38 protein-coding genes, 1 pseudogene and 1 riboswitch (1 of these 40 only partly in view) are annotated in these 44,495 nt (G+C 68.6%); of the genes and pseudogenes, 15 read left to right on the top strand and 24 right to left on the bottom strand.

Going from position 1 to position 44,495, the window contains the following annotated elements; all coding sequences use genetic code 11:
- From AC1D0A_RS13385 to fabF, 6 genes and pseudogenes are all read left to right on the top strand, one after another.
- On the top strand, nt 1-984 hold a 984-nt coding region (locus AC1D0A_RS13385), incomplete at its 5' end, for a transketolase-like TK C-terminal-containing protein (RefSeq protein ID WP_476946014.1).
- 203 nt (nt 985-1,187) lie between these two features.
- Entirely contained in the window at nt 1,188-2,432 is a 1,245-nt protein-coding gene (locus tag AC1D0A_RS13380) for a PucR family transcriptional regulator (protein WP_279293836.1), read from the top strand.
- A gap of 87 nt (nt 2,433-2,519) precedes the next feature.
- Nucleotides 2,520-3,449, top strand: coding sequence for an ACP S-malonyltransferase (locus tag AC1D0A_RS13375; protein WP_028275209.1), 930 nt, complete (start codon nt 2,520-2,522; stop codon nt 3,447-3,449).
- Nucleotides 3,446-4,507: a beta-ketoacyl-ACP synthase III gene (locus AC1D0A_RS13370; protein WP_243177178.1), complete on the top strand. Its 1,062-nt coding sequence runs from the start codon at nt 3,446-3,448 to the stop codon at nt 4,505-4,507. Before AC1D0A_RS13375 ends, AC1D0A_RS13370 begins: the two co-directional genes overlap by 4 nt.
- 55 nt (nt 4,508-4,562) lie before the next feature.
- Nucleotides 4,563-4,922 (top strand): annotated as a pseudogene (locus AC1D0A_RS13365) (acyl carrier protein); the annotation flags it as partial.
- Nucleotides 4,923-5,060: 138 nt separating this feature from the next.
- Nucleotides 5,061-6,296 carry a beta-ketoacyl-ACP synthase II gene (fabF, locus tag AC1D0A_RS13360; protein ID WP_028275211.1) on the top strand — a complete coding sequence of 412 codons (1,236 nt, stop codon included), beginning with the start codon at nt 5,061-5,063 and terminating at the stop codon, nt 6,294-6,296.
- Between the two features lie 132 nt (nt 6,297-6,428).
- Here fabF and AC1D0A_RS13355 read toward each other — a convergent pair whose 3' ends face one another.
- From AC1D0A_RS13355 to AC1D0A_RS13335, 5 genes are all read right to left on the bottom strand, one after another.
- Nucleotides 6,429-6,932 (bottom strand): DUF3145 domain-containing protein, encoded by a 504-nt coding sequence (locus AC1D0A_RS13355; protein ID WP_026266435.1) that lies wholly within the window; start codon nt 6,930-6,932, stop codon nt 6,429-6,431.
- Between the two features lie 380 nt (nt 6,933-7,312).
- Nucleotides 7,313-8,263 carry a tyrosine recombinase XerC gene (locus AC1D0A_RS13350; protein WP_439954069.1) on the bottom strand — a complete coding sequence of 317 codons (951 nt, stop codon included), beginning with the start codon at nt 8,261-8,263 and terminating at the stop codon, nt 7,313-7,315.
- A 78-nt stretch (nt 8,264-8,341) separates the two neighbouring features.
- Nucleotides 8,342-9,529: a DNA-processing protein DprA gene (dprA, locus tag AC1D0A_RS13345; protein WP_243177176.1), complete on the bottom strand. Its 1,188-nt coding sequence runs from the start codon at nt 9,527-9,529 to the stop codon at nt 8,342-8,344.
- 45 nt (nt 9,530-9,574) lie between these two features.
- Nucleotides 9,575-11,122: a YifB family Mg chelatase-like AAA ATPase gene (locus tag AC1D0A_RS13340; RefSeq protein ID WP_243177175.1), complete on the bottom strand. Its 1,548-nt coding sequence runs from the start codon at nt 11,120-11,122 to the stop codon at nt 9,575-9,577.
- The gene (locus AC1D0A_RS13335) at nt 11,123-11,479 is read right to left on the bottom strand and encodes a YraN family protein (RefSeq protein WP_028275215.1); all 357 of its coding nucleotides are present in this window, start codon (nt 11,477-11,479) and stop codon (nt 11,123-11,125) included.
- 171 nt (nt 11,480-11,650) lie between these two features.
- Between AC1D0A_RS13335 and AC1D0A_RS13330 the strand changes: the two genes are divergently transcribed.
- Both AC1D0A_RS13330 and AC1D0A_RS13325 read left to right on the top strand, forming a co-directional pair.
- Nucleotides 11,651-12,073, top strand: a complete 423-nt coding sequence (locus tag AC1D0A_RS13330; protein ID WP_243177174.1) for an HAD domain-containing protein — start codon at nt 11,651-11,653, stop codon at nt 12,071-12,073.
- Nucleotides 12,074-12,504: 431 nt separating this feature from the next.
- Complete coding sequence (locus AC1D0A_RS13325; RefSeq protein ID WP_476946013.1) at nt 12,505-13,434, top strand: transglycosylase domain-containing protein; 930 nt, start codon at nt 12,505-12,507, stop codon at nt 13,432-13,434.
- 26 nt (nt 13,435-13,460) lie between these two features.
- Here AC1D0A_RS13325 and AC1D0A_RS13320 read toward each other — a convergent pair whose 3' ends face one another.
- From AC1D0A_RS13320 to AC1D0A_RS13265, 12 genes are all read right to left on the bottom strand, one after another.
- Complete coding sequence (locus AC1D0A_RS13320) at nt 13,461-13,787, bottom strand: DUF2469 domain-containing protein (protein WP_018773443.1); 327 nt, start codon at nt 13,785-13,787, stop codon at nt 13,461-13,463.
- A gap of 68 nt (nt 13,788-13,855) precedes the next feature.
- A complete protein-coding gene (locus AC1D0A_RS13315) occupies nt 13,856-14,521 on the bottom strand; it encodes a ribonuclease HII (protein WP_476946012.1) in 666 nt (221 codons plus the stop codon).
- 10 nt (nt 14,522-14,531) lie between these two features.
- The gene (gene lepB / locus AC1D0A_RS13310; protein ID WP_243177171.1) at nt 14,532-15,569 is read right to left on the bottom strand and encodes a signal peptidase I; all 1,038 of its coding nucleotides are present in this window, start codon (nt 15,567-15,569) and stop codon (nt 14,532-14,534) included.
- Complete coding sequence (lepB, locus tag AC1D0A_RS13305; protein WP_028276855.1) at nt 15,570-16,250, bottom strand: signal peptidase I; 681 nt, start codon at nt 16,248-16,250, stop codon at nt 15,570-15,572.
- A gap of 130 nt (nt 16,251-16,380) precedes the next feature.
- On the bottom strand, nt 16,381-16,740 hold the full coding sequence (gene rplS / locus AC1D0A_RS13300; protein WP_018773447.1) for a 50S ribosomal protein L19: 360 nt from the start codon (nt 16,738-16,740) through the stop codon (nt 16,381-16,383).
- Between the two features lie 235 nt (nt 16,741-16,975).
- The gene (gene trmD, locus AC1D0A_RS13295; protein WP_243177170.1) at nt 16,976-17,821 is read right to left on the bottom strand and encodes a tRNA (guanosine(37)-N1)-methyltransferase TrmD; all 846 of its coding nucleotides are present in this window, start codon (nt 17,819-17,821) and stop codon (nt 16,976-16,978) included.
- Nucleotides 17,822-18,439, bottom strand: a complete 618-nt coding sequence (gene rimM / locus AC1D0A_RS13290; RefSeq protein ID WP_243177169.1) for a ribosome maturation factor RimM — start codon at nt 18,437-18,439, stop codon at nt 17,822-17,824.
- A gap of 123 nt (nt 18,440-18,562) precedes the next feature.
- Nucleotides 18,563-18,805 (bottom strand): RNA-binding protein, encoded by a 243-nt coding sequence (locus AC1D0A_RS13285; protein WP_018773450.1) that lies wholly within the window; start codon nt 18,803-18,805, stop codon nt 18,563-18,565.
- Between the two features lies 1 nt (nt 18,806).
- Nucleotides 18,807-19,232 (bottom strand): 30S ribosomal protein S16, encoded by a 426-nt coding sequence (gene rpsP / locus AC1D0A_RS13280; RefSeq protein WP_026266438.1) that lies wholly within the window; start codon nt 19,230-19,232, stop codon nt 18,807-18,809.
- A gap of 218 nt (nt 19,233-19,450) precedes the next feature.
- Nucleotides 19,451-19,888, bottom strand: coding sequence for a hypothetical protein (locus AC1D0A_RS13275; RefSeq protein WP_476946011.1), 438 nt, complete (start codon nt 19,886-19,888; stop codon nt 19,451-19,453).
- Nucleotides 19,889-20,458: 570 nt separating this feature from the next.
- Complete coding sequence (locus AC1D0A_RS13270; RefSeq protein WP_243177167.1) at nt 20,459-21,334, bottom strand: VOC family protein; 876 nt, start codon at nt 21,332-21,334, stop codon at nt 20,459-20,461.
- 73 nt (nt 21,335-21,407) lie between these two features.
- Nucleotides 21,408-22,514 (bottom strand): amidohydrolase family protein, encoded by a 1,107-nt coding sequence (locus tag AC1D0A_RS13265; protein ID WP_243177166.1) that lies wholly within the window; start codon nt 22,512-22,514, stop codon nt 21,408-21,410.
- A 76-nt stretch (nt 22,515-22,590) separates the two neighbouring features.
- Nucleotides 22,591-22,698: riboswitch (TPP riboswitch) on the top strand.
- Here AC1D0A_RS13265 and thiC point away from each other — a divergent pair.
- On the top strand, nt 22,694-24,544 hold the full coding sequence (gene thiC, locus AC1D0A_RS13260; RefSeq protein WP_308197199.1) for a phosphomethylpyrimidine synthase ThiC: 1,851 nt from the start codon (nt 22,694-22,696) through the stop codon (nt 24,542-24,544). Its footprint overlaps the riboswitch before it by 5 nt.
- Here the strand turns inward: thiC and AC1D0A_RS13255 are convergent.
- Both AC1D0A_RS13255 and ffh read right to left on the bottom strand, forming a co-directional pair.
- Nucleotides 24,541-25,275 carry an alpha/beta fold hydrolase gene (locus AC1D0A_RS13255; protein ID WP_229992666.1) on the bottom strand — a complete coding sequence of 245 codons (735 nt, stop codon included), beginning with the start codon at nt 25,273-25,275 and terminating at the stop codon, nt 24,541-24,543. The two genes, thiC and AC1D0A_RS13255, sit on opposite strands and share 4 nt — an antisense overlap.
- A 71-nt stretch (nt 25,276-25,346) precedes the next feature.
- On the bottom strand, nt 25,347-26,936 hold the full coding sequence (ffh, locus tag AC1D0A_RS13250; RefSeq protein ID WP_028276849.1) for a signal recognition particle protein: 1,590 nt from the start codon (nt 26,934-26,936) through the stop codon (nt 25,347-25,349).
- 152 nt (nt 26,937-27,088) lie between these two features.
- On the opposite strand from ffh, the gene AC1D0A_RS13245 reads away from it, so the two are divergent.
- Nucleotides 27,089-28,477, top strand: a complete 1,389-nt coding sequence (locus AC1D0A_RS13245; protein ID WP_476946010.1) for a glucose-6-phosphate dehydrogenase — start codon at nt 27,089-27,091, stop codon at nt 28,475-28,477.
- 177 nt (nt 28,478-28,654) lie between these two features.
- On the opposite strand, the gene AC1D0A_RS13240 is transcribed toward AC1D0A_RS13245, so the two are convergent.
- Nucleotides 28,655-28,993 (bottom strand): P-II family nitrogen regulator, encoded by a 339-nt coding sequence (locus AC1D0A_RS13240; protein WP_028276847.1) that lies wholly within the window; start codon nt 28,991-28,993, stop codon nt 28,655-28,657.
- Entirely contained in the window at nt 28,990-30,372 is a 1,383-nt protein-coding gene (locus AC1D0A_RS13235; protein WP_243177164.1) for an ammonium transporter, read from the bottom strand. Before AC1D0A_RS13235 ends, AC1D0A_RS13240 begins: the two co-directional genes overlap by 4 nt.
- Before the next feature lie 251 nt (nt 30,373-30,623).
- Between AC1D0A_RS13235 and AC1D0A_RS13230 the strand changes: the two genes are divergently transcribed.
- Together AC1D0A_RS13230 and AC1D0A_RS13225 are read left to right on the top strand one after the other, a co-directional pair.
- The gene (locus AC1D0A_RS13230; RefSeq protein WP_476946009.1) at nt 30,624-31,874 is read left to right on the top strand and encodes an MFS transporter; all 1,251 of its coding nucleotides are present in this window, start codon (nt 30,624-30,626) and stop codon (nt 31,872-31,874) included.
- A 160-nt stretch (nt 31,875-32,034) separates the two neighbouring features.
- On the top strand, nt 32,035-33,768 hold the full coding sequence (locus AC1D0A_RS13225; protein ID WP_476946008.1) for a hypothetical protein: 1,734 nt from the start codon (nt 32,035-32,037) through the stop codon (nt 33,766-33,768).
- A 78-nt stretch (nt 33,769-33,846) separates the two neighbouring features.
- Here the strand turns inward: AC1D0A_RS13225 and ftsY are convergent, their stop codons facing one another.
- On the bottom strand, nt 33,847-35,058 hold the full coding sequence (ftsY, locus tag AC1D0A_RS13220; RefSeq protein WP_243177161.1) for a signal recognition particle-docking protein FtsY: 1,212 nt from the start codon (nt 35,056-35,058) through the stop codon (nt 33,847-33,849).
- Nucleotides 35,059-35,146: 88 nt separating this feature from the next.
- On the bottom strand, nt 35,147-38,791 hold the full coding sequence (smc, locus tag AC1D0A_RS13215) for a chromosome segregation protein SMC (protein ID WP_476946007.1): 3,645 nt from the start codon (nt 38,789-38,791) through the stop codon (nt 35,147-35,149).
- A 262-nt stretch (nt 38,792-39,053) separates the two neighbouring features.
- Here smc and AC1D0A_RS13210 point away from each other — a divergent pair, with 262 nt between their 5' ends.
- Genes AC1D0A_RS13210 through AC1D0A_RS13200 form a run of 3 tightly spaced genes read left to right on the top strand, consistent with a single transcriptional unit; the run spans nt 39,054 to nt 43,815 of the window.
- Nucleotides 39,054-40,076, top strand: coding sequence for a 3-oxoacyl-ACP synthase III (locus AC1D0A_RS13210; protein ID WP_028277960.1), 1,023 nt, complete (start codon nt 39,054-39,056; stop codon nt 40,074-40,076).
- On the top strand, nt 40,070-42,781 hold the full coding sequence (locus AC1D0A_RS13205; RefSeq protein WP_476946006.1) for an alpha/beta fold hydrolase: 2,712 nt from the start codon (nt 40,070-40,072) through the stop codon (nt 42,779-42,781). The genes AC1D0A_RS13210 and AC1D0A_RS13205 overlap by 7 nt, the downstream gene beginning before the upstream one ends.
- Nucleotides 42,778-43,815, top strand: a complete 1,038-nt coding sequence (locus AC1D0A_RS13200) for an NAD-dependent epimerase/dehydratase family protein (RefSeq protein WP_476946005.1) — start codon at nt 42,778-42,780, stop codon at nt 43,813-43,815. Before AC1D0A_RS13205 ends, AC1D0A_RS13200 begins: the two co-directional genes overlap by 4 nt.
- Here AC1D0A_RS13200 and mutM read toward each other — a convergent pair.
- Nucleotides 43,751-44,495: the 3' portion of a bifunctional DNA-formamidopyrimidine glycosylase/DNA-(apurinic or apyrimidinic site) lyase gene (gene mutM, locus AC1D0A_RS13195; protein ID WP_476946004.1), read on the bottom strand. The gene runs 227 nt beyond the window's last position; 745 of the gene's 972 nt are visible here — the last part of the coding sequence; its start codon lies beyond the right edge, outside the window; the stop codon is at nt 43,751-43,753. The genes AC1D0A_RS13200 and mutM overlap by 65 nt on opposite strands.

Raw genomic sequence — 44,495 nt, 5'->3', positions numbered from 1 at the left:
TTCACCGCCGCCGGCACGTCCTACGCCACCCACGGCGAACCGCTCATCCCGGTCTACGTCTTCTACTCGATGTTCGGCTTCCAGCGCACCGGCGATTCCTTCTGGGCCGCCGCCGACCAGATGACCCGCGGGTTCATCATCGGCGCCACCGCCGGACGCACCACGCTGACCGGCGAAGGCCTGCAGCACGCCGACGGCCACTCCCCCATGCTGGCGGCAACCAACCCGGCCGTCATCACCTACGACCCGGCATACGGCTACGAAATGGGCGTCATCATGCGTGACGGCCTCAACCGGATGTATGGGCCCGGCGAAGCCGGGAAAGAAATTGCCGCCAACGATCCGTCGCGGAACGTGATGTACTACATCACTGTCTACAACGAGCCGATCGTGCAGCCGCCCGCACCGGCGGAACTCGATGTGGAGGGCATCATCAAGGGCATCTACCTGCTGGCGCCGGCCAAGATTGACGGCCCGCGCACGCAGATCCTGGCCTCCGGCGTGTCCGTTCCCTGGGCCCTCGAAGCCCAGCGGATCCTCGCCGAGGACTGGGGCGTCTCCGCCGATGTCTGGTCCGTGACCTCCTGGACCGAACTGCGCCGCGACGCCATGGCCGCCGAGGAGGACTCCTTCCTCAACCCCGGCCAGCCCGCCCGCGTCCCGTTCGTGACCCAGCAGCTCGCCGGTGCCACCGGTCCGATCGTGGCGGTCACCGACTACATGAAGGCCGTGCCGGACCAGATCCGCCAGTTCCTGCCGAACGAGTTTGCCTCACTCGGCGCGGACGGCTTCGGCTTCTCCGACACCCGCGCCGCGGCACGCCGTTTCTTCAAGAACGACATCCACTCGGTTGTGGTCCGTTCCCTTCAGATGCTGGCCCGCCGGGGCGAAGTGGATGCCCAGGCACCTGCCCAGGCCATCGAGAAGTACCGCCTGCACAACGTGAACGCCGGCACCACCGGCAACGCGGGCGGCGACTCCTAACCGCACTTCAGCGCAAGAGCGAACGTACGACGGCGGCTCCCACCGAAAGGTGGGGGCCGCCGTCGGGCGTTAACCGCCCCACCCCCTCCTGCCTCCCTCCGGGGGGCGCTCTGGACTGCCGCGGGCCGCTGTGATGCAGGACAAGGGCAGTTGTAGCCTTCGCACAAATGGAGCTTGGGCGGCCCGCACCGTATGCTCAATGCATGGCAGAGCCGATCACCACTCCCGAAAAACGCAATCCGAGCTCGAGGGCGATGACTCCGGAGAAAGCCGAAACCCTTAAGAAGCTCCGGGCCAGCGTGGGCCAGCTGTCGACGACGACGCTGCGCCAGTTGGAGAAGTCCCTGCCGTGGTACGGCCGGCTGAACTCGGATGAACGTTCCGCCCTGGGCATGGTGGCCCAGAACGGCATCGCGGCATTCGTCACCTGGTACGAACGGCCGAGTTCGCCGTCGTGGATCCTCTCCGACGTCTTCGGTACCGCGCCCACCGAGCTGACCCGCTCCATCAGCCTGCAGAAGGCGCTCCAGCTGATCCGGATCGTCGTGGAAGTCGTCGAGGACCAGGTCCCGGTGATCGCCCCGGAAGCGGACCAGGGGGCCCTCCGGGAGGCCGTGCTGCGCTACTCGCGGGAGGTCGCGTTCGCGGCCGCCGACGTCTATGCCCGCGCCGCGGAATCCCGCGGCTCCTGGGATACCCGGCTGGAAGCCCTGATTGTCGATGCCATCCTCCGCGGCGAAAACACCGACGCGCTGCGGTCCAGGATCGCGGCCCTGGGCTGGAAAGCACAGGAGCGCTTCACCGTCATGGTAGGGAATTCCCCGTCCGAACCAAGCGCCAGCTACGTCAGCGAACTGCGGCGCACAGCGGGGCGCTTCGCCGAGGACGCCCTTGTGGGGATCCAGGGCGACCGCCTCATCCTGATCCTGGGCGGGGTCCACGACCGGGAGACCGCGTACCTGAAACTCAGCGAACTCTTTGCCCCCGGCCCGGTGGTCTACGGCCCGGAGGCCGGGTCCCTCCTCGAGGCCAGCGGCTCTGCCCAGTCGGCCTTTGCCGGCCTCACCGCGGCCCGCGCGTGGCCTTCCGCGCCACGCCCGGTGGCGGCCGATGACCTGCTCCCGGAGCGGGTGATCTCCGGCGACGACGCCGCCCGCCGCTCGCTGGTCAAGAACATCTACCGCCCGCTGCTGGCCGCCTCCAACGGGCTGGTGGAGACCCTCGGCACGTACCTCGAACTGGGCCATTCACTCGAGGCCACGGCCCGGGAACTCTTCGTCCATGCCAACACAGTGCGCTACCGGCTCAAGCGCGTCTGCGACGTCACGGGCTGGGATCCGCTGCTGCCGCGGGAGGCGTTCGTGCTCCAGACCGCCCTCGTCGTGGGCCGGCTTTCTGCCCCGCCGAAGGCCCCCACGGAGCGGCAACCTCCCCGCAACGGCTCCTGAACCGTTGTAGACTTCCTACAAACTGACCCAGTGAGCTTGGTGCATGAAAACACGAATGTTCACGCGGTAATTTGGAAAGCTGGTTACGTGCTTGCAATCGTTTGCCCTGGACAGGGCTCCCAGACCCCTGGTTTTCTGGCCCCTTGGCTGGAACTGCCACCCGTCGCAGGCCTCCTGGCCTCCCTCAGCGAAATAGCAGGCATCGACCTCACCGCCCATGGCACCACCTCCGATGAGGAGACCATCAAGGACACCGCAGTCGCGCAGCCCCTGATCGTCGCTGCGGGCCTGGTGACGGCAAAGTCGCTGTTCGACGTCGAACTCGGCACGCTTCCCGTCATCCTTGCCGGCCACTCCGTCGGCGAAATCACCGCGGCTTCCCTCGCCGGTGTCCTGTCGGAATCCGAAGCCATGACGTTTGTCCGCGAACGCGCCAACAGTATGGCAGCCGCTGCTGCCGCCACCCCGACCGGCATGAGTGCCGTCGTGGGCGGCGACCCCGCGGAGGTCCTGGCAGCCATTGCTGCCGCCGGGGCCACGGCCGCCAACGTCAACGGGGCCGGCCAGACCGTCGCCGCTGGCACCCTGGAGCAGCTCAAGGCCCTGGCGGAGAACCCGCCGGCCAAGGCCCGGGTTATCCCGCTGAAGGTCGCGGGCGCGTTCCACACCTCGCACATGGCCCCCGCGGGCGCGGCCCTGCAGGCCCTGCGTCCGTCGCTGCACCCGAAGGACCCGCAGGTGCCGTTGCTGTCCAACTTCGACGGCGCGGAAGTCACCGACGGCGCCGCCGCCGTCGACAGCCTGATCGCCCAGGTCTCCCGTCCGGTCCGCTGGGACCAGTGCATGGAGACGATGGTGCAGCGCGGGGTGACCGGCGTGATCGAGCTGGCTCCCGCCGGAACACTGGCGGGCCTGGCCAAGCGCGGCATGCCCGGCGTCAAGACAGTCACCGTCAAGACCCCGGACGATCTTTCCGCGGCCCTGGCCCTATTTGCAGAACTGGAGGGAGGGGCATGAGCGTTCCCACTCTGAAGCAGGCACCGGTGCAGGCAAACACCCGCATCATGGGTGTCGGCGCCTACCGGCCCAGCGTGATCGTGACCAACGAGGACGTGTGCCAGTGGATCGACTCCTCGGATGAGTGGATCCGCCAGCGCACGGGCATCATCACCCGGCACCGCGCGCCCGCCGATGTCAGCGTGATTGACATGGCCGAGGGCGCCGCACGTGAAGCACTGCAAAGGGCCGGCATCGAGGCCTCCCAGCTCGGCGCCGTGATCGTCTCCACGGTCACCCACCCGTATGCGACCCCGTCCGCCGCAGCGAGCCTCGCCGACCGACTCGGCGCGACGCCGGCCCCGGCCTTCGACATCTCCGCGGCCTGCGCCGGCTACTGCTACGGCATCGCCCAGGGCGACGCCCTGGTGCGCTCCGGCGCGGCCTCCTACGTCCTGGTGGTCGGTGCCGAGAAGCTCTCCGACGTCATCGACAACACGGAACGGACCATCTCCTTCCTGCTTGGCGACGGCGCGGGCGCCGTCGTGATCGGCCCCTCCGACACGCCCGGCATCGGCCCCTCGGTGTGGGGTTCGGACGGCAGCAAGTGGGATGCCATCGGCATGACCCACTCCATGCTCGACATCCGCGAGCTCGCGCTGACCGGCAAGCACGGCGCCGCCGTCAGCGATGAGGAAGCGGCAGTGACCGACGCATCCCTGTGGCCGACCCTGCGCCAGGACGGCCAGACTGTCTTCCGCTGGGCCGTGTGGGAGATGGCCAAAGTGGCCCAGCAGGCCCTGGACGCCGCCGGCATCCGGTCCGAGGACCTCGCCGCGTTCATCCCGCACCAGGCCAACATGCGCATCATCGACGAGATGGCCAAGAAGCTGCACCTGCCCGCGACCGTCAAGATCGCCCGCGACATCGCCGACGCCGGAAATACGTCGGCGGCGTCCATCCCCCTGGCCACCCACCGCCTGCTTGAGGAAAACCCCGAGCTCAGCGGCGGGCTGGCGCTGCAGATCGGCTTCGGAGCCGGTCTGGTCTTCGGCGCCCAGGTGGTCGTGCTTCCTTAGGCAGCCACCGCTTTTTCGAACTAAATACGTTCCACCCGTTTCACCCTTGCACCGCATGTCCTTCAATTTCAGGGCCCGCCCCGCATGCTGTGCTCGCAAGCATTCCCGCACCAAGCCGAACCCTCGGTTTGAATCATTTCCGCCCCTAGGCTGCCGGCATTCCACCGGCAGCCGAGGGCAACAACCAGAAAAGGAGCCATCAATGGCTAGCAACGAAGAAATCCTGGCCGGCCTGGCTGAAATCGTCAACGAAGAGACCGGCCTGGCCGCGGAGGCTGTCGAAATGGACAAGTCCTTCACCGAGGACCTGGACATCGACTCCATCTCGATGATGACGATCGTGGTCAACGCCGAAGAGAAGTTCGGCGTCCGCATCCCGGACGAAGAGGTTAAGAACCTCAAGACCGTCGGCGACGCTGTCACGCTGCAGCAGCGCCCGGACCGGACCACCAGCACCACCACGAAATGCACCACCCCAAAGTTCCCCTCGCAGGCCCCGGCCATCCCATTCGCGGTTCCGGATACGGCAGGCGCACCGACAGAGAGTGATCCCATGGCACGCAAAGTAGTCATTACCGGTCTGGGTGCCACCACACCCATCGGCGGCGATGTCCCCACAATGTGGAAGAACGCGCTCAAGGGCGTCTCCGGCGCGCACACGCTTGAGGACGACTGGGTGGCCAAGTACGAACTGCCCGTCCACTTCGCCGCACGCGCCTCCACCCCTGCCTTGGACGTCCTGACCCGGGTCGAGGCCAAGCGCATGGACCCGTCCACCCAGTTCGCCGTGGTCGCATCCCGCGAGGCGTGGGCCGACTCCGGCATCACCGAAATCGACCACGACCGTCTGGCGGTGGCCTTCGCGACCGGCATCGGCGGCGTCTGGACCCTCCTGGATGCCTGGGACACCCTGCGCGAAAAGGGTCCCCGCCGCGTCCTGCCCATGACCGTACCCATGCTGATGCCCAACGGCCCGGCCGCCGCGGTAAGCCTGGACCTGGGTGCCCGCGCCGGCGCCCACACCCCCGTTTCCGCCTGCGCGTCCGGCACCGAGGCCGTGCACGTGGGCCTGGACCTGATCCGAGCCGGCAAGGCCGACGTCGTCGTGTGCGGCGGCGCCGAAGCCGCCATTCACCCGATGCCGATCGCCGCCTTTGCCTCCATGCAGGCCCTCTCACGCCGCAACGACGATCCCGAGCACGCCTCACGCCCCTACGACCGTGACCGCGACGGCTTCGTCATGGGCGAGGGCGCCGGTGCCCTGGTGCTTGAGGCCGAGGAACACGCCCTGGCCCGCGGCGCCCGGATCTACGCCGAACTGGCGGGCACCTCGGTCACCGCCGACGCCTACCACATCACCGCCCCGGACCCCCAGGGCCTGGGCGCCACCCGCGCGCTGAAGGCTGCGATGTTCGATGGCCGCATCCAACCTGAAGACATCGTGCACGTCAACGCGCACGCCACCTCCACTCCGGTCGGAGACAAGCCCGAGTACGCGGCCCTCAAGGCCGCCCTGGGCAAGCACGTGGACTCGGTAGCGGTCTCGGCCACCAAGTCCCAGATGGGGCACCTGCTCGGCGCCTCCGGTGCCGTAGAGGCCGTGCTGACCGTCATGGCCATCTATGACCGCAAGGCGCCGGTGACTATCAACCTCGAGAACCAGGATCCCGAAATCCCGCTCGACGTCGTCACGACCGCCCGCGACCTGCCGGCCGGCAGCATCGCCGCACTGAGCAACTCGTTCGGCTTCGGCGGCCACAACGCCGTGATCGCGGTACGCAGCGTGTAGCTGCACGACCAGCAGCACGCCCGCAGCACGCCGGGACGGCAGATGGCGGCAATGTTCTTCGTGAACATTGCCGCCATCTGCTTTTTTGGCGCCTAGCTATGGAATTACTGCGGTGGTGCGCCCGGTGAGGCCCTAGCCGACCTGGTGGAGCCAGCGGACGGGGGCGCCTTCGGCGGCGTGCCGGAACGGCTCGAGTTCCTCGTCCCAGGCCTCGCCCAGGGCGAGGGAGAGCTCGTGGTAGACGGCCGAGGGGTCGCCGGCGCCGGATTCGTAGGCGTAACGGATGCGGTCCTCGGACACCATGATGTTGCCGTGGACGTCAGTGGTGGCGTGGAAGATCCCGAGCTCCGGGGTGTGCGACCAACGGCCGCCGTCCACCCCCTGGCTCGGCTCCTCAGTGACTTCATAGCGCAGGTGCGCCCAGCCTCGCAGAGCGGACGCCAATTGAGCCCCCGTGCCCGGCGTTCCGGTCCACGACAGCTCAGCCCGGAACATTCCGGGCGCGGCAGGCTGAGCGGTCCACTCCAAGTCCGTCCGCTTGTCCACGACAGACCCTATGGCCCACTCGACGTGGGGGCACAAGGCAGTCGGGGCCGAGTGAACGAACAGCACACCTCGGGTCAGTGCAACAGACATTCCATCCTCCATAGCTGTAGGTACGTCTTCCCCAACGACCTGTGCCTGGATGTCTGTCTGTTGCGCGGATCCGAATTTATGCCGGCGGTCCCTGCCAGACTACTAATATACAACCGGGTTCAAAGCTGGGACGTAGTGCATTCCAGCTTCAAGTTCAACTTGAAACTTCCCGGGCGTGAGTTTTATTCTGCCCTACCCCTCCTCATTACGCCAGTGCGATTCGGCGCGTCTTTTCCGGCGCGCCGTGCACGGTTCGGCAGTCCCGCAGGTGGACCCTGGTCCGCTTGGGCCTGGGCGGGTATTCGGGCGGAATCCCGGGCAGGAATCCGGGCCGACTTGTGCGCCTTTCCGGCCGGCCGGACGCGACCGGCCAGCGATCCTCAGGCCCGGGGGTGCGCCTGCTGGTAGCTCTGCCGGAGCCTCTCGACGGACACGTGGGTATAGATCTGGGTGGTGGCAAGGCTGCTGTGCCCGAGGATTTCCTGCACGGCGCGCAGATCGGCCCCGCCGTCGAGCAGGTGGGTCGCTGCAGAGTGCCGCAGAGCGTGCGGCCCGGTGGCGGCGGTGTCTCCCAGCCGTTCCAGCATCTCCTTGACCACGCTGCGGATCTGGCGCTGGTCCACCCGTCCGCCGCGCGCGCCCAGGAAGAGCGCCGGGCCGCTGGTCCCGGTAGCGAGGGCCGGCCGGCCGCGGCGGAGCCAGTCGTCGACGGCGAGCGCCGCCGGCAGCCCGTAGGGCACCGTGCGTTCCTTGTTGCCCTTGCCGAGCACCCGGAGGGTTCTGCGGTCCGGGTCGAGGTCGTCAACGTCCATACCGGCCAGCTCGCCAACCCGGACACCGGTGGCGTAGAGCAGCTCCACCATGGCACGGTTGCGCAAGGCCAGCGGATCCCCCTCGGCCGAGGCGGATTCGGCGTCGTCCACGAGCCGCCGGACCTGTTGCTGGTGCAAGACGCCGGGCAGGGATTTCTCCCGCTTTGGCGCCTTGAGCCGCAGGGCCGGGTCGGCTTCGATCAGCTCCTCACGGACAGCCCAGGCGGTGAAGGCCCTGGCGGTGGCGGCGCGGCGGGCCAGGGTGGCGCGGGACTTCCCGGACTCGCTCTGGGCGCCAAGCCAGCGCCGCAGGGTCCCGAGCTCCAGCCCAGCAAGGTCGTGGACGCCCTCGGTTGCGGCGTGCGCGAGCAGGCTTTCGACATCGGAGAGATAGGCCCGCACGGTATGGGCGGACCTGCCCCGTTCCGCTTCCAGGTAACGGCCGAAGCGGGCGGCGGCGAGCTGGATATCGCCGTCGGGCGCGGCGGGCGGGGCAGCGGGGGGATCCTGTGTAGACACCCTCTTACTCTGGCAGTATTCCCCCGGCATTCAAGGAGCCGGTCGGCGAGCCGCTTCTTCCCGGTGAAGCAAGCCATCTCAGTCCGCCTTCCCGGAGCGTTTCCAGCCGCCATGCCGGGATTCGGCCAGCCCCAGCAGCCCGAGCCGGCCAAGACCCGCGCGGACCGAGTCCGGGCTCAGCCCGGCCACCGCGGCCAGCTTCTCGACCGAGGTGGTGGTCCGCAGCGGCAGGGCATCGAGCAGGATCAGGTCCTCCAGGGTCAGGCCATCGTGGGCCTCAGACCGGCCTGCCTTGTCCGGGGGCATCGCCTCGCCGCTCGGGGAGGCGAGCTCGGCGATCTCCCCGGCATCCGTGACGCATACCGCGCCGCCTTCACGGAGAAGCCGGTGGCAGCCGGCGGAGTTGGCGCTGTGGATGGAACCGGGCACGGCGCCCACGGCCCTGCCCAGGCCTTCGGCATGGTGGGCCGTGTTGAGGGCGCCGGAGCGCCACCGGGCCTCGACCACGACCGTGACGGAGGCCAACGCCGCAATGAGCCGGTTCCGCTGAAGGAACCGGTAACGGGTGGGAGCGGACCCGGGCGGAACCTCGGCCAGGACCGCGCCGCGGTTCGCCACGGTCCGCAGCAGGTCCTCATTGCCGGCGGGGTAGAAGCGGTCCACTCCCCCGGCCATGACGGCAATGGTGGGCACACCGCCCGCGCTTCCGGCCAGGGCCGCCCTGTGGGCGTGGGCATCAATCCCGTAGGCCCCGCCGGAGACGATCGTGAAGCCGCGCTGGGCCAGCGAGTAGGCGAGGTCGCCCGTCACCGATGCTCCATAGCTGGTGCTGTCCCGGGAACCCACTAGGGCTACGATCCGGGCCGCCGGGGGCAGCTCCTGTTCCACGCCGCGCCACCACAGGCACAGGGGCTCCTGCAGTCCGAGGTCCGCCAACTGCCGCGGCCACAAGTCATCCCTGGGAATGATGAGGCGTCCGCCGAGCCGGTGCATGGTGGCCAGGTCGCGCTCCGGGGCGAGGTCGGGCACGCGCGGGGCCCAACGCTTCAGCGCCTCGCTAAGCCCGGACCAGCCGCTGCCGGACCCGCTGTCCGCCAGGATTCCAGTGATCTCCTGTTCGAGCCCGGGACCGGCGGCCAGCACGCCGCTGGCAATCCGCAGGGCGTCCTGCGCCCCCACGGCCTGGACCAGCGCCAGGCCCGCCGCGTCCTGCGGCTCGAACAGGCGGGCCAGAGCGGCGCGGGCTATTCGTTCGTCATCAATCATGGTGGTTCCTTTCGCACGGCTGGGGTGGGCTTCGTGCCGGCAGGCTCAGGGTGAGACCGCGGCGGCCTGCCGGAGGCCCAGCGCCTGCCCGACGTCGTCTGCGTCCGGGACGTCGTGCCGGGACAGGTCCGCAAGGGTCCACGCGAGGCGCAGCACGCGGTCGTAGCCGCGGGCGGTCAGCACTCCGCGCTCCAGTGCGTAGTCCAGGATGCGGGTGGTGGGGGCATCGAGCCGAAAGGACCCGCGCAGCAGCCGCCCCGGCACCTGCGCGTTGGTTTCCATCCCGAATGGCAGCAGCCGGTCCAGCTGGCGGGCCCGGGCCGCCCGGACCCTTTCCGCGATGCTGGCCGTTCCTTCCTCGGCCGCAGGTTGGCCGAAGCCGGCGAGCGAGACCCGCTCGACTTCGAGCTGGATGTCGACCCTGTCCAGCAGCGGCCCTGACATCCGGGCCTGGTACCGGCGGCGCATGATGGGCGTGCAGATGCAGTCCACTCCTTTGCCCGTTGCCTTGCCGCAGGGACAGGGGTTGGCTGCAAGGACCAGCTGGAACCGGGCGGGATAGGCCGCGGACCCGGCCGAGCGGTGGATGACCAGCTCTCCGCTTTCCAGCGGCTGCCGCAGGGCGTCCAGAACGCCGCGGTCGTACTCCGGGGCCTCGTCCAGGAAGAGCACCCCGCGGTGCGCACGGGATGCCGCCCCGGGCCGCGGCAGCCCGGACCCGCCACCGATGATGGCCACCGCCGTCGCGGTGTGGTGCGGGTTCTCGTAGGGCGGGCGGCGCAGCAGCTGCACGGAGCCCGACGGCAGCGAACACAGCGAGTGGATTGCGGTCACCTCCATGGCCTCGGTGTCGCCCAGGTCCGGCAGCAGCCCGGGCAGCCGCTCGGCGAGCATGGTCTTCCCGGCACCCGGCGGCCCGGTCAGCAGCAGGTGGTGGGCACCGGCGGCGGCTACTTCCAATGCACGCCGCGCCGCCGCCTGGCCGGAGACATCGCACATGTCCGGCGCCAGAGCGGGACCGTTGCCGGGTTCGGGGTGGCCGGAGTCCTCGGTATCGGGTTCGAAGTCGAGGACGAGGTCCTGCGGGTCCGCGCCGCAGTCAAACGCGAGCCGGGCCAGTGTGGCATAGCCCCGGACCTGCGCGCCGGGGACCAACTCGGCCTCCGCCACGTTGGCCCGGGCCACGACGACCTCCGGGTAGCCGGCCCGGACCGCGGCCATCACGGCAGGAAGGATGCCGCGCACGGGCCGCAGCCGGCCGTCCAAGCCGAGCTCGGCCATGAAGACCGTGCGGCCCGTTGGCCGGATGTCGTTCGCCGCCAGCAGCACGGCCATGGCGATGGCGAGGTCGAATCCCGAACCGCGTTTGGGCAGGGATGCCGGGATGAGGTTGGCCGTGATCTTCCGGCGGCTCAGCGGGATCCCCGAATTCTGCGCCGCCGAGCGGATCCGTTCCTTGGCCTCGTTTAGTGAGGCGTCCGGCAGGCCCAGGATCACGAACGCCGGCAGGGTCTGGCCGATGTCGGCTTCGACCTCCACAATGTAGCCGTTGAGGCCCACGAGGGCGACGGAATACGTCCGGCCCAGGGCCATCTATCCCACCCCCTTGAGGTGCTCGACGGCGGGCTCGCCAATGCCGTCGTCGACCACCGCGATCACGTCCACGCGGCACAGCGGCATCCACAGCCCCTGGGCACGGCACCACGCCGCTGCCAGCCGGTGTAGTCTTGCCAGCTTGTCCGCGCCGACAGCCTCGAAGGGATGCCCGAAGGCCAGGGATTTCCGGGTTTTCACCTCGGCGATGACCAGCGCGTCGCCGTCGAGCGCGACAATGTCGATCTCACCCTCCGGGCAGCGCCAGTTCCGCTCCACGATCCGCATGCCGTGGGCCTGCAGGAAGTCGGCCGCGAGGTCCTCCCCGCGCCGGCCCAGCACATCCTTAGCTCTCATGCCTCCAGCGTGAAGCGCCGCCACTTACGACGACAGAGCCCACCTCGGCTATGTGGAAAACGTCGCCGGGCTGCAAGAGCACATGCGTGATGAGAAAAGTATCCGCAGCCCGTTCAGCACTGCTGATCGCATAATCAAGGCAGAACGAAAGAACTGCAGGAGGAACAAGGAATGAAGGTACTTTTCCTCGATATTGACGGTGTCGTCAACCGCGTTGGTACAAGACAGAGCTTTCGCGGCTTCATGGGCATCGATCCTTTCCTGGCGTCCAAGGTCTGCAAGATCATCTTCGACACGGACGCAGCCGTTGTTCTAACGTCCACATGGCGGCATATCCCCGGCGGCCGTGAAGAAGTCGACCGACACGTTTACAAGACCTTTGACGTTACTCCGACAGCGGACACAGGTTTTCGTGGCGAGGAAGTGAAGATGTGGCTGGACCGGCATCCGGAAGTGACGCGGTATGCCATTGTCGACGACGATACTGACTTCTATGCCGATCAGCCCTTTTTCAAAACGAGCTGGCAAACGGGAATCTCCGACGAGGTTGCGCAGCAGGTAACCGAATTTCTCAACAGTGGAGATACCCCCTGAGTGCACATCTACCAACGTTGGGAAACTTCGCCGAAGCGCCTGCCGACGGCCCGGGATCCAGGCGGATCCCGGGCGGCCACTTCCGGCGATCAACTCCGTGGCGGCATTGACAGGACGTGTTGATGCGATTGTCAGACAACGAAACGTAGCCAATGCCTGCAAGGCCCACCTAGGCTTTTCCCAACCCCCTCGAATTCCGCGGGGCGTCCGTAGTCTCTCCTGAGGATCGGCCGAAGGATCGGCGTATGGAATATCGAGCGGCCCAGCCGCTGGGAACGCAGCAGCTTACGGAACCGGGTCCGCCCGGCGGGCAGGCAGGCCCCAGCTGGCCCCCACCACCACCGCCTGAGCCCGAGACCTGGCCCCCACCACCGCGGCTTGCGCCAGGGCCCGCCCCAGCAAGGCCTGAGCCCGGGAGCTGGCCCCCGCCAGTGCGGTCAGAGCCCGGCCCCGCGCCAGAGCCTGAGCCGGCAGTTCCGGCGGGAAAACGCAAGCACCGGGTCCGGCGTCTGCTCGCCAGGAGCTTCAAGTTCGCCCTCGCCATGGTGGTCATCACGGAGCTGGCCGCCGTCTCCTTCATCTGGTTCGCTCCCCCGCGCACTGCATACATGCTGCAGACCGGCGGCCCGATCGCCTACCAGTACGTGTCCCTGAACCACATCAGCCGCTATGTCATCGCCGCGGCCGTCGCCCACGAGGACCAACAGCTGGGAACGCGTGTTGGCGCGTTCTCCGTTGATGATTTCCGGGACAGGGCCGTCGCCTACCTGCAGGGCGAGGATGACCCGAGCGGTTCCACGGTCCCGCAGCAGCTGGTCAAGAACATCTTCCTTTGGCCTGATGCGAATGCCCTGAGGAAGGGGCTGGAGGCCGGGCTAGCCACCGAGTTCAGCCTCACCCTGACCCCGCAACGGATCATGGAGCTGTATCTGAACTACGCGCAGTTCGGCCCTAAGCTGTACGGCATCTGCGCGGCGAGCTGGTACTACTTCGACGAACCCCCATGGAACATGTCCGAGTATCAGGCTGCGCAATTGATGGGGGTCCTGCCACTGCCCACACTCGTCACCCGGGCGGCGGGAGGCGGCATCTATCTCGGCCCGGGGGTCCACCCCAAAGTGTGGGACTACGTCAACGGTGCGGCCAACGTGTGGGTCCCCAGGCAGATCGAGGGGCTCGGCGGATGGAAGGCGGCCGTCGCAACCATCGGAATCGGCGACACAGCGTCCGACCACGCCGCCGAGCGGGGATCCGCGAACCCGGATGGCTGCGGTTCGTATCCGGAGAGTGTGCTGGACCTGCTGCGGCAGCAGGGCGTTGCCCTGGACCGCAACGGGAAACCTGCGCCACTCAGGGGCTAGGAAACCCGAAAACTAGGAAGCCAGGGTCAGTTGCCCAGGTCCTCGACCTTGGGCAGGGCGAGTTCCTCGCTGCGGGGCAGTTCCTCGACGTTGACGTCCTTGAACGTGATGACGCGGACGCTCTTGACGAACCGGGCGGAGCGGTAGACATCCCACACCCAAGCGTCCTGCAGGGTCAGGTCGAAGTAGACCTCGCCGTCGGCGCTGCGGGCCTGCAGGTCAACGTGGTTGGCAAGGTAGAAACGCCGTTCGGTCTCGACCACATAGCTGAACAGCCCGACGACGTCGCGGTATTCGCGGTAGAGCTGTAGCTCCATGTCGGTCTCATAGTTTTCAAGGTCCTCGGCACTCATGGTTCCATCTTGCACCATCCGGCGCCGGCCGCGCGCCACCGGCCGTCGCGCCCGAGCGGCCAGAACAGCTAGAGCAGCTGCCAGCTGACCCGGTGGTACGGCGTGGGACCGGAGGTCCGCAGCGCCTCCTTGTGCGCTGCGGTGCCGTAGCCCTTGTTCACGTCCCAGCCGTAGGCCGGGTACTGGGTATGCAGCTCGCACATCATCGCATCGCGCTCGACTTTCGCGATGATGCTGGCCGCGGCGACGCTGAGGCACTGCATGTCGGCTTTGACCAGTGTGTGCACCGGGGCGTCGCAGCCGGGTTCGGCGGGGGCATCGTCAAACAAGGACGGCTGCAGATCCGGCGAGAGCCAGTTGTGGCTGCCGTCCAGCAGGACAACCTCGGGCCTGATGCCGGCGGCGAGCACGGCAAACCAGGCCCGGTTCCCGGCAAGACGGAGCGCCGCGATGATCCCGAGTTCGTCGATCTCGTTCGCGGACGCATGCCCGACGGCGGAGGCGACGCTCCAGTCCCGGACCAGCGGCACCAGCCGCTCCCGGTCCGCGACCTTGAGCAGCTTGCTGTCCCGGACATCGGCCAGGAGCTTCTGTTGATGCAGGTCCACGACGGCGATCCCCACGCTGACGGGACCGGCCAGGGCGCCGCGGCCGACCTCGTCGATGCCCGCGAGGAGCCGTGCGCCGGAGCTGCGGAAGCGGCGTTCGTAGTCGAGGGTGGGGGCTGCTGACATGACGGGCGGCTTACTTTCCGGACGGGGCGGGGACGCCGCGGAAGACGTCCGGGTAGTTGTCCAGGGCCGACATCCTGTTCAGCGGCCAGGCGATGACGGCGGCCTTGCCTTCAATGTCGGATTCGTTGACGAAGCCGCCGTTGGTGTCCATATGGGCACGGGAATCCGCGGAGTGGTTGCGGTTGTCGCCCATGACCCAGACCTTGCCCGCGGGCACGACGACGTCAAAGTCGCGGACCTGGGGAATCTCTGCGGAATTGATGTATTTCTCGTCCAGCGGCGCGCCGTTGACGGTGAGCTGTCCGCCGGCGTCGCAGCAGACCACGTGGTCACCCGGGAGCCCGATGACGCGCTTGACCAGATGCTGTTCCGAGTTGTCCGGCAGCAAACCGACGAACGTCAGCCCGTCCTGCACCCAGGTGAAGGGGCCCTTGGCCTTTGGAGCCGCGGGGGCGAGCCAGCCCTGGCTGTCCCGGAACACCACCACGTCCCCGCGCTGGAGCGCCATGGGCTCGGGCACGAGCAGGTTCACGAAGATGCGGTCGTTCACATCGAGGGTGTTGACCATGGATTCGGAGGGGATGTAGAAGGCCCGGAACAGGAAGGTCTTGATCAGGAAGGACAGCACGATCGCCACGACGACCACCGTGGCAACCTCCTTCAGCCACAGGAAGAGCGGGCTGCGCCCTTCTCGGGCCTTGGCCTTCCTGGCCCGGCGGGATGTCGGATCGGCGTGGGCGGGGCCGTCGGCCCGCTCCCTCCCCGTCGGCTCAGGCGCGGTCGGCCCAGCCGCGGTCGGGGCGGGCGCGGTCGGCCCAGCCGCGGTCGGGGCAGTCTCCGACCGGGCAGTCTCGATACGGGCAGCCTGGATACGATCAGCGCGCTGCGCACCGGTGCTGTCGTCCTGCGACGCAGGAGCCGACGCCGGAGCAGGAGCCGGCGCACCAGCCGGTGGATCCGCCGGCTCGTCCGCGGGAATCGCCGAGGCGGTAACCCGGGGTCGGTCCTGGCCCTGCGGATCAGGAGTGCGCGGTTCGGTCTCGGGCATCTACTGTCCGTTCGTCGTCGTCGTTGTCGCAGCCGGTTCGGGCCGCGCTACTGCTGCAAATCTATCAAGCGGCCAGATGATCTGTACCGGCCTGCCAATGACGCGTTCCAGCGGCACCATGCCCCCGCCAGGGGCGCCCAGGAGGCTCCGGGAATCGGCGGACATCGAGCGGTGGTCCCCCATGAGCCAGAGCCGCCCGGCAGGCACCTGGACGGCGAACTTCACATCGCTCGGGGTGTCCCCCGGATACACATACGGTTCCGCAACTTGCTGGCCGTTGACTGTGAGCCGGCCGCCGGCGTCGCAGCAGACCACACGGTCGCCTGGCAGTCCGATGACGCGCTTGACATACGTGGTGTCGCTGCCCGCCAGGCCAAGCCAGCGTCCGGCTTCGGCGAGGGCATCGACCACGGGGCCGTTGCCACTGTTGAGCGGGGCAAAGGAACCGCGGCCGTCAAAGACGACGACGTCGCCCCGGCCCAAGGGCTTAGCTTGGAAGCCGGTCCGCGCCACCACGATCCGGTCCCCCGTGTGCAGGAGCGGCTCCATGGAGGCGGACGGGATGAAGAAGATGTCCACCCACAGGGAGCGGACCACGGCGCTGATGGCCACGGCGAGCACCAGGGCCAGCAACGCAAAACGCCAGCCCGGTTTCCTGGGCTGGCGTTTTGGCTGTTCCATGTTCCGTATCCCCTGGCGCTGTCGTGAACTAATGTGCGCTGTTGCGGATAGCTCCGGCGCCGCACTAGCTGACGCACCGGATACGGTCCGTGGATCCGCGGTGGAAGCCTGTCGTGGAAGACGAAAAAGCTTACTTGGCGGTCTGGAAGTCGCGCTTTTCCTTGATCTTCGCGGCCTTACCACGCAGGTTACGCATGTAGTAAAGCTTGGCGCGGCGCACGTCACCCTTGGAGACGAGCTCGACCTTGTCGATGATCGGGGAGTGCACCGGGAAGGTACGCTCTACGCCGACACCGAAGGAGACCTTGCGGACGGTGAAGGTTTCGCGGACGCCATCGCCCTGGCGTCCAAGGACGAAGCCCTGGAAGACCTGGACGCGGGAGTTCTTGCCTTCGATGATGTTCACGTGAACCTTGATGGTGTCACCCGCGCGGAACTCGGGAACATCGGTGCGCAGCGAGGCTGCATCTACGGAATCGAGGATATGCATTGATCCACTCCTGGTGAACGCCACAGGTCACTCACGTTGGGTTACGGCGGTCAGGGCCGGTGGCATGCGCCGCCCGCAAATTTCCGCCGAAAGTTTGTCAATCCGGCCCTGTCAGGAGTAGACGGGGCCGGGGTGCCGGGCTGTTGGTAGCGCTCCCCCTGTGGCAGGTTCGCAACCCAGCAGGCACAAGGACTAATTTTGCCACATTTTGTGCGGGTTAGCCCAATCCCGGCGGTTAGGCGTCGGGACGGCGCAGCAGGCGGCCGTCGACGACGTCGTACCCCAGGTCGGAGAAGGCCGTACGGTCCGCGCGGGGCAGCTTGCCGGCGTCGAACTCCACGAGGAGGTCGGGACGGCGTTCGGCGGTGCGCCGGTACTGCTCATGCCGGCGCCACTGGGCGATCTTGCCGTGGTTGCCGCTCAGCAGCACGGCCGGGACGTCCCGGTCCCGCCAGCTGGAGGGCTTGGTGTAGACGGGGTATTCGAGCAGCCCGTCCGAGTGGGATTCCTCCACGAGGGACTCGGGGTTGCCGACGACGCCGGGCAGCAGCCGGCCGATGGCCTCGACCATGGCCAGCACGGCGACCTCGCCGCCGTTGAGGACGTAGTCCCCCAGGCTCATCGGGCGCACCGTGAAGTGCTCCGCGGCCCACTCCAGGACCCGTTCATCGATGCCCTCGTACCGGCCGCAGGCGAACACCAACTGGTCCTCCTCGGCGAGCTGATGGGCGGTGGCCTGGGTGAAGCGCTCCCCCGCCGGTGACGGAACGATCAGGACAGGCTTGGCGGCACCGTCCGGGCCGGCAGACTCTGGGGTGCCGCCGTCGTCAGGGGCACCGGCGTCCCCGGACCGCCCGGCGGCCACGGCGGTGAGGGCCTGAGCCCAGGGTTCGGGCTTCATGACCATGCCGGCGCCGCCGCCGTAGGGGGTGTCATCGACCGTGCGGTGCCGGTCGGTGGTGTAGTCACGCAGGTCATGGACCTTGAGGTCCAGCAGGCCGTCCTGGCGGGCCTTGCCGATCAGCGACAGCTCCAGCGGGGCCAGGTACTCCGGAAAGATACTGACGACGTCGATTCTCATCTACGCGTTGCCCTGCTCTTCGGAGTTCCGGGCCGCGGCACCTTGGGCTTTGGGATCCTGGGCTGCGGGGTTTTGGGCCTCGGGGTTTTGGGCCTCGGGCGCCTCGTCCGTGTTGACTTCGAACAGTCCGGGCGGCGGGGTGACGAGGACGTACTTTTCAGCCACGTTAACCTCGGGCACAATCTGCTCGACAAAGGGGATCAGGACTTCCTTGCCGTCATCCGTCGTGACCACCAGCAGGTCCTGGACGGGCAGCGTGTGCAGCGCCGAGACCTTGCCGACCACATTGTCGCCCACGCGGACCTCCAGGCCCACGAGCTCATGCTCGTACCAGCCCTCGTCGTCGTCCTCGGCGCCGATGTCTTCGGTTTCGATGAACAGCTTGGCGCCGCGCAGGCCCTCAGCCTCGTTGCGGGTCTCGATCTCGTCAAAGGCCAGCAACAGGATGTCCTTGTTCCAGCGGGCGCTGAACACCGTCAGCGGCCCGGCCGAGCCGGGTTCCACGATGAACTGGGTGCCGGGGACAAAACGGTCGCCGGGCGCGTCGGTGAGCACCTGGACAGTCACTTCGCCGCGGATGCCGTGGGGCTTGCCGATTCGTGCCACCTGGAGCTGCATCTGTTCCTCTGTTCGGGGTTGGTGATTCTGTATTCTCTGGTGCGGAATAGCGGGAAAACAGTCCGGCCCCTCCACCATTATCTGGTGAAGGGGCCGGACTCAAGACAAGTAGTGCTGAAAGCGTTACCGGCGGCGGTCGGTGTCGACGACGTCGACCCTGACCGGCTCGCCGTCCGCCAGCGCCGCAACCACAGTGCGCAATGCGCGTGCGGTCCGGCCCTGCCGGCCGATCACCCGTCCGAGGTCGTCCTGATGAACGCGCACCTCGAGGGTTTCCCCGCGGCGGTTGTTCTTCGCACTGACCTTGACGTCCTCGGGGCTGTCAACAATCCCGCGGACCAGGTGTTCGAGCGCTTCTGCCAGCAATTTACTCAGCCTCGGTGGTCTCTGCTTCGGCGGCGTCGGCGGGAGCCTCGGCAGCTTCGTCCTTCTTGGCCTTCTTGGTGATGGCTTCCGGGATGATCACGGAACCCTTTTCCGGGGTAACGAAGGCAGCCTTGGGAGCCTTCGTCTTCAAGGTTCCCTCCTGGCCCGGGAGACCCTTGAACTTCTGCCAGTCACCGGTGATCTTCAGGATCGCGGCAACCTGCTCGGACGGCTGTGCGCCGACGCCGAGCCAGTACTGGGCACGGTCCGTGTCGACCTCGATGTACGAGGGCTCTTCGGTCGGGTGGTACTTGCCGATCTCTTCGATAGCACGGCCATCACGCTTGGAGCGTGAGTCCATGACGACGATGCGGTAGTACGGTGCGCGCATCTTACCGAAGCGCTTAAGGCGAATCTTTACGGCCACTTTTGTGGTCACTCCTGTTTCTGAAACGGGGTCGAGCCCGGCGTTCTGCACCCGTGGGGCGGGCCGTACTTGGGGGTTCTAAAGGACAAGATCCAGACGCGGAGAGAGGGGCCACGCAGATCGAGTACCTGTTCATTGTGCCAGATCACCGGCAGGATTTCGACTTGACACGAGCTTGGCGCACCACCGCGCGGCCTGGAAGCGGCCTCGAGGGCCGGTCAGGACGTCCAGACGAAGAGGCCGGACCTGGTGGCGGGGTCGACGCCGGCGGCGAGCTCGGCAATCCGGCGCACGTAGTCCCGGGCCTCGTCCGGACCGAAGGGCATGTCCTCCTCGGCGGCCCAGTTGGCGGCGACATCCTCCAGGACGTCACCCTCCCCTTCGGTTTCATAGCTGAGCAGTTCCGCCAGCGTGCGGACCATTGCCGCCGGGACGCCGAGCAGCGAGTCGCTGGCCACGTCGACCATGGCCAGTTCATAATCCGCGCCCGGGGCGTGCACGGCGACGCCGGCAAGGTCCCCCAGCCGCTCCACCTCGAAGTCGCTGATCTCCGGGATGCGGACGGCGCCCGGGGCGGCCGGACTGCCGTCTTCCAGTGCGCCGGCGCGCTCGAGGGCTTCTTCGTGGGTGGACACAAAGAGTTCGGTGAATCCCATGCAGCTGGTCCTTAGGGTTCGGCGGTCCGCAGACCGCTGTTTTCGACGTCGCTTCAGCCTAGCCGCTTCAGCACGGCCCAGCCCCGCCCGCTGGACATGCCCTCCCCTAACCCTGAGCACTGGACATATGGCATCTATGTCCATTCGAGACTGCGAGCAATGGACATGCCCCTCGCTGGCCCGGGGAACCCGACCCCGCCCGTGGACACGCCCTCCCCCGACCGCGAGCACTGGACATGTGGCAACTATGTCTATTCCCGGCTGCGAGCAATGGACATGTTCCAGTGTCCTGCTGGCGAAGTGTGGACATGTCCTTCGCTGGCCCCGGGGGAACCTTGCCCACTCCGGCGAAGGTCGCTGGCCATGCCCCGTCCTGACAGCAACCAATGAACATATGGCGTCTATGTCTATTCCCGGCTGTGGGCAATGGACATGCTCCGATGTCCCGCCTGGGAACAGTGGCCATGTCCCTCGCTGGCCCGGGGAACCCAACCAAGGCCCGCCGGCGAAGAGTGGACATGTCCTGTGCGCGCTGGACATGCCCAGCGACCAGCTTGCCGGGCAGAACTTCTAGCGCACGGCGACGCGGATCCGATTGCGCCACGGGTCCTCGAAGCGCAGCTCGGCGCCGGTGTGGTGGGATTCGACGCCGGCAGCCTTGAGCCGGTCGGCCAGGGCCGCGACGTCGTCGCCGGAGGGCACTTCGATGAGGACCTCGCCCAGGCCCAGCGTGTCGCGCCGGGGGCCCGCGCCGCGGCTGTTCCATACGTTCATGGCCATGTGGTGGTGGTATCCGCCAGCCGAGACGAACAGCGCCTGGCCGTGCCAGCCCGCGGTCTTCTCGAAGCCGAGCGTGCCGACATAGAACTCATGCGCCGACTGGACGTCGCCGACCTGCAGGTGGACGTGCCCGACGCCGGCGGCGGCCTGGCGCTGGCCGGCCACGGACTCCTCGGTCAGGTATTGCTGCAGGTAGCGCTGCGGCGGCAGGGCGAGACTGTCCATGACGACGTTCTTGCCCTCCCAGGACCACGCCGCCCGCGGCCGGTCCCAGTACAGCTCGATGCCGTTGCCTTCGGGGTCGTTGAAGTAGAACGCCTCGCTGACGAGGTGGTCCGCGCTGCCGGTGAAGGACTGGGGCTCGTACTGGGCCGCGGTGGCGATGGTGGCCGCCAGGGAGTGCTGGTCCTCGAAGAGGAGGGCGGTGTGGAAGAGCCCGGCCTCGCCGCGGGAAGGTAGAAACAGGTCCGGGGCAGGCGCCAGATGCACCAGCGGCTTCTGCTGGCGCCCAAGGTAGAGCCCGCCGTCCTGTTCGGCCACAGTCTCCAGGCCGAGGGCGCGCTGGTAGTAGTCGGTCATGAGCTTCATGTCGCCGACCTTGAGCATCACGGTGCCCATGGTGAGTTCGGCAGGAAGGAGGTCCTGGGTGCTGGCTTCTGCGATCATGGCAACGCTCCGTGGATTTGTTAGCCGCCGGCCTTCGGCGACTCTATAAAACTAAATTACTTGAAGCTTCAATTTATTCCTCATGGCCGCTTGGCTCCCGGTCTACCGGCAGCCCACGCAGCACGATATGCCGGATCCGGCGGAGCGTGGCCGGATTGCTCCGCGGATCTTCGGCCGTGACGAGGACATCAGCGCTTGCCCCTTCACCGATGGACTCCGCGCCGAGCCAGGTCCGCGCGGACCAGCTCGCGGCGTTGAGGGCGGCAGCGGCGGAAAGGCCGGCGGCGTGCAGGGCCTGGATCTCGTCCACGATCCTGCCATGGCTGATCACGCTGCCGGCGTCGGTACCGGCATAGATCGCCAGCCCGGCCTCGTGGGCTTCGAGGATCCGCTCCGCCCGGCGCTCCCACAGCGAGCGCATGTGGGCTGCGTAGCGGGGGAACTTGGCGGCCGCCCGGGCGGCGATGTCCGGGAACGTGGCGATGTTGATCAGGGTGGGCACGATCGGAACACCCTGTTCGAGGAAGCGCGGCAGGTGCCGCGGCAGCAGCCCGGTGGCGTGCTCGATGCAGTCGATCCCGGCGTCGAGCATGTCATCGAGGGTGTCTTCGGCGAAGCAGTGTGCGGTGACGCGGGCCCCCTCATCGTGGGCGGCCCGGACGGCGTCCTTGACCGTCCGGGCGGGAAAACTGGCGGCGAGATCGCCGGCGTCGCGGTCGATCCAGTCCCCCACGAGCTTGACCCAGCCGTCGCCCGCGCGGGCCTGCTTCCGCACGGCCTCGACGAGATCCTCCGGCTCGACCTCGACGGCCAGGCCCGGCAGGTAGCGCCGGGTCCTCGCGAGGTGCCGGCCCGAGCGGATGATTCGGGGAAGGTCCACGCGTTGCTGGAGCCAGCGTGTGTCGTGGACGGCGCCGGCGTCGCGGACCAGGAGCGTCCCGGCGTTGCGGTCCGCCAGGGCCTGGGATTCCGCGGTGTCCTCGGTAACGTCCCCGCCCGGGCCCAGGCCGATGTGGCAGTGTGCGTCCACGAGGCCGGGCATGACCCAGCCGTCCAGCACGAGCTCCGGCGCGGCCGCGGGCCGGCGAAAGGTCAGCCGGCCATCTACCGACCACAACCCGTAGCGGACCTGGTCCGCCGCCGTGAGGATGGGCCCGCTGAACTCGATGATGCTGGTCATGGCCTAAAGCCTAGCCCTCTGGCTCCGCCGTCCGCGTCACACTCGACGGCCGGCCGGAGGTGCGTGGTAGCTTCGTCTACGACCACACGGGTGCCCCTGCAGGGGCTGAGATCGGGCTGACGCAGCCCGCGACCGTTGAACCTGTCCGGGTAATGCCGGCGAAGGAAGTGAGTATTTCCGTGAACTCCCAAGTGACACAGCACAGCCCTGCCCACAATGAGTCAGCCCCCACTGGGCTAGCCCAGCACGGGTCTGCCGCAAGCCAGCCTCTGGCCCCCACACAGTCGCTGAAGTCCCACTCGCTGGCCTTCAGCACGGACCCGGAGCACGGCATCCGCGTGCCGGTGACCGAGATCGCCCTGGAACCCTCCCCGGGCGGCGTCCGGAACCCGCCGTTCCGGGTCTACCGCACTGCCGGCCCGGGCAGCGATCCGGTCCGCGGGCTGGAGCCGTTCCGCACCCCCTGGATTGAGGACAGGGCGGACACCGAACCCTACGCCGGCCGCGAACGCGAGCTGCTCGACGACGGCAAATCGGCGGTGCGCCGCGGTGCCGCGTCGGCCGAGTGGCGGGGCGGCCGGCCGGTGCCGCGCCGGGCCGTTGAGGGCAGGACCGTCACGCAGATGCGCTACGCCCGGGACGGTGTCATCACCCAGGAAATGCGGTTCGTCGCGCTGCGCGAGAACTGCGATGTGGAGCTGGTGCGCAGCGAGGTGGCCGCGGGCCGCGCGATCATTCCCAACAACGTCAACCATCCCGAATCCGAGCCGATGATCATCGGCAAGGCGTTCCTGGTGAAAATCAACGCCAATATCGGGAACTCCGCCGTGACCAGCTCCATCGCCGAGGAGGTCGACAAACTCCAGTGGGCCACGCAGTGGGGCGCGGACACCGTCATGGACCTCTCCACCGGGGACGACATCCACACCACGCGCGAGTGGATCATCCGCAACTCCCCCGTCCCCATCGGAACGGTCCCGATCTACCAGGCACTGGAGAAGGTCAACGGTGAGGCGAACGCCCTGACCTGGGAGATCTTCCGGGACACCGTGATCGAACAGTGCGAGCAGGGCGTGGACTACATGACCATCCACGCCGGCGTGCTGCTGCGGTATGTGCCGCTGACGGCCAACCGGGTCACCGGCATCGTGTCCCGCGGCGGTTCCATCATGGCCGGCTGGTGCCTGGCGCACCACCGGGAGAACTTCCTGTACACCCACTTCGACGAGCTGTGCGAGATCTTCGCACGCTACGACGTCGCCTTTTCCCTGGGCGACGGGCTGCGGCCCGGCGCGACGGCGGATGCCAACGACGCGGCACAGTTCGCCGAACTGGACACCCTGGCCGAGCTCACGCAGCGGGCCTGGGACTTCGACGTGCAGGTCATGGTGGAGGGCCCCGGGCACGTGCCCTTCCACCTCGTCCGGGAAAACGTGGAGCGCCAGCAGGAACTCTGCAAGGGCGCCCCGTTTTACACACTCGGGCCGCTCGTCACGGACATAGCACCGGGCTATGACCACATCACCTCGGCGATCGGCGCCACCGAGATCGCCCGCTATGGCACCGCGATGCTCTGCTACGTCACGCCCAAGGAACACCTCGGGCTGCCGAACAAGGACGATGTGAAGACGGGCGTGATCACTTACAAGATCGCGGCCCATGCCGCGGACCTCGCCAAGGGCCACCCCGGCGCGCACGAACGCGACGATGCCCTGTCCAAGGCAAGGTTCGAGTTCCGCTGGCGGGACCAGTTCGCGCTGTCCCTGGACCCGGTCACGGCCGAGGCTTTCCACGATGAGACGCTTCCCGCGGAGCCGGCCAAGACAGCCCACTTCTGCTCGATGTGCGGTCCGAAGTTCTGCTCCATGCGGATCAGCCAGGACATCCGGGACGAATACGGTTCAGCTGATTCGCAGGCGGCCCTGGCGCAGATGGCGGCCGGAATGCGGGCGAAGAGCAACGAGTTCCGCGCCTCGGGCGGCAAGGTCTACCTGCCGCAGCCCTCGGTGGGAGGACGCGCAGCTTCCTAGGAGGCCCGGGCGTGCTGGTGCCGGCTGACTTCGGCGATGTAGGAGCGGATGGCCCGGTCCCCTTCGGCTGAATCCTGGGGCCGGTGCCCTCCTGGTGCCGTGCGGTGCAGGGCGCCGGTCTCGCGCAGGTAGCCGGCGATTTCCTCATACAGCGGTTCCCAGCCGCCGGTCAGCACCAGGGTCGGCACGCCCGGCACGATCTGCAGCGGTGCTTCCCACGGCGGCGCCTGCAGGCGGAGCCGGCGCGCAGCCCGGAGGGCCTCCGGCGTCGTGGCCCCGGGGGCGTCCGCCGCGAACGCGCGGCGGATGAACTCCCGCTGGAAGTCGTCGTCGCTGAGGTTGTGGCGGACGTCGAAGAGCGGCTGCATCAGGGCCCGGTGCGCGGCGGTGGCCGGGAGCTCCGCGGTCAGGGACAGGCAGGCCGGTTCCACCAGGGTCAGCGACTGGACGAGGTCGGGCCGTTCGACGGCGGCCATCATCGCGGCGATCGCGCCCTGCGAATGGGCCACCACGTGGCCGCCGGCCTCGCCGCGGCCGTCGTCTGCTAGCGACGCGAGCACGATGGCGGCGTCGGCCGCGAAGTTGGATTCGAGCGGTTCCGCGACGGCGTCAAACCCGTGCCGCCGCAGGAACAGGGCGTCGTAGTCCAGCGCCATTCCGTGCTGTTTTGGCCACGCGGCGGCGCCGAAGCTGCCGTCCCCATGGACGAAGACTACGCGCTGCTTGAACATTGTCTAACCCTATGGCACTTCAGTGCTGATGCCGCCGGCGACACAGTGCCGGCGGCCGTCAGCACTTATGGCTACTTGCTGCCGCCGAGGAACTTGTCGAAACCCTTGGGCAGGTTCAGCTGGGACGGATCGAAGTCGCCGCCCTGCTGGCCAAACGACGCGCCGGTGGGCAGCGCCTTGGGGCCGGCGGCACGCCGGGCCTCGGCGTCGCGCAGTTCCTGCGCCGCCTTGGCCGGGTTGCCGGAGCGGGCCTTCTTCTTGGGCGCGGATTTGGCTCCCTTGCGGGCTCCGCCCCCGCCGCCCATGCCGGGCATTCCCGGCATGCCGGGCATCCCGCCGCCGGCGGCCATCTTCTTCATCATCTTCTGGGCCTGGGCAAAACGTTCCAGCAGTCCGTTGACCTCGGAGACGTGCACGCCGGAACCGCGGGCAATACGGGCCCGGCGGGAGCCGTTGATGATCTTCGGAGCCACACGCTCGTGCGGGGTCATCGAGCGGACAATGGCCTCGACGCGGTCGATCTCGCGCTCGTCGAACTGCTCCAGCTGCTGGCGGATGTTCTGCGCGCCCGGCATCATCATGAGCATCTTCTTCATGGAGCCCATGTTGCGGATCTGCTGCATCTGCGCGAGGAAGTCATCGAGGGTGAAGTCTTCCTGGTCGGCGAACTTCTTCGCCATCCGCGCGGCTTCATCCTTGTCCCAGGACTTCTCGGCCTGCTCGATCAGGGTGAGGACGTCACCCATGTCGAGGATGCGCGAGGCCATGCGGTCCGGGTGGAAGAGCTCGAAGTCGTCCACGCCTTCGCCCGTGGAGGCGAACATGACCGGCTTGCCGGTCACCGACGCGACGGAGAGCGCGGCGCCGCCGCGGGCGTCGCCGTCGAGCTTGGAGAGCACGATGCCGGTGAAGTTGACGCCCTCGTCGAAGGCCAAGGCCGTGTTGACGGCGTCCTGGCCGATCATGGAGTCGATCACGAACAGGACTTCGTTCGGGACGATCGCGCGGCGGATCTGGCGCGCCTGCTCCATCATGTCGGCGTCGACGCCGAGACGGCCGGCGGTGTCCACGATCACGACGTCGTGGAGGGTGCGCTTGGCTTCCTCGACGCCGGCGCGGGCGACGGCGACAGGGTCGCCGGCAGGGTGGTCCAGCTCGGTGGACGTGGCGCCTGGGTGCGGGGCGAAGACGGGCACGCCGGCGCGCTGGCCGACTACCTGCAGCTGGGTGACGGCGTTGGGGCGCTGGAGGTCGCAGGCCACCAGCATCGGGCTGTGGCCCTGGGACTTGAGCCACTTGGACAGCTTGCCGGCCAGGGTGGTCTTGCCGGCGCCCTGGAGGCCGGCCAGCATGATGATGGTGGGTCCGGTCTTCGCCAGGCGGATCCGGCGGGTCTCACCGCCGAGGATCTCGACGAGTTCCTCGTTGACGATCTTCACGATCTGCTGGCTCGGGTTCAGCGCCCCGGAGACCTCGGCGCCGAGGGCACGCTCGCGGACGCGGCCGGTGAACTCCCGGACCACGGGCACAGCGACATCGGCGTCCAGGAGGGCACGCCGGATCTCGCGGACTGTGGCGTCAACGTCCGCCTCGGTCAGGCGGCCCTTGCCACGCAGATTCTTGAAGGTTGCTGTCAACCGGTCAGAGAGTGAATTGAACACGCGCCGTGCACTTCTTTCAGTGGATCTACAGGTGGCGGCCGGTGCGGCACGCCAGCGTCGCGATTGGTATTCGCCTGGACGAACCGCCTCGACAACAGGACTCGACTATCTAGGGTACCAAGATGCGCCTTCAAGATGGCATGCTGGCGTAGGTGACCAGCCAAACAACTGTAAAAACCCTGCTCATCCTGGGCGCTTCCGGCGATCTCACCGGAAGGCTCCTGTTACCGGGGCTTGCCCGCCTGGTGTCCCGGGGCCGCGCCGACGGCCTCACCCTGGCGGGAGCGGGATCGGACCCGTGGACGCCGGAGCAGTGGCTTGGCCGGATCGAGGAGTCGTTCGCGGACGAGGACTCCAAGGCCGACGCCCACGGCAAGCGGGAGCTCAAGCGGATCCGCAAGGAGAGCACCTACCACCAGCTCGATGTCACGGCCAAGGGCCAGCTCGCCGGGCTCCTGGCGCAACTGGAGGGGCCCGTGGCGGTCTACTTCGCCCTGCCGCCGCGGGTCAGCCAGCTCGCGTGCGAGGCCCTGGCGCCGGAGGATGTGCCCGCCGGCACCCGGCTGGTCATGGAGAAGCCGTTCGGCTCCGACGAGCAGTCGGCGCGCCACCTGAACAAGACGCTGGCGGCGCTGGCCCCGGAGGACCACATCCACCGCGTGGACCACTTCCTCGGCAAGGCAACGGTCCTGAACATCCTTGGCCTGCGCTTCGCGAACACGTTCCTGGAGCCGGTGTGGAACCGGCAGAACATCGAAAAAATCGAGATCATCTTCGACGAGGACCTCGCCCTCGAAGGCCGCGCCCGCTACTACGACGGCGCCGGGGCGCTCCGTGACATGATCCAAAGCCACCTGCTTCAGATCATGGCCCTCATGGCAATCGAGCCGCCGGCATCCGTGGACGAACGCGATCTCCGCGATGCCGTGGCCACCGTGCTGCGGGCCAGCAGCATCAAGGCCCCCTACCGGCAAAGCACCCGCCGGGCCCGGTACACGGCGGGTTCGATCAACGGCCGGGACATTCCGGACTACGCCAAGGAGGAGGGCGTGGACGCGTCCAGGGGTACTGAAACCCTCGCCGAGGTGCAGGTGGAGATCGACAACTGGCGCTGGCAGGGCGTGCCGTTCATCCTGCGCTCGGGCAAGGCGCTGGGCCAGAAACGCAAGGAGGCCGTGGTGACCTTCCGGCCGGTGCCGCACCTTCCGAAGGGGTTCACCGGTGTGGACGCCCCCAACCAGCTGCGGATCGGCTTTGGCCCGGACACGCTGCAGTTCGACGTCGACGTGAACGGACCGGGCAATGTCCTGAGCCTGGACCGGGCCACGCTGCAGGCCGAACTGAGCGCCTCCGAACTCCTCCCCTACGGTGAAGTGCTCGAGGGCGTGCTGACCGGGGATCCGCTGCTCTCGGTGCGGGCGGATACGGCCGAGGACTGCTGGCGCATCCTGGCGCCGGTGCTGAAATCCTGGACCGCCGGACATGTCCCGCTGGAGGAATATCCGGCCGGGACCCCGGGGCCGGAGGGCTGGCCAGCCTAGATTCGTACCGGCAGGGCCCGCGCGGATCCGGCGGTGCGCCGGTGCCGACCAAGCAGCAACGACCAGGCAGCAACGACACAGCGGGCCGGACACCTTCTCAGGTATCCGGCCCGCTGTGTCAGTGCCGTGTCAACGCCGCTGTGTCTGTTGGCTCTAGCGGCATGGAGCGGGGAGCAACTAGATCGCTGCAGAACCACGCTCTCCGGTACGGACCCTGACAGCTTCGAACACATCCATCGTCCAGACTTTGCCGTCGCCGGCCCGGCCGGTGTTGGAACTGGCGATGATGACATCCAGGATGTCGTCCGCCTGTTCGTCGGTGGCCAGGACTTCCACCCGGATCTTCGGCAGCAGGTCCACGTTGTACTCGGCCCCGCGGTACACCTCGGTGTAGCCGCGCTGCCGGCCGTAGCCGCTGGCTGCGCTGACCGTGAGGCCCTGCACACCGTAGGCTTCCAGGCCTTCGCGAATAGCCTCAAGCTTTTCCGGTCGGACGATTGCCGTGATCAGTTTCATGCCCCCACACTTTCCTTGCCCGTTGCGTTCTGCTTGCCATTGGACGCGGCGTCCACCGGCACTTCGGCGGCTGTGCCTTCCTCCTGCGGCTCGCCGCCCATCGGCTTGCCCGTGATCAGTTCGTGCAGCGGCTGGAAGCTGCCGCCGTGCCCGCCGACGCCGAACTCGTAGGCGGTCTCTGCGTGCAGGCTCAGGTCCACACCGACAACTTCCTGTTCCTGGGAAACCCGGAAGCCCATGAGCTTGTGGATCGGGAAGGCAATGATGAAGGTCATCACGGCGGTGAAGACGATGGCCATCATTGCCGCGAGGGTCTGGGCGACCAGCTGCGTGGTGCCGCCGCCGTAGAACAGGCCTGCGGCGCCCTGGGTCGGGGTGGCAAGGAAGCCGATTGCGACCGTGCCGACAACACCGGAGACGAGGTGGACGCCGACGACGTCGAGCGAGTCGTCGTAGCCGAACTTGAACTTCAGGCCGACGGCGAGCGCCGAGGCCACACCGGCCACGACGCCGAGGGCGATCGCACCCAGCGGGGAGACGTTGGCGCAGGCCGGGGTGATGGCGACCAGGCCGGCGACCACGCCGGAGGCGGCACCGAGGGAGGTCGGGTGACCGTCGCGGAAGCGCTCCACGGCAAGCCAGCCGAGCATGGCGGCGGCCGGGGCGGCCAGGGTGTTGATCCAGATCAGGCCGGCCTGCTCCACCGTCGCGGCGGCACCGGCGTTGAAGCCGAACCAGCCGAACCACAGGATTGCGGCACCGAGCATGACGAACGGAATGTTGTGCGGGCGGTGGTTCGGGTCCTTGCCGAAGCCCTTGCGGTTACCGATGATCAGGACCAGGATGAGGCCCGCGACGCCGGCGTTGATGTGGACCACGGTGCCGCCGGCGAAGTCGATGACCGGCGCGAACGTCTGGCCGAACCAGCCATTCGCGGAGAAGAGTCCGCCGCCCCAGACCATGAAGGCCATCGGCGCGTAAACCAGGGTCGCCCAGATGGGGGTGAACACCACCCATGCGGAGAACTTGGCGCGGTCGGCGACCGCACCGGAAATCAGGGCCACCGTAATGATCGCGAAGGTGGCCGCGTAGCCGACCTTGAGCAGGTCGGCCGGTTCGGTGAAGTTGTGCAGGCCGAAGTGGCTGAACGGGTTGGCGAAGATCTGGTAGAAGTTGTCTTCGTTGGTCGTAGCCATCGAAGCGCCCCACAGGATCCACATGATGCCGACGGTTCCAATGGCGACGAAGCTCATCATCATCATGTTCAAAGCCGACTTGGCGCGGGTCATGCCGCCGTAGAAGAATGCCAGGCCCGGGGTCATGAACAGCACGAGTGCCGCGGCGACCAGGAGCCAAACGAGACCTGCGGTGAGTTCCATGGTCTACGTCCTCTCTTGCTATTAGGTGCGGAGTAGTCCGCCGGTCCCAACGCATTTATTTGCGTTCTAGAAAGAGTTTCGCGGGGCAGTGTTTCGCTGGCGGAGGATTTACATTGCCGGGTTGTTACAAGAACCTCCCGGACGTAAATGGTGCATCTCACACTTGTTACGGTTATGTTTCAGCGGATTATTCCCGCACTTGTTGAACCCGCCGCCAGCCCGCACCGCATCTTCCCAAGGACGAACGCATTATGAGCAAGACCTCCCGCCCCGCCGGCGACGCCGCAGCCAAGGTCCCTTCCCGGGCCCCGGGCCGTTCCCGGCTGCCCCGGGACATCAAGGTGATGCTGGTGGCGGCCTTCCTGATTGCGATCGGCTTCGGCCTCGTGGCACCGGTTCTGCCCCAGTTCGCCACCACGTTCGACGTCGGGGCGACCGCGGCGGCGGTGATCGTGAGCATCTTCGCTTTCATGCGGCTCGTCTTTGCACCGGCCGGCGGCGCCCTGATCGTGAAGCTGGGCGAACGGCCGGTCTATGTGGCCGGGCTGCTGATCGTCGCGGCGTCCACGGCGGCCTGCGCTTTCGCCCAGAATTACTGGCAGCTGCTGGTCTTCCGCGGCCTCGGCGGGGCTGGTTCGGTGATGTTCACGGTGGCGTCCATGGCGCTCGTCGTCCGGCTCGCGCCGCCGGAAAGCCGCGGCCGGGTCTCCGGGGCCTATGCCTCCGCCTTCCTGATCGGCAACGTCTGCGGCCCCATCGTCGGCGGGATGCTGGCCGGCTTCGGCTTGCGGGTGCCGTTCCTGGCCTACGCGGCGGCCCTGGTGCTGGCCGCCGTCGTGGTGCAAACCCAGCTCAGCCATGTCCCCGCCGCCTCGCGGCAGCCCGGCGCCACGGCCCCGGCGATGGAACTGCGGGACGCGCTGCGGGACAGCGCCTACCGGGCCGGCCTGTTTTCGAGCTTTGCCAACGGCTGGGCCACCTTCGGGGTGCGGATGGCCACAGTGCCGCTCTTCGCCGTCGTGGCGCTCGGCGCCGGTCCGGAATCGGCCGGTTGGGCCCTGGCGGTGTTTGCCGGCGGCAACGCGGTGGCGCTGACGTTTTCCGGCCGGCTCGCGGACAGCCTGGGCCGCAAGCCGCTCCTGCTGGCCGGGCTGCTGGTCACCGGCACCGCCACGGCGGCCATCGGGTTCACGCACCAGCTGCCCTGGTTCCTGCTCGCGTCCGCTTGCGCCGGGATCGGCTCCGGGCTGCTGGGACCGGCCCAGCAGGCTGCCATCGCCGATGTGATCGGCAACGAGCGCTCGGGCGGCCGCGTCCTGGCCGTCTTCCAGATGGCCTCGGACAGCGGCGCGATTGTCGGACCGGTGGTGGCCGGACTGCTGGCGGACCGACTGGGCTACGGATGGGCCTTTGGGGTCACTGGCGGCATCCTGTTGGCCGCCGCCGCCGTGTGGTTGCCGGCCCGCGAAACGTTCCGCCGGCCGGCCCCGGATCGCGCCTGACCTGCGGCGTTGCCGCCACCGGTCCGCCGGGCACGTGCCTCAGCCATGACCTTGTCCCGGACCGTGCACGGGACGCTGTCCGGGACCTTCCGGTCAGCGTCCCCCGCCGCCCTTGGCTAAGCTGGGGGCACGTGCTACAAACTTCCGGAGGTAATCCCCCATGGCCAAATTCGACTCTTCCCCCGGGAAAGCCGAAAGCCCCGACCCCGCCCAACCCGCCGACGCGGGAGCCGACGCGGGAGCCAACACAGGAGCCAACGCAGGAAAGAGCGCGGGCAACAGGAAGCGCGCAGGGCTGATCGCCGGCGCAGGAATTGTCGCCGTCGCCGCAGCAGTACTGGTTCCCCTCGCCCTCGGAAACCCGACCCCGGCACCGCCGGCCGCTTCTTCCCCCGCCGCCCAGTCAGCCCCGGCACCCGCCCCGGCCGAGGTGGGACCGCCCGTCACCTATTACGCACAGCCGGGTCCGCCGGCCGGGTCGCCGCTGGAAAAGGTTGAGCCCCTCAAGGTCGATGTCTCCAGCGACCTCGTGGGCACTTCCCTGAACAAGGGCATGGCGGGAATTTCCCTGGAGGCCACGGATCTGGCCGATCCCGACCTCAGCAGCGACAACGCGTCGATGGTCAAGCTGCTCAAGGAGATCGACCAGCCGGTCCTGCGTTTCGGCGGCAACGCCGTGGACCGGCGTTTCTTCTGGACCTCCAGCGGCGAGGCTGTCCCCGCCGACTACAAGGGTGACAAGACGCACCCGGTCAAGGCCGTGGGCCCGGCAGACCTGGTCCGGCTCAAGACCCTGCTGGAGGCAGGCGACGCCAGGGTCAGCCTCACAGTGGATCTGGGCCACTACAACCCGGCGCGGGCTGCGGACATGGCCAAGAACGCCTCGGCGATCCTCGGCGACCGGCTGCTGAGCATCACTGTGGGCAATGAGCCCAACGGCTTCGTGTTCAACGATGTGAAGTCCGGCAGCGGCTACAGCCTGGATCAGTACACTCGGGAATTGAAGGACTACGCCAACGCGATCTATGCAGTGGCGCCGAACGTGCCCATCTCCGGCCCGGGCGCCTACGACCAGAAGTGGTGGCAGCCGTTCGTCGACGCGGACCTCCCGCAGAAGAAAATCCTGACGTTCCACCACTACCCGCTCTCCAACTGTGACGGCAGCTTGCCCCAGGACTCGCCTACGTTGGCAAACGCGATGAGCCGAACGATGCACGACCGTGGCGTCAACTACCAGAAGGCGGCCCTCGCGGTGGGTCAGGCCGCCGGCCTGGAAACCTGGATTCCGGAAACCGGGATCTCGGCGTGCCCCGGCTCCAATGAGACCTCCCGTACCCACGCATCTGCGCTGTGGGCGGCAGACTATGCCCTCACCGCCGCCCAGCTGGGCATCACCCGAATCGGCTTCCACAGCTCGCTGCTGACCTGCAAGGGCGGCCCGCCCCTGTCCGCCATCTGCAGCGCCGGGGCCTACCCGTTCGGCAATGGCCAGATGTCCGGCCGTGCCAACTTCTTCGGCATCTCCATGGTGGCCGAGCTCGAGGCCGGCAAGTTCATGAAAGTGAACAGCTCCGGCGGCGGCCCGGCGTTCAGCTATGCGCTGCAGAACGCGGACGGCAGCACCAGCGTGGTGATCGTCAACGAAAACGACCCCGAAAAGGCCGCGCAGACTTTAGTCACCTTGAACCTTCCGGGCAAGCCTGTCACCGGGACCATGACCCAGCTCAGCGGACCCAGCTACGCAGCCGAGGACGAGACCGTCATCGATGGCGCCAAGACCGAGCCCGCACCCCTCGCCAAGCGCGCCACGGTGCCCGGCTTCGCGTTCAAGTCCCAGACGCAGCAGTTCAAGCTGACAGCCGGCACAGTAACGGTCCTGAACTTCAAGTACTAGCCACTCGAACAAAGAGTGCCCCGGTCCTGTCTGAACTGACCAGACAGGACCGGGGCACTCTTTTTGTTGCGGTGCGCGCTAGTTCAGCAGCGCGTCCACGAAGCCTTCGGCCTCGAACGGCGCGAGGTCGTCGGCGCCTTCGCCCAGGCCGATCAGCTTCACCGGGACCCCAAGGGATTTCTGGATGGCGACGACGATCCCGCCCTTGGCGGTGCCGTCCAGCTTGGTCAGGACGATCCCGGTGATGTTCACGACCTCGGAGAACACCCGGGCCTGGTTGAGTCCGTTCTGGCCGGTGGTGGCGTCCAGGACCAGCAGCACCTCGTCCACCTCGGCCAGCTTTTCGATGACCCGCTTGACCTTGCTGAGCTCGTCCATGAGGCCCACCTTGTTCTGCAGGCGCCCCGCGGTGTCGATCATGACGACGTCGACTTCCTGGTCGATGCCGGCCTTGACGGCCTCGTAGGCCACCGAGGCCGGGTCCGCGCCGTCGATGTCCGACTTCACGGTGGGCACGCCGACGCGCTGGCCCCACGTGGCCAGCTGCTCGGCGGCGGCGGCGCGGAAGGTGTCCGCCGCGCCCAGCAGCACGTCCTTGTCCTCGGCCACGAGCACGCGGGCAAGCTTGCCTACGGTGGTGGTCTTGCCAACGCCGTTGACGCCGACAACCATCATGACGGCGGGCTTGTCGCCGTGGCGCTCGACGTTCAGGCTCCGGTCCATGGTCGGATCCACGAGCTTGATGAGTTCCTCCCGGAGCAGGGCCTTGACGTGCTCAGGGTCCCGCGTGCCCATCACCTTGACGCGTTCGCGGAGCGAGTCCACGAGCTGCATGGTCGGTTCGGTGCCGAGATCGGCCAGCAGCAGGGTTTCCTCGACCTCATCCCAGACGTCTTCATCGATCTTGTCTGCCGAGAGCAGGGCCAGGAGCCCCTTGCCCAGGATGTTGTTGGACTTGACCAGCCGCTCACGCAGCCGCATCAGCCGCCCGGCCACCGGCAGCGGGGTTTCCACCGGGACGGTTTCCAGCCCGGCTGCGTCGTCCGGAACTTCGAGGGTTGGTTCTTCGAGTTCGACGCCGTCCGGCGAGGTCCGTGCCGGTGCCGGCGCCTGCGCGGGACGGTCCTCCACAAGGGTTCCGGCTCCCGGGGCCTGCACGGGGTCGTTTGCGTCACGCGGGCCGGTGTAGGTCTTGGCGCTCTTCCGGGTCTTCATGAGCACCGGGATCAGCACACCGAGGACCACCAGGACAGCGAAAATGGGCAGAATGATGGGGAGGATATCGTTCACTCCCCTAGCTTCTCACAAACCCCAAATGGGCCGTGGCCAGCGCTTTTGTTGCGCGCGGACGCAGTCGTGCCGGGACCTGGACGTTTGCCTAGATCTCCGCACTGAGCCGCTGGCTGATCACCGTGGAGACGCCGTCGCCGCGCATTGTGACGCCATAGAGGGCGTCGGCGACTTCCATGGTGCGTTTCTGGTGCGTGATGACGATCAGCTGGCTGGATTCGCGGAGTTCTTCGAAGATGGTGATGAGCCGGCCCAGGTTGGTGTCATCAAGCGCGGCCTCGACCTCGTCCATGACGTAGAAGGGAGAGGGCCGTGCCTTGAAGATGGCCACCAGCAGCGCCACGGCCGTCAGGGAGCGTTCGCCGCCGGAAAGCAGCGAGAGCCGCTTGATTTTCTTGCCGGCCGGGCGGGCTTCGACCTCGATGCCGGTGGTGAGCATGTCGGTGGGGTCGGTCAGGACCAGCCGGCCCTCGCCGCCGGGGAACAGCCGGGCGAAGACGCGGACAAACTGCCGGGAGGTGTCCTCGAACGCCTCGGCAAAGACCTTCTGGACGCGGTCGTCGACTTCCTTGATAATGTCCAGCAGGTCTTTGCGGCTGGACTTCAGGTCTTCGAGCTGGCTGCTGAGGAACTGGTGGCGCTCCTCAAGCGCGGCGAACTCCTCGAGCGCCAGCGGGTTTACCTTCCCCAGGGCCGCGAGGTCGCGTTCGGCGCGTTTGAGCCGTTTTTCCTGTTCCGCACGGACGAAGGGCTTGCCTTCGGAAATCTCGCGTCCGTCCTCGTCCACCGGGGCGCGCAGTGCGGCCCATTTGTCCGCCGAGTCGCCGGCAGGGACCGGGACGGGAAGGTCCGGTCCGTAGTCGGCCACGAGCTGCCCGGCAGTCAGCCCGAGCTCCTCCACACTCTTCAGTTCCAGCGCCTCGATCCGCAGCCGCTGCCGCGTGCGGGCGAGCTCGTCGCGGTGCACGGAGTCGGTGAGTTCGGCCAGTTCTCGGGCCAGCGCGTCGTTGCCGCTGCGGACCCCGGCCAGTTCAAGGTCCATGGCGTCCTTGCGTTCCTCGGCGCTGTCCCGCTCGCGGCGGGCCAGCTCCACGGACACGTCGATGAATCCGATGACCTGCTGCACGGCGACGGCGACGGCGGCGGCGCGCCGGGCCTGGAGCCGGCGCCGGCTGGCCCGTTCGGCGGCTTCCTCGCGGGCGCGGCGTTCGGTGGCGGCGGCCCGTTCCAGCGACGCCGCCCGGTTGCGGGTGGCCGTGAGCTGTTCCTCGGCGCTGCGCAGGGCGAGCCTGGCCTCCATCTCGGCCGTGCGGGCCAGCGAGGCGGCCAGGGCCAGGGCATCCCGGTGCTCCGGGGAAGGTTCCTGCTCCGCGGGGGCCTCTGAGGCCGCGGCGAGCCGGGCCGCCACCGCTTCCAGCGCACCTTGTTCGCTGACAATCTGGGCCTCAGCCCTGGCCAGGGAGGCGGCCAGCCGCTCACTTTCGGCGACGGCGCTGCGCAGCACCGCGTTCAGGTGGCCCAGGCGTTCGGCGACGGCCGCGAGTTTCGCGTCGGAATCGTGGAGTTTCGCGAGGGCCGCGTCGGCATGGTCCTGGGCTTCAGCGCGCCGGGTCCGGGCGGTGGAGAGGGCGAAGCGGTTGCGTTCGAGCGCGGCGGTGACGGCAGCCAGCTTCGACGCGGCGTCGTCGACGGCGGCCTGGACTTCCAGCAGCGACGGCGCCGACGCGGACCCGCCGGTCACGGTCAGCGCCGTGAAGACGTCCCCGGTCCGGGTCACGGCGGTCAGCTCGGGACGCGCGGCGATCAGCTGCGCCGCGGCATCCAGGTCCTCGACGACGGCGATGCCGGCCAGCAGGGCGGGCAGCGGCAGGCCGGCGGCGTCCGGTGCCGCAGCCGACACAAGATCCACAAGATCCACAGCCCAGCGCGCGCCCGCGGGAAGCGTGCTGCCGCCGGCTAATGCATCGGCCGAAAGCGCATCGGCCACCGGCGGCGGGGACCCGGCCGGGGGGCCGGCCAGCAGCAGCGCGGCACGGCCGGCGTCGTCCGCGCGCAGCAGCCGCACGGCAGCGGCGGCCGCCTGCTGGTCCCGGACCACCACGGCGTCGGACGCGCTGCCGAGTGCGGCGGCGACGGCGGCCTCGAATCCGGGATCCACGGTGATCATGGATGCCAGCGATCCCAGGACCCCGTCGGCCAGGTCCCCGGCTGCCGCGCCGAGCACATGCCCGGAGCCATCTTTGCGGTTCAGGCCCAGCTGGAGGGCATCGCGGCGGGCCATAAGGGCGCCGCGTTCCCGCTCGCCTTCGCGCTCGGCCGCCTTCAGGGCGTCAATTTCGGCGATGATGGTTTCGAGGGCCTCGCTCGCGGCCTCGTAATCGGCGTCGAGCGATTCCTCGCCGTCTTCGACCCCTGCGACCTGCGCTTCCAGGGCTGTGAACTCGCTGTGCGCCTGCCGTCGGCGCTCCTCGCCGGCCTTTTGCGATTCGCGGAGACGGCCGAGCTCGGACTGGGCAGACTCGACGCGGGACCGTGCCGCGCCGACCTGCCCGGCGAGCTTGGCCAGGCCTTCACGCCGGTCCGCGGCGGCCCGGAGCAGGGCCGCGAGCCGCTTGTCCTCGGCGGCGGCGGCCTGTTCGGCGTCGTGTTTGGCGGCTGTCGCGGCGTCCAGGGCCTCGGTGCGGTCCAGGATCTGCCGTTCCAGCCCGGCCTGCTCGTCGCGGACGCGGGCGGCCTGCTGCTCCAGCTGGTCCGGGTCCCGGCCGGTGTCCGGAACCACATCCGCGGCGCCGAGCAGGCGGCGGCGTTCCTCGGCGMGCGMGCCGAGGGAACGGAGCCGTTCGCGACCGGTGGAGAGCGAATACCAGTTCTCCCGCGCGGCGTTCAGCGCGGGCGTGGCCTCGGCTGCGAGCCCTTCGAGGACGGCCTGGCGCTGCCGCCCCGCCTCGAGGTCGCGTTCGACGACGGCGCGGCGTGCCTTGAGCTCCGATTCATCCGCCACGTCCTGCGCCAGCGCGGACTGCAGCGCAACGAGGTCGTCGGCCAGGAGCCGTGAGCGGGCGTCACGGACCTCGAACTGGACGCTCTGGGCGCGCCGGGCCACCTCGGCCTGTTTGCCCAGCGGGGTCAGCTGCCGCCGGATTTCGCCGGTGAGGTCGCTGAGCCGGGACAGGTTGGCCTGCATGGCTTCGAGTTTGCGGACCGTCTTTTCCTTGCGGCGGCGGTGTTTGAGGATGCCGGCGGCCTCCTCGATGAAGCCGCGCCGGTCCTCGGGGGTGGCGTGCAGGACCTTGTCCAGCTGGCCCTGGCCGACAATCACGTGCATCTCGCGGCCCAGCCCCGAGTCGGAGAGCAGCTCCTGGATATCGAGCAGCCGGCATCCCGCGCCGTTGATGGCGTATTCCGAGCCGCCGGTCCGGAACAGCGTGCGCGAGATCGTGACCTCGCTGTATTCGATCGGGAGGGCGCCGTCGCTGTTATCGATGGTCAGCGAGACGTGCGCCCGGCCCAGGGGCGGCCGGCCCGAGGTGCCGGCAAAGATCACGTCTTCCATCTTGCCGCCGCGGAGGGTCTTGGCTCCCTGTTCGCCCATGACCCAGGCCAGCGCGTCCACCACGTTGGATTTGCCCGAGCCGTTGGGGCCCACCACGGCGGTGACGCCCGGTTCGAATTCAAAGGTCGTCGCCGAGGCGAACGACTTGAATCCCCGGACGGTCAGACTTTTCAGGTGCAAGGCGCTTCGGTTCTCCTGGTCGGCGGACTGGCCCGCTGTCCGACGAAAGCATGATTCGGACGGACGCGGGGGGTTCGGGGCGGCCCCGGATACATACAATCTACTGCGCATCTGCGGCCATTCCGCGCAGAACCAGCGCGAAGCCGCCGCAGATGGCGGAGGCCGCATATGCGGGAATTGACCTGCACGGGGCATAGTTAAGCTCTCGGGCTTGTGAGCGGCCACCGCCGGAGCGCAGGACGGACATGAACAGGGGCTTGAATTGGTAGGCAATGCAACATTCCGGCACAGCAACACCGCTCTACTTTCGGTAAGCAGCGTCGAAGCTCCGACGATCGTCAGTTCCATGGATTTCGACCGCAGGCTGGCTTCGACCCTGCGGCGGCTGAGGGTCCCCCCGAAACTGCTCGAACGGGTCGCGGGCATCACGCACCGGCGCTGGTGGGCCCCCGGGACATCGTTCGACGACGCAGCCATCGAGGCGGGTGCAAAGGCCCTGGCCGAGTCCGGCATCGAAGCGTCCGAGATTGGCCTGCTGATCAACACCTCCGTGACGCGGCGCAACCTCGAACCGTCCGTCGCGGTAAAGATCCATCACGGACTGCGCCTGCCTTCGTCGGCCATGAACTTTGATCTGGCCAACGCCTGCCTTGGATTCGTCAACGGCATGACCCTGGCGGCCAACATGATCGACTCCGGCCAGATCAAGTACGCGATGATCGTCAACGGTGAAGACGCCCAGGCAACGCAGGAGGCCACCCTGGCCCGGCTGCAGCGGCCCGAGACGACCCGCGAGGACTTCAACCGCGAGTTCGCCACACTGACGCTCGGCTCCGGAGCGGCTGCGGCCGTCCTGGGCCCGGCGGACGAGCACCCCGGGGCGCACCGGGTCCTCGGCGGCGTGATGCGTGCCGGCACCGAGCACCATGAACTGTGCGTGGGCAGCATTGACGGCATGGCCACCGACACCAAAGGCCTGCTCGACGGCGGCCTGCAGCTCGTGGTCGATGCCTGGCACGAGGCCCAGCCGGAGTGGGACTGGGCCTCGATGGACCGGTATGTCACGCACCAGGTGAGCAATGCCTATACCCAGGCCATCATCAACGCCATTGACCTGGACCCGGACAAGGTGCCGATCACGTTCCCGCACTGGGGCAATGTGGGCCCGGCCTCCCTCCCCATGACCCTCGCGGCCGAAGCGCAGACTCTCGCGGCCGGGGATCGCGTGCTGTGCATGGGCGTCGGTTCCGGCCTGAACACCGCCATGGTGGAAATCGTTTGGTAGCCGCCGACTGGCCCGGCGTCGACCCCGAGTGGTCGCGCGAAATCGATGTGGCTTCCACCTCCGCCGCGGATGAGCCCGGCACCGTGCGCCGCTGGCACCTGCTGGACAACGGTGCCCAGCTCGCGCGCCGCGGCCTGACACCTGCCGGCACCCTGCTGTGCGTGCATGGCAACCCGACGTGGTCCTACCTGTGGCGGACCCTGCTGGCCGCCGGATCCGACCCCGCACATCCGTGGCGCGTGGTGGCCGTGGACCAGCTGGACATGGGCTTCTCCGAGCGCACCGGCACGTTCCGGCGCCTGGAGGACCGGATCAACGACCTGGGCGACCTCACCGCGTCGCTCGGCCTGGACGGCCCGGTCGTCACCGTCGGCCACGACTGGGGCGGCGTGATCAGCCTGGGCTGGGCCGTGGCCCATCCGCAGCAGCTCGCTGGCGTCGTGCTGGCCAACACAGCCGTGCACCAGCCCTCCGGCGCCCGCATCCCGCCTGCACTGCGGCTTGCCTTGCACCCTGCCGTGCACCGCTGGGGAACGACGGGGACGGACACCTTCCTGCGCGTGACGCATGCCCTGGCCCACCCACCGCTCGCCGCCGATGTCCGTGGCGCCTTCATGGCCCCCTACCGCGGCGCCGGCCGCCGCGCCGGCGTGGGGAACTTTGTCGCGGACATTCCCGCCGACGCGTCCCACCCCAGCTTTCCGACGCTCAGCCGCGTCGCGGAAGGGGTGCGCGGGCTGAGGGTTCCGGCCCTGATGCTCTGGGGCCCGCGCGATCCGATCTTTTCCGACCGGTACCTCAAGGACCTCATCGGCCGGCTGCCGGACGCGAAAGTTCACCGCTTCGAGGGTGCCGGCCACCTGGTCGCGGAAGACAGGGACATCGCCGCGCCCGTCTTCGAGTGGCTGGCCGGGTGCGGCCCGGACAGCGGGCCGGCCAACGAACTGGCCGACGGCCCGGCCGACGACTCGATGCTGGAATTCGGGACAGGGCCCCTGAAGCCCGGCGCCGGGGTCCCGCCCCTGTGGGCGCCCCTCGCCGAGCTGGCGGCGGGACCAGCGGCCGGGGATACCGCCGTCGCGGAAATGGCCACGGACGGCAGCGTCGCCCGCTCGCTCAGCTGGCAGGAGCTCGAACAGAACATCGCCGCCCTCGCTGCGGGCCTGCAGGACGCCGGTGTAGGGAACGGCACCCGGGTGAGCCTGATGGTTCCCCCGGGCGTGGACCTGACCGTGGTCCTCTACGCCTGCCTGCGGCTCGGCGCGGTGGTCATCGTGGCCGACGCCGGCCTGGGTACCCGCGGCCTGAGCCGTGCGGTGAAGGGCGCCACCCCCGACTTCCTCATCGGAATCGACAAGGCCCTGGCGGCCGCCGCGGTACTTGGCTGGCCGGGACGGCGCATCAGTGTGCGGGACCTGCCGGCCCGGCGCCGCGGGCTCCTCGCCGTCGAGACCTCCCTGGCTGCTCTTGCCCGCCGCGGAGCCGGCCTCAGCCCCGGACTCCCTCGCCCGGGCACGGCCCCGGTTCCGGACCCGGACGCCCCCGCCGCGGTGCTGTTCACCTCCGGTTCCACGGGGCCCGCCAAGGGCGTGGTCTACACGCACGGGCGGCTGGCGGCGATGCGCGATGCCGTGGCCGCGACGCTGGAGATCCGCCCGGGCGCACGCCTGGTGGCGGGCTTCGCGCCGTTCGCCCTGCTGGGACCGGCGCTCGGAGCCGTTTCGGTAACGCCCGCCATGGACGTCACCGCCCCCCGCACCCTGACGGCCAGCGCGCTGGCGCACGCCGCAGCAGCCATCGACGCCACGGTGGTCTTCGCCTCCCCCGCGGCGCTGCGCAACGTCCTGGCCACCCGGGCCGGCCTGAGCCGGGCCGGACACGAGGCCCTGGGGCGCGTGGAGCTGCTGCTCTCCGCCGGCGCGCCGGTCCCTGAAGCCCTTCTCGCAGAGGTGCAGCGGCTGCTGCCGCGGGCCTCGCTGCACACCCCGTACGGGATGACCGAGGCGCTGCCCGTCACGGACATCAGCCTCGAACAGATCCGTGCCGCCGCGGCCGACGCCGCCGCCGGAACCATGGCAGGCGCCGGCAACGGCGTGTGCGTGGGCCGGCCGGTACAGGGCGCCCGCGTGGCCATCATCCCGCTGGCCGCGGACGGCACCGCACCCGGGAACGAGCCCGTCAGGGAGGCCGGAGTGAGCGGGGAGATCCTCATCAGGGCCCCGCACGTGAAAGAAGCCTACGACCGGCTCTGGCTGACCCAGCACGAGAGCGTCCGCACGGCCGGATGGCACCGCACCGGCGATGTGGGGCACCTCGACGCCGCCGGCCGGCTCTGGGTGGAAGGACGCCTCGTGCACGTCGTGACGGCTCCGGGCGCGGTGGTGACTCCGGTGGGCGCCGAGCAGGCCATCGAACGCCTGGACGACGTCGGGATGGCAGCCGTCGTCGGGGTCGGTCCGTCCGGGACCCAGGCTGTCGTCGCCGTCGTCGAAACCGTTCCGCCGGTCCGCCGGGCCGGTCTGGCCGCCCCTCAGCTGGCGGGCCGCGTACGGGACGCCGCCCGCGCGGCAGGGGTCAGCGTCTCCGCCGTGCTCGCTGTCCCCTCCCAGCCGACCGACATCCGCCACAACGCCAAGATCGACAGGAGCCGACTGGCCCGGTGGGCTTCGGCGGTGCTGGCCGGCGGCCGTCCGGGCACGCCATGAGGGTCCTCGTCACCGGCGCCAGCGGACTGCTCGGCGGGGAAGTCGCGCGGCTGCTGGTGCGGCAGGGCCACGCCGTCAGCACGTTCCAGCGCCGCCCCTCCGGCGTCGACGGCGCCACGGACCTCCAAGGGTCCGTTGCTGACGAGGCCGCCGTGCGCCGCGCCGTCTCCGGCGCCGAGGGCGTCATCCACCTGGCCGCGAAGGTCTCCTTCACCGGCCGCGCCGCGGAGTTCGACGAGGTCAATATCGAAGGCACGCGCCGCCTGCTCCGGGCCGCCCGCGAGGCCGGTGTGCGGGAGCTGGTGTTTGTCTCCTCCCCGTCCGTGGCCAATTCCGGGGCCGCCATCGCCGGGCTGGGCGCCGAGGCGGCGGACCCGGTCCGCGCGCACGGTGACTACTCCCGCACGAAGGCCGAGGCCGAACTGCTGGCGCTGGCCGCGGACTCGCCGGGTTTCCGGGTCACGGCGGTGCGCCCGCACATCGTCTGGGGCCCGGGTGACACGCAGCTGGTGGAACGGGTGCTGGAACGTGCCAGCCGCGGCCGCCTGCCGCTGCTCGACGCCGGCGCGGCCCTGATCGACACGACCTACGTGGACAACGCCGCTTCGGCCATCGTCGCCGCCCTTGACCGGATGGAGTACATCCACGGCCGGGCGCTCGTGGTCAGCAACGGCGAACCCCGCCCGGTCGGTGAGCTGCTGGCGGGCATTTGCGCCGCGGGCGGCGTCCCTGCGCCGTCGTGGACGGTGCCGGGCAGCCTCGCGCGGGCTGCGGGATCGGTGGTGGAGAAGGTGTGGTCCCGGTCCGGCCGGTCCGGGGAGCCGCCGATGACCAGATTCCTCGCTGAGCAGCTCTCCACCGCCCACTGGTTCGACCAGCGCGAGACCCGTGGACTCCTCAACTGGTCCCCCGCCGTTTCGCTTGACGAGGGCCTGGCGAGGCTGGCCGGGCACTACGCCCGGACGCCCCCTACCAGCGCCCGTTCCGCGGCCGGGGCTGGCAGACGGGACAGGTGTACGAGGACCGGTTCATGAACTGTTCCCGCAAGAGCCGGCTGACCCGGCCGGCGGCGGCGCAGCGCTTGCACTCGAGCCCCTCCCGGCCGTAGGCGTTCAGGGAACGGTCGAAGTACCCGGAGGCTCCGTTGACGTTGACGTAGAGCGAATCGAAGCTCGTGCCGCCGGCGGCCAGGGCGTCCGTCATGACCTCGCGGGCGGCGTCGAGGACCCGCAGCGCGTCGGGGCGGCGCAGGGTGTCGGTGGGCCGGGCGTAGTGCAGCCGCGCCGTCCAGAGGGCCTCGTCCGCGTAGATGTTGCCGATCCCGGACACCAGGCCCTGGTCCAGCAGCGCCCGCTTGAGCCCGGTTTTGCGGGCCCGCAGGCGCCGGTAGAAGGTCTCGAAGGAGAACCAGGGATCCAGCGGGTCACGGGCAATGTGCGCGGCTTCCTCGGCGATGAGCGGCAGCGGCGTTTCGGCGAGGCCGCCAGGGCCGCCGTCGTCGGTGGGGATCAGCGTGGTCAGGAACAGGCCGCCGAAGATGCGCTGGTCCACGAACCGGAGCTGTCCGGGCATGCCGTCGGCTGGGCTGAGCCGCAGCCTGACCTTCAGGTGTTTTTCATCCGGAACGCCGGGGTCCTGCATGAGCAGCTGGCCGGACATGCCCAGATGGGCCATGAGCGCGACGGCGGGGCCCGGCCCGCCGGCCGGGGTACCG

It is taken from the genome of Arthrobacter sp. P1_D4, assembly GCF_056406115.1.
The sequence above is the reverse complement of the archived record's forward strand: the minus strand, read 5'-3'. Positions and strand labels throughout refer to the sequence as shown.

Bases quoted from the DNA above. Each gene is read 5' to 3' on its own strand.
- AC1D0A_RS13380 (WP_279293836.1), top strand. From the start codon at position 1,188: ATGGCAGAGCCGATCACCACTCCCGAAAAACGCAATCCGAGCTCGAGG.
- AC1D0A_RS13370 (WP_243177178.1), top strand. From the start codon at position 3,446: ATGAGCGTTCCCACTCTGAAGCAGGCACCGGTGCAGGCAAACACCCGC.
- fabF (WP_028275211.1), top strand. From the start codon at position 5,061: ATGGCACGCAAAGTAGTCATTACCGGTCTGGGTGCCACCACACCCATC.
- AC1D0A_RS13355 (WP_026266435.1), bottom strand. From the start codon at position 6,932: ATGTCTGTTGCACTGACCCGAGGTGTGCTGTTCGTTCACTCGGCCCCG.
- dprA (WP_243177176.1), bottom strand. From the start codon at position 9,529: ATGATTGATGACGAACGAATAGCCCGCGCCGCTCTGGCCCGCCTGTTC.
- AC1D0A_RS13340 (WP_243177175.1), bottom strand. From the start codon at position 11,122: ATGGCCCTGGGCCGGACGTATTCCGTCGCCCTCGTGGGCCTCAACGGC.
- AC1D0A_RS13335 (WP_028275215.1), bottom strand. From the start codon at position 11,479: ATGAGAGCTAAGGATGTGCTGGGCCGGCGCGGGGAGGACCTCGCGGCC.
- AC1D0A_RS13330 (WP_243177174.1), top strand. From the start codon at position 11,651: ATGAAGGTACTTTTCCTCGATATTGACGGTGTCGTCAACCGCGTTGGT.
- AC1D0A_RS13320 (WP_018773443.1), bottom strand. From the start codon at position 13,787: ATGAGTGCCGAGGACCTTGAAAACTATGAGACCGACATGGAGCTACAG.
- AC1D0A_RS13315 (WP_476946012.1), bottom strand. From the start codon at position 14,521: ATGTCAGCAGCCCCCACCCTCGACTACGAACGCCGCTTCCGCAGCTCC.
- lepB (WP_243177171.1), bottom strand. From the start codon at position 15,569: ATGCCCGAGACCGAACCGCGCACTCCTGATCCGCAGGGCCAGGACCGA.
- lepB (WP_028276855.1), bottom strand. From the start codon at position 16,250: ATGGAACAGCCAAAACGCCAGCCCAGGAAACCGGGCTGGCGTTTTGCG.
- rplS (WP_018773447.1), bottom strand. From the start codon at position 16,740: ATGCATATCCTCGATTCCGTAGATGCAGCCTCGCTGCGCACCGATGTT.
- trmD (WP_243177170.1), bottom strand. From the start codon at position 17,821: ATGAGAATCGACGTCGTCAGTATCTTTCCGGAGTACCTGGCCCCGCTG.
- rimM (WP_243177169.1), bottom strand. From the start codon at position 18,439: ATGCAGCTCCAGGTGGCACGAATCGGCAAGCCCCACGGCATCCGCGGC.
- AC1D0A_RS13275 (WP_476946011.1), bottom strand. From the start codon at position 19,888: ATGGGATTCACCGAACTCTTTGTGTCCACCCACGAAGAAGCCCTCGAG.
- AC1D0A_RS13270 (WP_243177167.1), bottom strand. From the start codon at position 21,334: ATGATCGCAGAAGCCAGCACCCAGGACCTCCTTCCTGCCGAACTCACC.
- AC1D0A_RS13265 (WP_243177166.1), bottom strand. From the start codon at position 22,514: ATGACCAGCATCATCGAGTTCAGCGGGCCCATCCTCACGGCGGCGGAC.
- AC1D0A_RS13255 (WP_229992666.1), bottom strand. From the start codon at position 25,275: ATGTTCAAGCAGCGCGTAGTCTTCGTCCATGGGGACGGCAGCTTCGGC.
- AC1D0A_RS13240 (WP_028276847.1), bottom strand. From the start codon at position 28,993: ATGAAACTGATCACGGCAATCGTCCGACCGGAAAAGCTTGAGGCTATT.
- AC1D0A_RS13235 (WP_243177164.1), bottom strand. From the start codon at position 30,372: ATGGAACTCACCGCAGGTCTCGTTTGGCTCCTGGTCGCCGCGGCACTC.
- AC1D0A_RS13230 (WP_476946009.1), top strand. From the start codon at position 30,624: ATGAGCAAGACCTCCCGCCCCGCCGGCGACGCCGCAGCCAAGGTCCCT.
- AC1D0A_RS13225 (WP_476946008.1), top strand. From the start codon at position 32,035: ATGGCCAAATTCGACTCTTCCCCCGGGAAAGCCGAAAGCCCCGACCCC.
- AC1D0A_RS13200 (WP_476946005.1), top strand. From the start codon at position 42,778: ATGAGGGTCCTCGTCACCGGCGCCAGCGGACTGCTCGGCGGGGAAGTC.